General features: G+C 49.5%; 48 protein-coding genes, 1 pseudogene and 2 riboswitches (1 of these 51 running past the window's edge). Of the genes and pseudogenes, 21 read left to right on the plus strand and 28 right to left on the minus strand.

Features of this window, described 5'->3' with window-relative positions; genetic code table 11:
• A pseudogene (locus tag BZJ18_RS17780) lies at positions 1-136 on the minus strand (IS256 family transposase); the annotation flags it as partial.
• A gap of 508 nt (positions 137-644) precedes the next feature.
• On the opposite strand from BZJ18_RS17780, the gene BZJ18_RS06810 reads away from it, so the two are divergent.
• Complete coding sequence (locus BZJ18_RS06810; protein WP_077455849.1) at positions 645-2,249, plus strand: ABC-F family ATPase; 1,605 nt, start codon at positions 645-647, stop codon at positions 2,247-2,249.
• A gap of 74 nt (positions 2,250-2,323) precedes the next feature.
• On the opposite strand, the gene BZJ18_RS06815 is transcribed toward BZJ18_RS06810, so the two are convergent.
• From BZJ18_RS06815 to BZJ18_RS06835, 5 genes are read right to left on the minus strand one after another with little or no spacing between them, the layout of a single operon-like run.
• Positions 2,324-2,902 (minus strand): Lcl C-terminal domain-containing protein, encoded by a 579-nt coding sequence (locus BZJ18_RS06815; RefSeq protein ID WP_077455850.1) that lies wholly within the window; start codon positions 2,900-2,902, stop codon positions 2,324-2,326.
• Positions 2,902-4,365, minus strand: a complete 1,464-nt coding sequence (locus tag BZJ18_RS06820; RefSeq protein WP_077455851.1) for an Lcl domain-containing protein — start codon at positions 4,363-4,365, stop codon at positions 2,902-2,904. Before BZJ18_RS06820 ends, BZJ18_RS06815 begins: the two co-directional genes overlap by 1 nt.
• A gap of 46 nt (positions 4,366-4,411) precedes the next feature.
• On the minus strand, positions 4,412-6,685 hold the full coding sequence (locus tag BZJ18_RS06825) for a proprotein convertase P-domain-containing protein (RefSeq protein WP_077455852.1): 2,274 nt from the start codon (positions 6,683-6,685) through the stop codon (positions 4,412-4,414).
• A gap of 9 nt (positions 6,686-6,694) precedes the next feature.
• On the minus strand, positions 6,695-8,863 hold the full coding sequence (locus tag BZJ18_RS06830; RefSeq protein WP_077455853.1) for a TonB-dependent hemoglobin/transferrin/lactoferrin family receptor: 2,169 nt from the start codon (positions 8,861-8,863) through the stop codon (positions 6,695-6,697).
• Between the two features lie 12 nt (positions 8,864-8,875).
• On the minus strand, positions 8,876-10,924 hold the full coding sequence (locus BZJ18_RS06835; RefSeq protein WP_077455854.1) for a prolyl oligopeptidase family serine peptidase: 2,049 nt from the start codon (positions 10,922-10,924) through the stop codon (positions 8,876-8,878).
• Positions 10,925-11,089: 165 nt separating this feature from the next.
• On the opposite strand from BZJ18_RS06835, the gene rrtA reads away from it, so the two are divergent.
• The 3 genes from rrtA (at position 11,090) to BZJ18_RS06850 (ending at position 13,277) form a co-directional block, all read left to right on the plus strand.
• Positions 11,090-11,704, plus strand: coding sequence for a rhombosortase (rrtA, locus tag BZJ18_RS06840; RefSeq protein ID WP_077455855.1), 615 nt, complete (start codon positions 11,090-11,092; stop codon positions 11,702-11,704).
• 74 nt (positions 11,705-11,778) lie between these two features.
• The gene (locus BZJ18_RS06845) at positions 11,779-12,261 is read left to right on the plus strand and encodes a DUF2780 domain-containing protein (RefSeq protein ID WP_077455856.1); all 483 of its coding nucleotides are present in this window, start codon (positions 11,779-11,781) and stop codon (positions 12,259-12,261) included.
• Positions 12,262-12,380: 119 nt separating this feature from the next.
• Positions 12,381-13,277 carry a DMT family transporter gene (locus BZJ18_RS06850; protein ID WP_077455857.1) on the plus strand — a complete coding sequence of 299 codons (897 nt, stop codon included), beginning with the start codon at positions 12,381-12,383 and terminating at the stop codon, positions 13,275-13,277.
• Positions 13,278-13,349: 72 nt separating this feature from the next.
• Here BZJ18_RS06850 and BZJ18_RS06855 read toward each other — a convergent pair whose 3' ends face one another.
• Together BZJ18_RS06855 and BZJ18_RS06860 are read right to left on the minus strand one after the other, a co-directional pair.
• Complete coding sequence (locus BZJ18_RS06855) at positions 13,350-14,330, minus strand: VirK/YbjX family protein (RefSeq protein WP_131825269.1); 981 nt, start codon at positions 14,328-14,330, stop codon at positions 13,350-13,352.
• A 171-nt stretch (positions 14,331-14,501) separates the two neighbouring features.
• Positions 14,502-16,238: a methyl-accepting chemotaxis protein gene (locus BZJ18_RS06860; RefSeq protein WP_077455858.1), complete on the minus strand. Its 1,737-nt coding sequence runs from the start codon at positions 16,236-16,238 to the stop codon at positions 14,502-14,504.
• A 621-nt stretch (positions 16,239-16,859) separates the two neighbouring features.
• Between BZJ18_RS06860 and BZJ18_RS06865 the strand changes: the two genes are divergently transcribed.
• Both BZJ18_RS06865 and BZJ18_RS06870 read left to right on the plus strand, forming a co-directional pair.
• The gene (locus BZJ18_RS06865) at positions 16,860-17,096 is read left to right on the plus strand and encodes a TA system antitoxin ParD family protein (protein ID WP_077455859.1); all 237 of its coding nucleotides are present in this window, start codon (positions 16,860-16,862) and stop codon (positions 17,094-17,096) included.
• Complete coding sequence (locus BZJ18_RS06870) at positions 17,065-17,412, plus strand: type II toxin-antitoxin system RelE/ParE family toxin (RefSeq protein ID WP_077455860.1); 348 nt, start codon at positions 17,065-17,067, stop codon at positions 17,410-17,412. The genes BZJ18_RS06865 and BZJ18_RS06870 overlap by 32 nt, the downstream gene beginning before the upstream one ends.
• A 129-nt stretch (positions 17,413-17,541) precedes the next feature.
• Here BZJ18_RS06870 and BZJ18_RS06875 read toward each other — a convergent pair whose 3' ends face one another.
• Positions 17,542-17,844 carry a HipA N-terminal domain-containing protein gene (locus BZJ18_RS06875; RefSeq protein WP_077455861.1) on the minus strand — a complete coding sequence of 101 codons (303 nt, stop codon included), beginning with the start codon at positions 17,842-17,844 and terminating at the stop codon, positions 17,542-17,544.
• The gene (locus BZJ18_RS06880; RefSeq protein ID WP_241824925.1) at positions 17,828-18,184 is read right to left on the minus strand and encodes a helix-turn-helix domain-containing protein; all 357 of its coding nucleotides are present in this window, start codon (positions 18,182-18,184) and stop codon (positions 17,828-17,830) included. Before BZJ18_RS06880 ends, BZJ18_RS06875 begins: the two co-directional genes overlap by 17 nt.
• Positions 18,185-18,587: 403 nt before the next feature.
• Between BZJ18_RS06880 and BZJ18_RS06885 the strand changes: the two genes are divergently transcribed.
• Positions 18,588-18,872 carry a TIGR03643 family protein gene (locus BZJ18_RS06885; protein WP_069587016.1) on the plus strand — a complete coding sequence of 95 codons (285 nt, stop codon included), beginning with the start codon at positions 18,588-18,590 and terminating at the stop codon, positions 18,870-18,872.
• Positions 18,873-19,193: 321 nt separating this feature from the next.
• On the opposite strand, the gene BZJ18_RS06890 is transcribed toward BZJ18_RS06885, so the two are convergent.
• Both BZJ18_RS06890 and BZJ18_RS06895 read right to left on the minus strand, forming a co-directional pair.
• The gene (locus BZJ18_RS06890) at positions 19,194-20,357 is read right to left on the minus strand and encodes an amidase family protein (protein WP_077455862.1); all 1,164 of its coding nucleotides are present in this window, start codon (positions 20,355-20,357) and stop codon (positions 19,194-19,196) included.
• A 121-nt stretch (positions 20,358-20,478) separates the two neighbouring features.
• A complete protein-coding gene (locus BZJ18_RS06895) occupies positions 20,479-21,645 on the minus strand; it encodes a J domain-containing protein (RefSeq protein WP_158011259.1) in 1,167 nt (388 codons plus the stop codon).
• A 254-nt stretch (positions 21,646-21,899) separates the two neighbouring features.
• Positions 21,900-21,987: riboswitch (glycine riboswitch) on the plus strand.
• Positions 21,988-21,989: 2 nt separating this feature from the next.
• Positions 21,990-22,069, plus strand: a riboswitch (glycine riboswitch).
• Between the two features lie 79 nt (positions 22,070-22,148).
• Here BZJ18_RS06895 and BZJ18_RS06900 point away from each other — a divergent pair.
• The gene (locus BZJ18_RS06900; RefSeq protein WP_077455864.1) at positions 22,149-23,552 is read left to right on the plus strand and encodes an alanine/glycine:cation symporter family protein; all 1,404 of its coding nucleotides are present in this window, start codon (positions 22,149-22,151) and stop codon (positions 23,550-23,552) included.
• Positions 23,553-23,675: 123 nt separating this feature from the next.
• Here BZJ18_RS06900 and BZJ18_RS06905 read toward each other — a convergent pair whose 3' ends face one another.
• On the minus strand, positions 23,676-24,353 hold the full coding sequence (locus BZJ18_RS06905; RefSeq protein ID WP_241824926.1) for an HAD family hydrolase: 678 nt from the start codon (positions 24,351-24,353) through the stop codon (positions 23,676-23,678).
• A 306-nt stretch (positions 24,354-24,659) separates the two neighbouring features.
• Here BZJ18_RS06905 and BZJ18_RS06910 point away from each other — a divergent pair, with 306 nt between their 5' ends.
• The 6 genes from BZJ18_RS06910 to BZJ18_RS06935 all read left to right on the plus strand — a co-directional run bounded on the left by BZJ18_RS06910 (position 24,660) and on the right by BZJ18_RS06935 (position 30,418).
• The gene (locus BZJ18_RS06910) at positions 24,660-25,244 is read left to right on the plus strand and encodes an FMN-dependent NADH-azoreductase (protein WP_069587020.1); all 585 of its coding nucleotides are present in this window, start codon (positions 24,660-24,662) and stop codon (positions 25,242-25,244) included.
• Positions 25,245-25,406: 162 nt separating this feature from the next.
• Positions 25,407-26,828: an exodeoxyribonuclease I gene (sbcB, locus tag BZJ18_RS06915; protein ID WP_077455919.1), complete on the plus strand. Its 1,422-nt coding sequence runs from the start codon at positions 25,407-25,409 to the stop codon at positions 26,826-26,828.
• 199 nt (positions 26,829-27,027) lie between these two features.
• Positions 27,028-27,519, plus strand: coding sequence for a winged helix-turn-helix domain-containing protein (locus BZJ18_RS06920; protein ID WP_077455865.1), 492 nt, complete (start codon positions 27,028-27,030; stop codon positions 27,517-27,519).
• A gap of 72 nt (positions 27,520-27,591) precedes the next feature.
• The gene (locus BZJ18_RS06925; RefSeq protein ID WP_077455866.1) at positions 27,592-28,350 is read left to right on the plus strand and encodes an ABC transporter substrate-binding protein; all 759 of its coding nucleotides are present in this window, start codon (positions 27,592-27,594) and stop codon (positions 28,348-28,350) included.
• 182 nt (positions 28,351-28,532) lie between these two features.
• Positions 28,533-29,429, plus strand: a complete 897-nt coding sequence (cdd, locus tag BZJ18_RS06930; RefSeq protein ID WP_077455867.1) for a cytidine deaminase — start codon at positions 28,533-28,535, stop codon at positions 29,427-29,429.
• A gap of 89 nt (positions 29,430-29,518) precedes the next feature.
• Positions 29,519-30,418, plus strand: coding sequence for a DMT family transporter (locus BZJ18_RS06935; protein ID WP_069587024.1), 900 nt, complete (start codon positions 29,519-29,521; stop codon positions 30,416-30,418).
• A 41-nt stretch (positions 30,419-30,459) separates the two neighbouring features.
• Here the strand turns inward: BZJ18_RS06935 and BZJ18_RS06940 are convergent, their stop codons facing one another.
• Entirely contained in the window at positions 30,460-31,077 is a 618-nt protein-coding gene (locus BZJ18_RS06940) for a thiopurine S-methyltransferase (RefSeq protein ID WP_077455868.1), read from the minus strand.
• A 257-nt stretch (positions 31,078-31,334) separates the two neighbouring features.
• On the opposite strand from BZJ18_RS06940, the gene BZJ18_RS06945 reads away from it, so the two are divergent.
• A complete protein-coding gene (locus tag BZJ18_RS06945; protein ID WP_077455869.1) occupies positions 31,335-31,748 on the plus strand; it encodes a hypothetical protein in 414 nt (137 codons plus the stop codon).
• 17 nt (positions 31,749-31,765) lie between these two features.
• On the opposite strand, the gene BZJ18_RS06950 is transcribed toward BZJ18_RS06945, so the two are convergent.
• Together BZJ18_RS06950 and BZJ18_RS06955 are read right to left on the minus strand one after the other, a co-directional pair.
• A complete protein-coding gene (locus BZJ18_RS06950; RefSeq protein ID WP_069587029.1) occupies positions 31,766-32,173 on the minus strand; it encodes a hypothetical protein in 408 nt (135 codons plus the stop codon).
• Between the two features lie 301 nt (positions 32,174-32,474).
• Positions 32,475-32,837, minus strand: coding sequence for a MarR family transcriptional regulator (locus BZJ18_RS06955; protein ID WP_077455870.1), 363 nt, complete (start codon positions 32,835-32,837; stop codon positions 32,475-32,477).
• Positions 32,838-33,153: 316 nt separating this feature from the next.
• On the opposite strand from BZJ18_RS06955, the gene BZJ18_RS06960 reads away from it, so the two are divergent.
• Positions 33,154-33,837 carry a DUF2982 domain-containing protein gene (locus BZJ18_RS06960; RefSeq protein ID WP_077455871.1) on the plus strand — a complete coding sequence of 228 codons (684 nt, stop codon included), beginning with the start codon at positions 33,154-33,156 and terminating at the stop codon, positions 33,835-33,837.
• Between the two features lie 32 nt (positions 33,838-33,869).
• Here BZJ18_RS06960 and BZJ18_RS06965 read toward each other — a convergent pair whose 3' ends face one another.
• Positions 33,870-34,514: an MBL fold metallo-hydrolase gene (locus BZJ18_RS06965; protein WP_069587035.1), complete on the minus strand. Its 645-nt coding sequence runs from the start codon at positions 34,512-34,514 to the stop codon at positions 33,870-33,872.
• Between the two features lie 313 nt (positions 34,515-34,827).
• On the opposite strand from BZJ18_RS06965, the gene BZJ18_RS06970 reads away from it, so the two are divergent.
• On the plus strand, positions 34,828-36,561 hold the full coding sequence (locus BZJ18_RS06970; protein ID WP_077455872.1) for a GNAT family N-acyltransferase: 1,734 nt from the start codon (positions 34,828-34,830) through the stop codon (positions 36,559-36,561).
• A gap of 90 nt (positions 36,562-36,651) precedes the next feature.
• On the opposite strand, the gene BZJ18_RS06975 is transcribed toward BZJ18_RS06970, so the two are convergent.
• From BZJ18_RS06975 to BZJ18_RS06995, 5 genes are all read right to left on the minus strand, one after another.
• A complete protein-coding gene (locus tag BZJ18_RS06975; protein WP_241824927.1) occupies positions 36,652-38,424 on the minus strand; it encodes a L,D-transpeptidase family protein in 1,773 nt (590 codons plus the stop codon).
• A gap of 151 nt (positions 38,425-38,575) precedes the next feature.
• Positions 38,576-39,673: a DUF1513 domain-containing protein gene (locus BZJ18_RS06980; protein WP_077455873.1), complete on the minus strand. Its 1,098-nt coding sequence runs from the start codon at positions 39,671-39,673 to the stop codon at positions 38,576-38,578.
• Positions 39,663-40,676, minus strand: coding sequence for an imelysin family protein (locus BZJ18_RS06985; RefSeq protein WP_077455874.1), 1,014 nt, complete (start codon positions 40,674-40,676; stop codon positions 39,663-39,665). Before BZJ18_RS06985 ends, BZJ18_RS06980 begins: the two co-directional genes overlap by 11 nt.
• A gap of 36 nt (positions 40,677-40,712) precedes the next feature.
• Complete coding sequence (locus BZJ18_RS06990) at positions 40,713-42,110, minus strand: di-heme oxidoreductase family protein (protein WP_077455875.1); 1,398 nt, start codon at positions 42,108-42,110, stop codon at positions 40,713-40,715.
• A gap of 58 nt (positions 42,111-42,168) precedes the next feature.
• Positions 42,169-43,425, minus strand: a complete 1,257-nt coding sequence (locus BZJ18_RS06995; RefSeq protein ID WP_069587047.1) for an imelysin family protein — start codon at positions 43,423-43,425, stop codon at positions 42,169-42,171.
• A 416-nt stretch (positions 43,426-43,841) separates the two neighbouring features.
• On the opposite strand from BZJ18_RS06995, the gene BZJ18_RS07000 reads away from it, so the two are divergent.
• Positions 43,842-44,339: a MarR family winged helix-turn-helix transcriptional regulator gene (locus tag BZJ18_RS07000; RefSeq protein WP_069587048.1), complete on the plus strand. Its 498-nt coding sequence runs from the start codon at positions 43,842-43,844 to the stop codon at positions 44,337-44,339.
• Between the two features lie 195 nt (positions 44,340-44,534).
• Here the strand turns inward: BZJ18_RS07000 and BZJ18_RS07005 are convergent, their stop codons facing one another.
• Positions 44,535-45,446: an aldo/keto reductase gene (locus BZJ18_RS07005; RefSeq protein ID WP_077455876.1), complete on the minus strand. Its 912-nt coding sequence runs from the start codon at positions 45,444-45,446 to the stop codon at positions 44,535-44,537.
• A gap of 214 nt (positions 45,447-45,660) precedes the next feature.
• On the opposite strand from BZJ18_RS07005, the gene BZJ18_RS07010 reads away from it, so the two are divergent.
• Positions 45,661-46,158, plus strand: coding sequence for a GNAT family N-acetyltransferase (locus BZJ18_RS07010; RefSeq protein WP_241824928.1), 498 nt, complete (start codon positions 45,661-45,663; stop codon positions 46,156-46,158).
• 317 nt (positions 46,159-46,475) lie between these two features.
• A complete protein-coding gene (locus BZJ18_RS07015; protein WP_077455878.1) occupies positions 46,476-48,788 on the plus strand; it encodes a methyl-accepting chemotaxis protein in 2,313 nt (770 codons plus the stop codon).
• 60 nt (positions 48,789-48,848) lie between these two features.
• Here the strand turns inward: BZJ18_RS07015 and mukB are convergent, their stop codons facing one another.
• The 4 genes from mukB to cmoM are packed head-to-tail and all read right to left on the minus strand — an operon-like array spanning position 48,849 to position 56,186.
• Positions 48,849-53,300, minus strand: a complete 4,452-nt coding sequence (gene mukB, locus BZJ18_RS07020; protein WP_077455879.1) for a chromosome partition protein MukB — start codon at positions 53,298-53,300, stop codon at positions 48,849-48,851.
• A complete protein-coding gene (gene mukE, locus BZJ18_RS07025; protein ID WP_069587314.1) occupies positions 53,297-54,028 on the minus strand; it encodes a chromosome partition protein MukE in 732 nt (243 codons plus the stop codon). The genes mukB and mukE overlap by 4 nt, the downstream gene beginning before the upstream one ends.
• On the minus strand, positions 54,009-55,373 hold the full coding sequence (mukF, locus tag BZJ18_RS07030; RefSeq protein WP_077455880.1) for a chromosome partition protein MukF: 1,365 nt from the start codon (positions 55,371-55,373) through the stop codon (positions 54,009-54,011). Before mukF ends, mukE begins: the two co-directional genes overlap by 20 nt.
• 33 nt (positions 55,374-55,406) lie before the next feature.
• Entirely contained in the window at positions 55,407-56,186 is a 780-nt protein-coding gene (cmoM, locus tag BZJ18_RS07035) for a tRNA uridine 5-oxyacetic acid(34) methyltransferase CmoM (protein WP_069587321.1), read from the minus strand.
• 116 nt (positions 56,187-56,302) lie between these two features.
• Between cmoM and elyC the strand changes: the two genes are divergently transcribed.
• Positions 56,303-57,076 (plus strand): envelope biogenesis factor ElyC, encoded by a 774-nt coding sequence (gene elyC, locus BZJ18_RS07040; RefSeq protein WP_077455881.1) that lies wholly within the window; start codon positions 56,303-56,305, stop codon positions 57,074-57,076.
• 61 nt (positions 57,077-57,137) lie between these two features.
• Here elyC and kdsB read toward each other — a convergent pair whose 3' ends face one another.
• Positions 57,138-57,671 carry the 3' portion of a 3-deoxy-manno-octulosonate cytidylyltransferase gene (gene kdsB, locus BZJ18_RS07045; protein ID WP_077455882.1) on the minus strand. 222 nt of this gene lie beyond the right edge of the window, so only the last 534 of its 756 coding nucleotides appear in the window; its start codon lies beyond the right edge, outside the window; the stop codon is at positions 57,138-57,140.

The raw sequence follows: 57,671 nt of genomic DNA on the forward strand, positions 1-57,671 counted from the left end.
CCATCTCAGCAGCCAAAGCAGCTTCGGTGATCTGTTTAATCAACGGCGTTAGCAGTCCATCTTTCCCGTTGAGGCCCTGTCCAGATTGCAGTGCCTTAGCAAAAGCTTGAATATCAATTTCGTATTTGTCGGACATTGATGTATCACTCCCTGTTGAGGGTTAACTATAGGAGTGACACAGACTTTTGAACACTACCCCCATTTCAGTAGAAGGTTGCATCGACACTGTCCATGCACCTTTCCCTTTGCGTTGCCAAACCTGAGTCAATAAATCCACGCCAAATTCCATAGAGCGCGCGGACACGCGCTGCCCGTTTTGAGCCATTACTCTCACATCCATACACATAGTCTTGTCCTCGTTTTAGCTGACAGTGTCGTCTACTTATTTAGACCATAAAGCATCTATAGGTATACAAATCTGTAGAACGGTTGGCGCTTAGTCACACTCTTGTGCGTCCACTGACCGCTGGTAGGGAAATCCTCTATTGAATGTTCATCCAGCATAGACTGTTAATCCCATCACATTTCTGTACAATGCGCGCTCAGTCTTATTTATCTTTACACCCTCCTCGCTTGGCCGTGCATCTCCCGTTTTGAGTATGATGATACGCGCCCTCGTTGAGCATATTCGCTAGGAAACTCTTTTGATTTCAATCGCCAATATCACCATGCAGTTTGGTGCTGAACCGCTATTCGAAAATATCTCTGCCAAATTTGGTAACGGAAACCGCTACGGGTTAATCGGGGCCAATGGCTGTGGCAAATCGACCCTGATGAAAATCATGAGCGGTGCCCTCACCCCAAGTGCAGGGAATGTTTCTATCACACCAGGGCAGACGTTGGGCGAGCTGAGCCAAGACCAATTTGCCTACGAACAGTATTCAGTGATTGATACGGTGATGATGGGTGACCGAAAGCTTTGGGAGATCAAGCAAGAGCGCGAGCGTATTTATTCTCTGCCAGAAATGAGCGAAGAAGACGGCATGGCCGTGGCTGAGCTAGAAAGTCAGTTTGCAGAAATGGACGGTTACACCGCGGAAAGCCGCGCGGGCGATATTCTTTTGCAAGCCGGCATTGCCGAAGAGCTGCACTTTGGCCTGATGGCGCAAGTGGCGCCGGGGTGGAAGTTGCGCGTGCTGCTTGCTCAAGCCCTGTTTGCCAATCCTGATATCTTGCTGTTGGACGAACCGACCAACAACTTGGATATTCACACCATTAACTGGTTGGCGGGTGAGCTACAACAGCGCCAGTGCACCATGATTATTATCTCGCACGACCGCCACTTCTTGAACGCCGTATGTACCCACATGGCGGATATTGACTACGGTGAACTGCGTGTGTACCCGGGTAACTAYGATGACTTTGTYGCMGCATCTAGCTTGGCACGCGAGCAAYTGYTGTCGAGYAACGCSAAAAAAGAAGCSGAGYTKAGTGAGCTGCAAGACTTYGTGAATCGCTTTGGTGCYAATGCCTCTAAAGCYAAGCAAGCCAGTTCACGCGCCAAACGCATGGAAAAGATCCAGCTTGATGAAGTCAAAGCATCAAGCCGTGTGCACCCTTACATCCAATTTACCGAAAGCAAAACGCTCCATCGCCAAGCGGTTGAGTTGAAAGAGCTGGGTCATGGCTTTGAAGATGGCCTGTTATTCGATAACGGTCACCTACTGCTTGAAGCTGGCTCACGACTGGCTGTGATTGGTGAAAACGGGGTGGGAAAATCAACTCTACTGCGCTGTCTTGTGGGTGAGTTAAGCCACCAGAAAGGCACCATTAAGTGGTCTGAAAATGCCGCGATTGGCTACTGCCCGCAAGATAACAGCGCGGAGTTTGACAACGATCTGACCCTGTTTGAGTGGATGTCGCAGTGGCGTACGGCCAAGCATGATGACTTGATGGTGCGTGGCATTTTGGGTCGCTTGTTGTTCTCAGCCGATGATGTGAACAAAAAAGCGAAAAGCTGCTCAGGGGGCGAGAAAAACCGTCTGATGTTCGGCAAGCTGATGATGCAAGATATCAATGTGATTGTGATGGACGAACCAACCAACCACATGGATATGGAAGCGATTGAAGCGCTCAACAAAGGGCTAGAGCAATTCCCCGGTACTTTGATTTTTGTCAGCCATGATCGCGAATTCGTCTCCTCGCTCGCCACTGACATTATTGAGATTAAAGACCAACAATTGTCGCACTTTARCGGCAGTTACGATGAGTACCTCGCCCACTTAGAAAAAGTACGTGCGGTGGCTTGATCACTTCGGTTATTGATCACCAATAACGACTCACTCGCCCCAGCCACAGTCGATGTCGCTGGGGCGATTTTTTGTTACTGGTCTGTCACTAGCAGTACACTGCCCTCAAGCTGTGTCGGCCCGTAAGCAAAGATCTCCGCGTTACGCACGTCAAACATCAAAATCGTATTATCCGCTTGCACATGGCTATTGCTCCACACGTAAGCGCGCACATCACCACTGCCATAGCCTTCTTCTGACGTAGAGTATGGGAATCCGGCGGCAAATGCCTTTGGATTAAGCGCGGGTTTCATGCAGGCATGTTCAGCCAAGGACGATAGCTCTTTAATATTGGGCATGCGCCATTGCGTGTGACCGGCAAATTGATGCAGCGGATGCGCTTGGCTTTGATTGATCGCCTGCACTTCATTAAGTGCGGCTTGCCAATACATTCCGGTGCCCTCGCCACGACACGCCTGTTGTTCGGCTTGCCAGGTTTTACCCAGTGGGCAACGCATCCAAGTTAATCCGGTAAAGGTGTCCGTTACCGTGCCATTATCATCAAAGCTGTACCGGACATTCGGTGCCGTTTTGGTTAAATCAATCGAGCATTCTTGGCCCGCCCATGCGGTTACAGATGCGAAGATACTGGCGGCAATGATCAGCTTGTTCATTATTTTTCTCCTTGGGCGACAAGACGAATAGGCAGTTGCCATGAGGTGTAGTCAGACTCGACCTGATCGCTATAGATCTCGAGCGATACCGTCGTGCCACGATCACTGCCTCGTGTTTGCGGCAGCTGGATATAGCGCGCACCCGGCGTCGCAAATGCGGTATATTCGGTTAAGAAAGAGGTGGAAGACCACAGCAAACCGGCATCGTATTCACTGGCAGAGGATTGATGAGGGAAATACTCAGTATCGAGCCCATAAACACGCCCATCGCTATCGGTTTGTGTCTCGCCGAAATCAATCAGGCTATACAGTTCAATAAAAGTGGGTAAGCGCCATTGTTCGATGCCACAGATCTGTTGCTGATTTAGGTACGCTTGGTATTGGGCCGTGGTGCAAATACCCTCAGCGTCTTTGCAGCCTGTCGCCTCAATGTCTTTGTCAAACGGTTCGAACTGCCCGGGCACTTGATAGGCAAAAAGGCGATCCACATATCGCGGGGATTGAGGATCGATGTGTTTGCTCTCCCATACCAGTCCGCTACGATTATCTTGCACACAATCCCACGTGGTCGCGCTATCGGGCAAAGGCTGACCCTTGTCATCCAGTTTGGTGAAGCTAAACCCACCTTCCGTTGCATCAAACCCATAGTCAGCGTCTTGACCGGGGTAATCGACAGGCGCGGTGGCAACATTCCCGCTGTCGGAATAATAGCTAACAATGCCGGTATCGTTCACAGGGCGCATTTGAGTCCGTTCATCCAACTCAACCAAAATCGCGTTCAGCTCAGGATCACTCGGAGCACCTTTAAGTAAAACATCCGAGTAACGCGCCAATTCACCGCTTAGTAGCGCTAGCATGCGATTCGCCCGCGTGGGCGTCATCCCCGATATCAGCGATAAAACGTTATTTTCAAGCTGTACAAAACGGTTATCCGCTCCGTTGGTAAGCAAGTCTGCTTGCGTCGTGACGCCCATCGCCTCGAATTGCTCACGTAAATGAGCGACAGCATCTTGATAGGCATCCCCTGCCGCCATGTTGCTAGCGACCAGTGTGCTGATCACATTGATCTCATTGCCAGTAGTCTTGCGCACGCCGGGAGCAACAAGGAATGCATTCCCTTGGCGAGGCGCGTCAGTCTGCGCTCCCATTCGTTGCGACGATAACGTGGTCACGCCGGTGTCGATTTGCGCGACAATCGGCGAGGACAAGATCGCTTTATCGGCGCTGGTGAGAGTAAACGCCCCCTGCTCCGCTTGTGTGGTGGGTTCGTTGGCGTTACAGGCAAAGTCACCATTTAAATCCGCACAAACGGTTTCATTACCGGTGGCATTGGTGGCGCTAATGGTACCAGAGACGCTGTAGGTCGGCGCAATCGAGTCGCTTGCACTCGTTTCTGATCCAGAACCATTACAGCCTGCCAGTAGCAATGCACTGGCGAGTAGAGAGTAGTTAAATTTCATCATATCTATCTTTTTAATAAGGGTGTTAAGGTGATTGAATAACGCGCTATCAGGACTCGCCCTTTCGTGCTCGCCAGCCGCCCCAAAGCAAGCCCACCAGCAGCAGTGGCCATGACAACGCGCCGCCTCCCGAGCTAGCGGTGTCTAGAGCATCCTCGGTGCTAAGGTCGATATCTTGGCAATCGAATCCCGCCACGCGTCCCACTTGCCACGCCACCAGCTCACCACTATTGCCTTGTGCATAGTCCGTCACTTCAAGACGCCAATTCCCCGCTAGGGGTTCGCCATCAAAGGCTTGTAAAAGATCGTCGTGCTGGCTGGTCCAATAGCGCACTAAGTCATTGCTCTGACGGGCGGTATTGGCATGTAACGTCACCCGTGAGCCTGCGGGGGAGACAAGAACAACGCGTAAATCTGATGGGCTGGCATGGTTGATATGGACATACACGCCAAGATCGGCACGAATGGCATTCGCGTCATCATTAATAATGAAGTTAAAACTCTTGAAACCATTGTTTTGAGCGCCATTACTGGCCACCGATGCATCCGGCAAGGTCGCATTCAGGGTTTGGCGCGATTGGGTGAGTTGGGGCAAGCCTTTAATCACCGTCAAACTGTCTCGCCATTGATGGGTTTGCAACGTGTCATCAAATTGATAGTCAATTCGCGCCTCAAGAGTCAGCGGCTGACCGCATTGCGCCGCAGGCGGTAGAGGGATAGAAAACGACTGAGCCTGATCGAGTGATTGATTAATGGACGTGGGCGCTCCACCCTCCACCTGAATATCACCACGCACTGAGGCTGTGCGCCCTTGTGGTGTTAAGCGTGTGTGGATCGCCGCCGTATCGGCAACATAACGCTGGCTTGTTTCAAAGCGAAACGGTGCTTTGAGCAAACCGTGTTTTTCAAAGTTCGCTTTCAACAAGGCTGCATAGTCGCGTGATGGATAATAGGTTTTAGCTACAAAGAGCATGCTTTCTGCCAGATCGTGCATTTTCATGCCCCGGCCTAGCCCAAACATCGATTCCAGCACCAAGGTATCCATTTCTTTAAAAGCGGGTTCACCATACAGTGCGACGGCTTGCTTGAGGGTTTGGAACAAAGGCGTCGACCAAAGCTCATCCCCTAATTCACCACCAACGTTTTCGTGCGCGCGGTATTCACTGCTTTCAAAATAGCGCGCTTTTTGATTCCACAAACTGCGCGTACCTTGCTTAAAACCGAAATAACCATCCCAGTTAAAGACGGTATCAATCTCGAAGTCATCACCTTGTTGATACAAGGTGCGATAGCTGGCAGAGCCGGCCCAATAGTCAGCAAATCCCTCACCCAAGGCGCCAGTGTGGCCGTACGCCCAGTCGGGCAAAATATGGTAGTGAATACCGTGGGCCAGCTCATGGACCACGACATCGGCGTCAAGTGTATCGGGCGAGCCAGACGCCCCAAACATCACAGCGTTAGGACCCACATAGTAAGACGAGTTGTTCGAACTTAAGGCGTGAGCATCAAAGCGTACCGGACCGTCAAATAATGAATACCCTAACGAGGACACATATTGCAGGGACTTATCCAAATGATAAAACGCCATCATTTGTGCAAAGTCTTGACTATCAAAAGGCAACGCTGTGAGCGAAGCATGGCTCGCAAACTGTGTGACACCGTCCGGATTTAAAAACGAGACACTGTCACTTTTCTGCCATTGTCCAGACTCAGGGTTTTTGTCTTCAAAGGCGATAGCATCAACGGCTTGGACTCTGGGATTACTCAGGTAGAGGGTGCCGCCCACATCCAATAAAGAGACATCACGCATAACAAAGCGTGGCGCGTGGGGATAATCCGCCAACGTTGTCCAGAGCGTCTCGGGGGCGGGCTGTTTGTCCATACTACGCAGATCCGGATCAACCACATTGACGGTGCGCGTCACTAACTCTCCGTCTGATAGCGCTGGCGGCGCATCCGCGATCAGGCGACGCGGGATCTCAATAGCCGCCTCTTTCACTGCCTCACCCTGTCGGATCATGGTGTCGGTTAGGCTTTTATACACCCGAGTCACCAAACCGTGTTTGTCGGTATGTAACACCAACGTACGCTGCGGCTGATACTCGCCACCACGGTAAATATCAAAGTTATACTGACGACCAAGCAAACTGCTGGTTTGGTAGCGCAACGACAGCTCCCCGACTGACGGATAATGCGTGCGCAAATACTGCTGTGCTTGAGTGGCATCACTTGCTTGATAATTGCCCGCAGGGTAATCCCATTCCCCTGCCATGGCATTGGCACTGGCAAGTACCAACGCCACAAGACTGATCGCTGATTTCATGGTTCTTCCTTAAAACGCATAACGAGCATTGAGGGTGAAGTAACGACCGGGCTCGGTCGAAAAACGAGTTTGTGACTCAGAAATACCGGCAACGTCTTGATAACGAATGTATTCGCGGTCTAACACGTTATAGACATTGAAATTGATAGAAGCATGAGACGAGAGCTGATAGCCCAAGCCAAGGTCAACGCTCGCCCAGCCAGACGTCTGAGCACACTCAGTGCGGGTGCCTAACTCGGTGTAACACATGGGCGTGCGGGTCATCTGATCTGCCCAGTTCAAACGGGTATAACCGTTAAACGATTGGTTATCGAAGTGAAGCGACAGACTGCCTTCGAGGGGGGCTAAGTTGCGAACATACTCGTCATTGTCGTCTTTGCCAGAGATCCAGCCGATCTGACTTTTCGCTTGCCATTGATCGGTAAATACATAGGCCGCTGATGCCTCAAAGCCATACGTTTCTACACCATCAAGGTTTTCATAGCGTTTCTCAAACAGGCCGGTTTCCGCATTAAAGCCCTGATCGGCAATATCAATAAACTGGCTAAACCGGTTGTAATATGCCGCGGTATACAAGCGCAGCTTGCCGTCATCATATTTGGCCCCGAGCTCAAAACTATCGCTGGTTTCCGCGTCAAGCGACGGATTGGGCAGCACCACAAATGGCGTCACCGGCACAGAGGCGTGGTTAGAGTAGCCATAGCTTTTGTCGTATTCAGGCGCTCGATAACCATGCTTATAACTGAGGTAGGTATTGAACGCGGGCGTCCAGTGATAAGCCACCGAAGCACTGGGCGATAACGCTGCACTGTTATTGTCCGCCACACTCGCCATGCCAATGGCTTGGGGATCGTCTGCGCTTAATCGGTACGCATCAGCACGTAGACCCAGCATTACACGCCACTGCCCGATACTCATTGCATCTTGCGCATAAACACCTAACGCATAACTCCGTGCTGGCGCGAACGGTTGCGTATCACTCACCGTTACGCCGTTCCAATCGAGGGTCGTTTTCGTCACAGGGCGTTCATGGTATGCCGTTTCTAACACACCACCGTAAACCAGCGTATGCACCACGTCTCCGCTGATTTGCTCAGCGTTGGCGTCTACCGACCAACCGATTGACTGGTCTTGAAAACGGCGAGCATCCAGCACCCGACGTTGCTCATTGATCCCCATGTTCCAGCGAGTCATCAAACGGTTCGTGTTCTGGGTAAAATCGGTATTTCGGTAATAGAGCTTGGTATTGAGAGTTTCTAACCAAGGCTGCTGGGCGTGATATTCACTGCCAAGCCAAAATTGCGTGGTTTCGATTTTTTCGGCTTGATCAAACGTTTTGATATCCCACTTACCGTCAGGTTGAATCGATGCTGTCCCTTCTTGTCGCGATGCATCTTCACGGTAGAGCTTGGCTCGAGCACTTAGCTTCCAACGATCGGAGACATAATGATCCAGACGCAACGACGCACTGCCACCATCCAAAGTACGGTTATACAAATCTTGCTGGTAATTACGGGTTTCTTCCCCATCCCAATAGCTCACATCGAGCAACGCACTGGTATCACCATGACGGAGCGCGAGACGACTGCCAACTCGGCCTTTATCACTGAGCTCGCTATAGGTAACTTGCGCGTCCGCGTACAGGTCCTTGTTGCGGAGAAGATCGTCCGCGGACAGCGATGTCACGATCACGGCACCGCCTAATGCACCTGAACCGTAACTGGTTGAGCTAGCGCCTTTCACCACTTGGATTTGCTTGGCGCTTGCGATATCAAAGGAATTACGCCCTGCTTTATCGTTCAAATCAGCGGCACCGAACCCATCCGCAACTGGAACGCCATCTTCCACAATCAAGATACGGTTACCGGACATGCCGCGAATAGTGATGTTTTGAGGGCGACCCGCTCCGCCTGTCACACTGACACCCGGTTCGTTTGTCAGTGCATCATAGAGCTCGGTGGCGCCCTTTTTTTGGATATCTTCGCCACGATAAATGGCGACCGAACCCGCTGTATCGGACGGTAATTCAGCAAATTTATTGGCCGTGACGACCACCGTCTCGACGTGGCGATTGGTCACGTCACCAGAGGTATTCTCCTCGGTGATGACAGAATTGGCGTGCACGGTGCCAGTAGCCAGTGCCGTCAGCACTGCCACAGAGACAGAAGACAATTTCATTTAATACTCCGGTTAGTTCACACGCTTCAGTTGGTGTAAGAGAAAGGCATAGTCGGTCGCTTGTTGAGTTAGCCCATGACGCGCATCGGCTTGGTGGCCACGGGAAAAATCCGTCAACAACAAATAAGGGCCCGATCGGGTGCTGGTTGCGGCTAAATGCGAAAGGTATTGCGCCCCTTCCCAAAAAGGCACACGCTGATCGTCCCAGCCGACACGGACCAGCATCGGGGGATAAGGTTTTTGCTGGATGTTGCGCAAAGGATCATAGCCTTGCATAACCTCGCGCTGATCGCTTTGCGCAGGATTGCCCCATTCTTGGTATTGCTGTGCCGTTAACGGCAACGCCGGGTTGGCCATACTGCCCAGCACATCGACAAACGGAACATTGAGGCTAGCGGCAGCAAACGTTGCGGGCGCTTGGTTAAGTGCCGCGGCAACCAAGGTACCGCCAGCGCTTGAGCCCACAGCCGCGACTGCACGCTGTCCGTCTTGATAACGGCCCATCGCTTTGGCGACATCAATAAAATCTTGGATGCCATGCTTTTTATTCATCCCGCTGCCTGCTTGGTGCCATGTTGCACCGTAATAGCCTCCGCCACGCACATGCGCAATTGCATAGATGACGCCTCGGTCCATTAGCGAGACAGTTTGCGGCATAAAATACGGCTTCATGGTAAAGCCATACGCGCCATACCCATACAGCACAACTGGCGATGACGGGGTCAGCGCACCTTTGCGGTATGCCAATGTAACAGGAATACGATGCGGTCCAACGTACAAGCGTTCAGAGTGATAACGAGATGCATCAAAGTCGGGGTAATGATCGGCACTGACTTCACGACGTGTGCCGGATTTAAGATCCAGCGCTTCCCATCGTGGTGGCTGTACGAGCGACATACTGCGAATAAACAACTGATTGCTAGCATAGTCGCCTCCGCGCGCAAACCAAGCGACCTGCCCTTGTGCCGCCAAAGGCTGCTTAACCACGCGTTCACCGTCCGCATTAAGTAAGATAAACCACTGCTCAGCCTCGTACTGTTGGGTGAGGACAATGCCATCTTCGAAAAGGTAAAACGTGTTTAACTCAGCGCCCGGCTCGGCAGCATAAACGACGTGCCAATCATTCGGTGTCGCGACGGCAGCGCGATAAAACTGCTTGGTTCCTTGGTGGTTGCTCAGCATCCATAACGCATCATCCGTCTTGTCGAGATAGTATTCGACATCCGGTTGACGCGCTTTGAGCGGTGCAGACAGGCTGCCATCATTCAGACGAAGTAGACGCTGTTCGGTCGACGATTCATTGTTGACTTGCACAATAGCCGTATCTGTGTGGCTAGCACGGTATACCGACAACAACCAAGCTGGATCGACTTCTTCATACACCAAGGTATCGCCACCGGTAGTGCCTATTTCATGGCGGAACAACTGGCTGGGACGCGCAGTTTTCGCCTCTTTGCCGACATAGTAGAGCTGCTGATTATTCGGCGACCAGATGACAGATGCATCAGCCCCGGTGGCAATAATATCGGCTTGCCCTGATTGGCCGTTGATCAGCACGATGCGGTAGTCTTCCTCACCGTGAATATCCTCGGCAATGGCGAGCCATTGTCCATTGGGACTTAACGACCAACTCCCCAGATGATAATACGCATGCTCAGCCGCTCGCGCCTCTATATTGAGCAATGTCGATGCTTTTTCGCTACCTGCTTCTTTTTCGCGAACGGCTTCTTGTTCGCTGACGGCTTTGCGCACACGCAGCACGCGCTCACCATTAACCCGTGTTTGTAAAAACTCGCGACCATCGCGCGCTAACCAAGGTTCGGAACCGGTTTGCGGTGTACGCGCCCATTCACTCAATAGCTCATCACGAATCGATTGACTCGCAGTCAACGACTGTTGCGCATGCTGATTTTGGCGTTCCAGATATGTTCGAATTTTATCCTGTTGTTGCGTCACATTTTGCAGCCACGAAAATGACGACAACGTATTCGTTTCATCATCGCTATGGCTCAATGGCGACACAAACATAAGCCCGATTAACAGCGCATTCACTAACTTCATGTTATAAAAACATTAAATTGGGGGTAAGTTCAGGGCGCGCATCATAGATGCAAATACGATTGAGATCAATTATCATTTGTAATGATCTTTGAGGGATATCTCATTCAGTCACATTGACTGTAATAAAGCGTTGTTATTTAAGCTGTAACGAGATAAAAGGCGACCATGAAGCGAAAACGACCTATCACCCTACACGCGCCAACTCAAACACTTGGATTGCTGATAATCGTCGCGCTAGTGAGTGTGGGTGTTCATTATTCGTCGCTCGCCGAGACGTGGGTGTGGCAGCGAAGTGCACTTGCTTCAGGCCAAGCATGGCGCGTGATAACCGGCAATTTTATTCATCACAACGTCTTCCATGTACTGACCAACATGACGGGATTAGGCGTATTCGGCCTGATGTTTTATCGCCATATCAGCGCCGGTACGCTGGCGTCACTGATCTTGTGGCTTGCGTGTATAGTTGGTCTGGTGATGTGGTGGAGCCCTTATCAGCAATATATGGGTCTATCTGGGGTGTTGTATGGATTATTTATGTTTGGAGGAATAAGCACTATTCACACCCCTAGCGGGAAATGGATTGCCTTAATTACTAGCGTAAAATGTGTGGGAGATGCGCTCGCGGGTCAAGCTCTGCCTATGCGTGCCGCATTGGGTATCGATATTGCTCACCTCGCTCATGCTGGAGGTATCGTCGGGGCGCTGGTCTTTTTTGCCATCAAAAAGCGGATCCAACATCGCACCATATCATCTAAAAACACCGACCTTACACTGTCTTAGTGGTCTGCGACTTTCATTCACCGCCATTTACCGCTATACCTACATCACTCTCGGTTGATAATTAGGTGCCTTCTATGAAAGCGACACTGCCAGCACTTACGCTTGCTGCCATATTAATCTCTCCCTCCAGTCAGGCGTTGTTTGGTCAAGGTAATACCACCACGGATGTGATGACCCAAATGGCGACCCAATTTGCGGACGACCAAGCCAGTGAATCACCGCTTGTACAAGCGATTACCGAGCAAGTGGATGTTAGCCCGACGCAAGCGGCTGGCGGCGCAAGTGCCCTGCTAGCGATGGCGGCGAATCAGCTCTCCGGTAACCAGCAGCAAGAGCTGGCAAGTCTGCGTCCTGATTTATCGTCCCTTTCATCATTACTGGGTGACAGTGGCATTGGCGATAACATTGGTTCGCTCGAGAGTTTATATAACGTGGCTGACACACTCGGCATTGATGCGGCCACCTTGCAACAATTTGTACCGATTGTACTCGATTATTTAGGCCAGCAAGGTGCCAGTGAGGGTTTACTCAGTGCACTAACAGGGCTTTGGCCTTAGTGTTCGCTTAAACGTTTTCATCGACGCGCGGCGCTTAACCGCGCGTTAGTGCGTTCTCTCAAGCAAAACGGATCGAGACACGTTATCATAGCGGCCTTGTTGTTTTAGCCAGTGTGATTATGCCTGCCTTTTCATTGTCCGCGATCCCTATAGGGATCCGCTTTATGCTCCTTTCCGCGTTCGGCTTCGCGGTCATGTCGGCCTGTGTTAAATATGTCAGCCTACATGGTATCCCGCTTTTTGAGATTGTCGCTGCACGGGCGTTGGTATCGCTCATCATCAGCTATACCGATGTCAAACGAAAAGGCTTGTCGCCCTTTGGCAATAATAAACCGCTACTATTGCTTCGCGGCGTATTAGGGACTGCCGCACTTATGTGCGTGTATTACGCCGTCACCACCCTACCGCTCGCCGAAGCCACTGTATTGCAATACATGCACCCCGTTTTTACTGCGGTACTTGGATTTATCGTGCTGAAAGAGCGATTACAAGGCGCCACCTTAGCATCCATTGCCCTGTGTTTAGGCGGCCTTTATCTGATGGTACAACCCAACCTCAATACATCGATCGATAGCGCACTTCCGCCCTTTAGTGTCGCTATCGCATTACTGGGGGCTTTAGGGAGTTCGGTAGCCTACGTGATTGTCCGAAAACTCAGCCGCAGCGAAGACAGCTCGGTGATCATCCTATACTTCCCGATGGTCGCTCTGCCGGTCTCGGTGGTGTTGATGTGGTCAGAGTTTGTGATGCCAAGTTTGCCGCTTACATTCTTATTGGTGTTAGTGGGTGTGTTTACTCAAATCGGCCAGTATGGGCTCACCAAAGCCATGCAAACACAACAAGCTGGCGAAGCGTCAGCCTATGCGTATGTGCAAATCGTGTTTTCTACCTTAATTGGGATAGCGATCTTTCAAGAACTGCCGTCCATGTGGACATATCTCGGTGGTGGGCTGATTGTGGCAGGCGCATTGTTCAATGCCGTGGGACACCGCCTCTTTCGACGACGTTTGATGTAGTTCGGCACGAAGGTAGTAAGAAGACGTGATCATGGCCTCAAAAGAGGCCATGTTATTGTTTTGCTTTTCTGATCAGGCAACTTGATGCATTTCTGCACGCGTTTCCGTCAACGCGTTTATCGCCAAGCGTAAGTCTTGCTCTAGGGTATGCAACCAGGCATAACGCTTGGTGTATAAACGTCGCTTACTGCCGCTAAGCTGGGTAACATCTTTGCGTATTGGCTGCATCGGTAAGGCATACATATACCGACTCAATGGCATCCCATCATATTCGCGCCAAAGCTCATCATAATCAAACGTCACCACATTCCGCTTAGAGGTGATGTAACGGATCGCTTTATAAATATGGCCTTTATTAGACACCGCGTAGCAGCGCTCGGCACCCATGATACGGCCCAGCATCAACACCAGCTCTAACATCAAAGCTTTGGTGCGTAACCCATGCGCCGTTTTCGTCAACATTTTAATGATCTGATGACGATCAGGTACGCTATCACTCGGACCTTGCAAGGCACCGATATAGAGCTCTCGCCCCTCACGGTTGAAGTGGAACGAAATGCTGTACACGCCTTGCTTGCTCTCCACGTCATACAAGGACAAACCCAGTGCTCCTTCGCGAATTTCACCACGATAAAAGCGCACGCCATATTGACGGCCATTATTGGCAGTAAAGCTGACAAGAGGCAGACCCGCGACTGAGAAAATGGTGCAGCAATGACGGCCAAAGGTATTCGCCATAAAACGATAATGGTCATGCAGCATTGCAACCCGCTCAGGCATGCTCAGTGAGACATTGAGGTAAGGTTTAAGCGGTTTAGTGATCACTTCTGGATAGTCAGCCAATACAGGTTCCAAATGCGGCTCGTCAAACACCCCAACCATTCGCTCCATAATATTCGAAAATGCAAAGCCCAACGCATAAAAGCGCCAGTTCTTGCTCACCACTCGCCATCCTTTGCTGTTCGGGTAAATTTTGTCAGCCCAGTTCACAAGGCTAGTAAGGTGTTGTTTACGGATATTCATCACAGCCAAACCCAGTTCATTGTGTCGCATAAAACGCGTTAAAGAAGGCTGACTATAATCAGCAAGTCACAAAAAGGCTGTCGCAAGAATGTACGAGAGTGTCAGAGTTTGTCGGTGTGTTTCAGTATCGCGTAGGCATTTCTTAATGTTTGAGTGACGGAGCGGATTGCCAAGCTCGACAATCCGCTAACAGTCAATAAGTTATGTACGAATATGTTTAATCGCGCTGCTGAGTGAATCAACATTGTTCTTTAGGTCGGACACTATCGGGCCCAGTTGATCAATCGCTTCATTCATATCACCTGAAAGCGTCTTGATATTCGAGAGATTGCTCGAGATTTCATCACTAACAGAAAGCTGTTCTTCCGTCGCCGAGGCAATCGATGAATTCAGACGGTGAATTTCTACCGCAGATTCTTTGATCGTGCCAAGCGATTCGTTTGCAGTGGTCATATTGTCACGTGTCGATGCTATCTTATCTGCGTTAACACGAATAGTCTGTGTTGATTGCTCCGCCTTACCTTGCAAACCACCGATCATATCTTCAATCTCTCCGGCAGACTTTTGCGTGCGCTGGGCAAGCGATCTCACCTCGTCGGCTACGACCGCAAAGCCACGGCCTTGATCACCTGCTCGCGCCGCTTCGATGGCTGCGTTTAGCGCTAACAGATTGGTTTGTTCCGCAATTCCTTTTATAACATCAAGCACATTACCAACGTTCGTGGACTCATCGGCAAGCTCCTGAATCACCTCTGACGTTTTGTTAAATTCGGTTTCTAAACTGCCAAATTCAACCATTGTCTTATCAAATACTTCTTTGCTAGTGCTCGTCTCATTTTCTGTGCTTCCTGCATATTTTTCAGCCATGGACGTATTTTCAGCCACTGTGGCCAATGCCGATGTCATCTCTTCCATTGCTGTGGCCGCCATTTCCAACTCTTGGTTTTGTTGGTTAGATACTTTGGCATTTTTGTCGGTAATATTAACCAGACTCTCTGTGATCTGTGAAATCATATGATTCACATTATTAATTTTTTCAATCGTTGAAGAATAACTAACAATGACTTTATTAACAGTACTGCCAATTGTACCTATTTCATTATTTTTACTGTCATCAACGCGTAATCCCAGATCAGAGTTATCATCAATTTGCTTGAGTGTTGACGCCATTCGGTCAATCGGATTGACTACGTTCCGTTTGGTGATGACATAACCCAGAACCGCAATAACGATCACAACCGCTAACGAAATATTACCTATCAGTACCGTTTTTTTCACACTCGCTGCTGCTGCATCAAATTGCGCACTCGTGCGATCTTCCAGCGCAATAAAAAAGCTTTCGATGGGTTTCATAATCTTTGCTTTTTCTTGATGATACTGAGGGCTATGTAGCAACTCAATCGCCATTTGTTTGTCGGGCTCACCACGAACGGTATAGTTACCGCTACTATCGGGATAGAGTCCTTTCACCGCATTCATGGCTTTGACTTCCATATTGACTAATCCATCAGAGTTAGCTTGTGCTTTTTTGAGAAAATCAAATTCTTTTTCAGTGAAACCAAGATCTTGCATTCTCTGATTTAAAGAGATAGTTTTACCATCTGGTTTAGGTTTTTGTCCGTAATTTAATACCAAATCCCAATAAATCGTATGATAGTTAACGGGCCGTGGTTTTTCACCGTTACGAATGGCTAGGATGTCCATATACATCTTTTCGTATTTATCATCGGCTGTCACAACATAAGTGCGCCCCAAACGGGTTAAATCATCAGAGCTTTGCCTCAACTCGTCAGCCGTTTGATAAGAGGCATACCGAACCTGTGCCATTTCATCAACTTTATTCATCAGCCCATTCAGCTGGATGATCGTGAAAAAACTAACGACAATCCCGGCTCCAATAATAAAGAACACTAACTTCATGGTGTTATTGATGTTCATATCCCACTCCAGCACTCAACATCCGTAAAAACATCTTTACTGAGTTAGCGTAGAAGAGAATCTCTGCATAAATTGAAAGAATCTAGGCAATGATAATCACACCACGAGTTACTGTTTGATTACTCGCTAAAAATAAAACTAGCGATAAACGTCGAGTTACATACCAAATCACGAAAGAGTACAGTTAATTAGACATTTTATAGAAAAGAAAGACACCCTCACTAATAGAATGAACCATCCACAATGGTTGTTCCGAGATTAGTAAACCACTGCCTATGCGGCAGTGAACCAATGCGCGAGCTTAATCGTGCATACCAAGACTTTCTAAGCTGCCTATGCGGCAGTGAACAATAGAATAACGTAATAATCGTCAGTGACAACAGGCCGTTAGGATGAAAATCGTCTTTTACCCTTGTTAAAAATCGCTTTCCATAACGCTTTGTATTTATTGCTTATTTTTGAACGGCCAAAAAAGAAGGATCACAAGGGTATCAACTTATCACATATGTTGAAGCAGAGCCGTCTTAAGTCACGCCAGATGTGCCAGTTCTAAACATGTTGCAAGGCGCGACATTTTGTCGCATATTAACCAGTGAAGATTTATAAACGAGGTAGTGAATCATGCCAACCAGTATACGGTTAGATGATGAGTTTGTGTCAGATGTAAAAGTGCATGCAGAAGCTGAAATGCGCTCCGTACCCAAGCAAATTGAGTACTGGGCAAAAATTGGGAAAATCATGACTGAGAACCCTGATTTACCCTATAGCTTTGTGCAAGAGGCGCTGATTGCATCTGAAGAAGTCAAACTTGGTAAGGTAAAACGTTATGAGCGACGGACCCCACGACAATCAGATTGATGTTTTCGTCTCTCGTGTTTTTGAAAAGCAGATGAACAAGCTGTCCGAGGCGCAGTGTGAAGTGGTCGAGGACGAGATAGACAGAATCATTGAAGATCCCACGCTTGGCACCCAGAAAAAAGGCGATCTGTCTTATCTTTGGGTGCACAAGTTCAAGCTCGATAGGCAAGAAGTGTTACTTGGCTACGCTTGGATTGAAAACAAACTCGAGCTCTATCTGCTTAATATCAGCTCGCACGAGAATTTCTACGCAACGATGAAAAAGCGCAGAAAAGCGGACTTAAAGATCATCGGCGCGACGCCGAATCGACGCTAGCGGCGTCGTTACTCTAGGATACATACGCCTATAAAAACAGGATCTTAGCAATCTTTACTCAGCCATTTGGCATACGCATGTATATTTATCATCGGAACTGTGCCACAGCTTTGTAGTTGTGATAGGAGCTCAAATAAAATTGTTTGTATGACACTGTAAAGCCTGTGAGACGACGTCTCTCAATGCGCCTTCTGGGAGCAGATTGGAGAGCACTGGCGGCAGTTTATCCGTGCGAATTTGTGGTGTGTGTAAGTATTGCGGATCGCGACGTTGCCTTAACGAAAAGGTCAAACGCTCATGCTGAGAGGTGGTGATAAACGCCGGATTGAACGTGAGAATATTCTTCCCGCCCGCGTAATGCTTAACAACAGCTACATCAACGCCATGCAGTTGAATGTTCAGCCCCTCAACGTCTTCACTGGTTTTGGTCATCGCTATGCTCCGTCCCTAACCAAAAGTCGAGATCGTCGTTATCATCATCTTTATAACGATCGAGGTTTACCGACTCATCAACCATCTGAGATGCTTTGGGCTCAAGCGTTAATGTCAGGTCGAGCCCTTCAAGCACGCGCAGCAAAGTCGATAACCGAACATCACTCCCCGCCTCTACTCGCTGATACTGCTGTTGTTTCATGCCAATACGCATGTACATGTCAGACTGCTCTAGCCCCAGTGATTTGCGACGGGCTTGCAATGCGCGCGCTATATCTTTTAGCGACACCATCACATCCCCAAACAACTTTAATATTGTATTATGGCTTACATACAACATATTAGTTGTTCTTTAAGAAATTACAACGTATTCATTGTTTAATAAGTCACAACATCAAGACTAGCATGGTGCATTTACATCAGTTGATATAAGCGCCAATCGTGACAGGCGCCCATTGACAGTTTTTATATATCCAACACTGTAGCGGCGCTTGTGTCACCTACGCTGCCTGTGCGGCAGTGAACAATAGAATAACCTAACAATCGTTCGATACAACAGGCTGTTAGGATAAAAATCGTCTTTTACCCTTGTTAAAAAGGGCCTTTCGTAACTAACTGTATTTATGGTTTATTTTTAAATAGCCCAAAAATAAGGGTGAAAACATTGATTGGTCAGAAAGAACACGCTGATCGGTTTTTCCTGCGCTACCCGTATTATTTGCCACCAGCATAAGGAGACAGATATGGCTTTGAACGAGCAACCAGGAGAGATTGACCGAATTATAGAAATGGCGTGGGAAGACAGGACCCCTTTTGAAGCCATTGAAACACTGTATGGCCTGCGACAAGATGATGTTATCGCGCTGATGCGCCGTGAGTTAAAGCCGCGCAGCTTTAAGGTATGGCGTGAACGCACAAACGGCCGTAAAACCAAACACAAAGCGCTGCGTTCAGCGTCTGTGGGCCGTAGTCATTGTAAAAGCCAATATAAAGTAAAATCGTCTAACGGTAAGGCTAATCGCAGATAAAAATGATGTCACAGCGAAGCGTCTGAGTGGTTAATTGATCGTCTCTGTCACGTTATGGAAACGTGACAGTCAAATTGTCACTTTCTACTGGCGCTTAGTCTGTGCTTCAACCCCAAAGCCAATCTAACTCACAGCTTTATTTTTCAAACAGTTATGCGTTAAAAACAACACTAATCCAACTACTTATCCACAGTTTCTGTTGATAGTAAATCGACATCGGGTAACTTATTTAACCTTTAAATATCAGTAAGTTAATTGCATAAAATACAATTTTATAGAAATTTCTTGACGACAGCGTTGCTAAAGATTCCAGATCTAAGCTTAACCGACCCAACGGTGTGCTACTTCCATCAATAACTTATCTTTGTTGGGATGTCCCAGCAATGTGACACCGTAAGGAGCTTCTTGGTAGTTAAATAATGGCACGGTTAACTGCGGTAGCCCACACACATCGGCCAGCGCCATGAGGCGTCTTTGTGCCAAATTAAAGATGTCGCTTTGCTCTTGGCCTGCGTCTCTTGGCAAGATCTCGCCCGGCGTAGACGGTAGAATCAATACTTTATCACTTGGCCACATCGCACATACGGTATCTCTGAGTTGCTTGCGCGTTTTTTTCGCTTGGAAATGGTCTTTGTAATTAATCGCTTGAAGGCGGGCTAAGTAGCTTTGCGTAGAGGACGGTAAGTCCAGCTTTTGCTTTTCCAGCCATTCTTGATAGACCAGTAAAAACTCATGGCTGGCAATGGCAACTTGGGCGTTCTCAATTCGTGTTAAAACGAGTTTGTTCATCGCCAACGTGGTTTCATGCGGTAAAGGTAACGCCTCTAATTTTTTGTAGAAACAATCCATGGCTTCGTCACTGTAATAGAGTGCGAAGATAGGTTCCGCCAACACGACACCGACAATGTTTTTGATCGCCGTTGAAGGTTTCGCCACCAGCTCTTGGAACTGGCTAATTGGCGCTAATGCCTGACTACAGACGCCCGGATTATCAAACGTTTCTGCCGCAGGTAGCAAACCACTCGCGTCGATGAGCCCTGGCGTAGGCCGATAGCCAAATAAGCCACAATGTGCCGCCGGGATGCGTACACCGCCAAAAGCATCATTACCAATGCCTAAGTGAGCCAGTTTTTTTGCGACTGCGACAGCAATCCCTGCATTACTGCCGCCGACGCGATACTTACGGTACTTTGGATTGCGAAGCTCAGCGTAGAAAGGATTGAGGCCGGTAATGCTAAAGGCAAGCGGATCCACTTGCAGTTGGCCAATTAAATTGGCGCCTTGGGTCATCATGGTGTGCAGCACCGCCGCATCTTTGGCCGACTCAGTGCGCCCTTCCGACCATGCAGGAATACCGATCCCCGACACCAAACCTTCTACCGCTACAGAGTGAGAAACAGCAATGTGATAACGCCTGAATACCCCACCGCTGCTATCCTGACGAGGTGGATCATACCGATGCGCAAACATGGCTTGGTCTAACATTGGCGTTCCTTATCACAAAATCAATCGAGCCTTATTGATCAGTGTAATACAGTTGCGACAAATCAGACGCCTGAGTTGGGCGGTAAACCATGTCGATGCAAATGAAAGTGTTACTGGTTTTTTAAAAGTTCGCCGCTGTCAGCCCTGGTGCTCGTTGACACGATTGTTCAAAGGCACTGAGTTGAGGGGCAAGATCCTCACTGACAAAGGTATCGTCAAATATTTTCACTTTGCGGGCGAGCTGCCAACTATCAATCGACGCGCCTTGTCCGTAGGGAATTGCATACACATGAAAGTGTTGACGCTGAGTAATGTAGTCAAGATTTGGCGGTACGCGTAAAGGTTGATAGGTGGTATTAAGGTAGACGTAAAACTCCCCTTGGCAATTGGCCACCACATACGAGCCTTGCTCACTGCGTAACGCGAGATAAGGTTGTGGTACTTTATCAAACTGATTCACATGCCATTGATTCGCTGTTGCAGTTAGCTGGATCATCGGAGCGGTCGGCATGGACGCACGCGAATCGCTTACCTGGGGTGTCGGCGTCGGTGCAGGTGCCGTTGTTTTATTGTTTTCCAACGGTTCGACAATTCTGACACGTTGCGCCACCTCTGGCGCCGATTGGCCTAACAATGTCCTCATCATGCTTTGCCAGTGGCTAGTCGGCAACATCAGCACCGCAATCACGCCCCAAGAAGCCAATACCCAACGCCATGCTAAGCCGGGCTTTGAGGCTTTAAGCGTCACTGGCGTTGCTTTATGTTTGAGCTCGGTTTCCAGTTGTTCAACCTGAGATAGTGCCTGTTGTAATTCTCGATTGATCTGTTTGCTCTCTTTCTTGTCACTGTCATGTTGCTTTGATAACCGCTGATGCTGCTCTTCTAAGACATGATGTTGCTTTTCCAGCTTCTGATAGTGCTCCCGCCATTGGCGATTATCAAACTCCAGCTTGGCAATTTTCGCGGTCAGATGCGCAGGGATTTGGTTGTTCGCTTGGCGGGCTCGTAAAGTTCGATTCTCTTGCTGCAATGCGGCGAGTTCTTTTTGTAACCGCGCCACTTGGCTTCGCAATGCTGCCGTGCCACCAGCAGATTGTTGACTGTCGAGCGGGCTGTGATCGCCCTTGCCATTTTTAACCGCTTGATACGCTTCACTGACAAGCTGCATCAACCCTGTGCTTCCGCCTTTATCTGGATGCACACGAATAGAAAGTTGACGATAGCGTTGTTTAATTTGCTCGGCGCTTTCACTGGCGCCAACGCCTAAAAGTTCGTTCCAAGTGGTCATATCAGGGCCCATCATTACGGCTTCGTCTTGCAAACTTAATCACAAGGTGTTGTTCCGTGTTATCGGCAAAGGATCACATTTATTGAGTATTTATGGGTCGAGATTTCAGTATAGCCAGCACCATATTGTTCGGAGATAAAAGTTTAAAGAGTGCAAATTTTGCGCGCTTCTTTAATTGATAGGACTCTTTATTGATTTTTGCATTGCATTCATATTTCTGTGATCTATCATACTTACCGCAATATGACGTTCCGATGAAGACAGCAGGAGAGAGGTGGCATTCGCCATCCGCCGAAGAAGTAAATCTTTCAGGCACTTAAATGTATGGACTGCTGTTGGAGGAGCCTCTGGAGAGACCCGTTAAGTCGGGCGCCGAAGGAGCAAGCTTGTTTTCAAGTGAAACTCTCAGGCAAAAGGACAGAGGAGATACCCACCCCAATATGTAGCACTTTTGTTAATATTAGTGTGGCTTATCTCCTCCTTTGATGTTTAAAGGGGGATAAATGCAATTTCTAACTCAACTACCAGATATACCATCACTTCTCGCCACCATTGACGACTGGATATGGGGCCCACCGCTATTACTGCTGCTCACTGGAACCGGTCTGTTCTTTACCGTACGGTTAGGGTTTATCCAGCTACGCCGTTTACCTTTTGCACTAAAACAAATTTTTAAACCGGCGGATGCCTCAACCCAAGGCGATGTTTCTGGTTTTGCGGCTTTATGTACAGCATTGTCCGCGACTATCGGAACAGGAAATATTATTGGTGTCGCAACCGCTATCGCGCTGGGCGGTCCCGGCGCCCTATTCTGGATGTGGCTAGCCGCGTTTTTAGGCATGGCAACCAAATACGCAGAATGCTTGCTAGCGGTGAAATATCGCGAAACCGATCACAAGGGCAATATGCTGGGCGGGCCCATGATGTACCTTTCTAAAGGGGCTGGGCAACCGCTTTTAGCGAAGCTGTTCGCGCTGTTTGGATTAGGCGTCGCCTGCTTTGGTATTGGCACCTTCCCGCAAGTTAACGCCATCAGCAGTGCCGCTACTCACCTGTTCAATATTCCCACCATGGCGGTTGCAGGGATCTTAACCGCATTGGTGGCTCTGGTAACCATTGGCGGGGTGAAGTCGATTTCAGCCGTAGCGGCCAAAATCGTTCCCGTGATGGCGGTATTCTATGTGGTCGCGTGTTTATGGGTGCTTGGGGCGAACATTGAACAACTCCCACACGCCGTCGCGCTGGTCTTTGAGTCCGCGTTTACGGGAATGGCAGCAACCGGTGGTTTTGCAGGTGCGGGAATGATGCTTGCGATTCAAGCCGGTATTGCACGCGGCGTATTTTCTAATGAGTCAGGACTGGGCAGCGCCCCTATCGCCGCGGCTGCAGCCAAAACCGATTCTTGTGTTGAGCAAGGCCTTGTTTCCATGACCGGTACTTTTATCGATACGCTGGTGATTTGTACCATGACGGGCCTGACCTTAATTCTGACCCAATCATGGTCAGGGGAGCTGGCAGGGGCCGCGATGACCTCCCATGCCTTTGCAGTCGGTATGGAGAGCAGCATTGGACCGATGCTGGTGAATATTGGCCTGTTATTTTTTGCCTTCACCACCATTCTAGGCTGGCATTACTATGGTGAGCGTTGTGTCGCTTATTTGTTCGGTAAACGCGCTATCTATCTATATAAGCTCATTTTTATTGGATTGATTGCATCAGGATCCTTTATCCATCTGAACACCATTTGGATCCTTGCTGATATCGTTAATGGCTTAATGGCGATCCCGAACCTGATTGGCTTGTTGCTACTTCGCCATGTGGTGATCAACGAAACGCGCGCCTACTTTAATCAAGAGGCGGCGAGCCCAGCCCGTGCCGAGCATACCACTTGCAGCCAAGTGCATTAAGTTACGGCTAAGTGTATGAGTGGCTCGTTACCACCTCGGTCAGCCCGCTGATACAGCAAACGTAAAAAAGCCGGTGAGTACACCTCACCGGCTTTTACGTATTACTCAACAGGCAGTCATTGCTTACGCAAACTTCACCGCATCGGTTTCTTCTATGCCTAAACGCCCTAAAATGGCGCGTGGATTAACAAAATCGTTGATTCGGGTGTGGTGTTCCACTTTATCCCCTACCGCGACGAACTCATAATCCAGTGATTGAGTCGCCTGTTTGTCCCATACCCCGTCACCAAAATAAATTCGGCGATCAAACTGCACGCCATAATCTTGCTTGGCGCGGAACGCCGCGAGTGCCATCACTTCACTGCGGCTCATCGCATTCGAGCATGACGAGAACACGATACCATCGACATTAAAACCGGCCGCCTTTAACTTCATCCGCGCGGTTTCTTCCCAGCCACCCGTCGCAATGGCGAGAGCAACAGAAGGTACTTGACGCATCTCATTGATAAACTCGACCGCGCCCGGAATGGGAGTCATACCGTTTTCCGCAATGGCGTGCGCGAGCTTTTGCATAAACACACGTTTCACTTCTCGGAAAATGGTGATTTTCTCTTTTTTCAGGTCGTTTTTATCGATGAGTTCTTCGATGATACCTGCGTCGGTGATATTGGTGTATCCACCCCAATCATCAGGCACTGTCAGTCCCGTCACAGCAAAAATGGCTTCACTAAAACACTCGTGGTCCATGTGGCAGCTGTCTACCAGCGTACCATCCACGTCTAACATAAATAGATTTTTCACGCGCTATTCCTCAAATCCCGTTGCGTCCACACAAGCACACGGCTTGTTGATTTGATTGTGGCGCTTCCCCAATGCAAGCTGTCTGTCCGACACAACGGTCATTATAACATTATTTTTACATTTTGGACGACAGCCGAGCGCAATCATACGCCCCTGCTTGATAACTGCCAATGCTCACTCGAAAAGTTGTTACATCAACGAAATTTTTGAACAAGTTTAACGAATCCTTGACGTGGTGTTTTTACGCCCAAACTCTACACTAACCAAGGTCGCAATATGCAGCCCGTTAATTTTAAGGAGAACGTAATGAAAGCGCTTGTCATCAAATCAAGTATTCTTGGCCCCCATTCTAGCTCGAACGCCGTGATCGATGGCGTGGTGAACAACCTATCACCTGATTCTTTGGTTGAGCGTGACTTGGCAGCCAATCCATTGCCGATCCTTGACGGCGAGCTTGCCGGTGGCCTTCGTGGCGGCAGTGATCTGAATGAACGTCAACAGCAAACGTTGGCGCTTTCTGACCAGTTGATCAACGAGATCCAACAAAGCGATACGCTAATCATCGCCGCCCCGATGTATAACTTCACGGTGCCCGTACAGCTGAAAGCGTGGATTGATCTTATTGCCCGTGCTGGCGTGACATTTCGCTATACCGAAAATGGTCCTGAAGGCTTAGTGACAGGTAAGCGCGCTATCGTTGTCACCACACGAGGTGGGATGCACAAAGGCGGTAACACCGATCACGTGACAGGTTATATGCAAACCGTACTTGGTTTTATCGGTATTACAGACGTTGAATTTGTCTACGCGGAAGGCCTCGCCATGGGTGAAGACTTGGCCAGCAAAGCCATTGACGATGCAAAACAGCAGCTCAAAAAACTGGCTTCTTAATCGCAAAAGACCCATTGTTTGGTGCAAACGCCTGCCAATGTGCAGGCGTTTAGGTTAGCAAGCGCGCGAGGATTGGTGATCCGCGACGCCAATGTTACCATGTGCGGTCTAATGCAGGTGGTTGAGCCTGCTTTCTTTTCTTTGATCAGATTGGATGCGATTGTGACCGACACCGCCCAGCCAACGTTTTTTATCTACGACTTTGAGACCTTTGGCACCCACCCGGGTAAAGACCGCCCTTGTCAGTTTGCCGGCGTGCGCACTGATAGCGACTTCAACGTTATTGGCGAGCCCTTAGTGCTGTTTTGTCAGCCACCGAATGATTATTTGCCCGCACCAGAAGCCTGCTTAATTACCGGGATCACACCACAGTTAGCGGTGAAAAAAGGCTTACCTGAGCCCGAATTTATCGCCCGTATCCATGAGGCGCTCTCTCAGCCAAATACCTGTGTCTTCGGATATAACAATGTACGCTTTGATGATGAGGTGACCCGCTACACGTTGTACCGTAACTTTTATGACCCATACGGTTGGAGTTGGCAAAACGGAAATTCACGGTGGGATTTACTCGATGTGATGCGCGCTTGCTATGCGTTGCGCCCCGAGGGTATTGAGTGGCCGCATGATGAAAATGGCAAGCCAAGCTTTAAGCTGGAAAAACTCTCGGTTGCCAACGGCATTGAGCACAGTAATGCGCATGATGCTATGGCGGATGTGTACGCCACCATTGAGCTGGCCAAAAAAGTAAAAGCTGCACAACCGCGTTTATTCAATTATTTGCTGACCCATCGCCATAAAAACAAAATCAAAACCCTGATTGATGTGGTGAATATGACCCCACTGGTTCATGTCTCGGGTATGTTTGGCACCGAGCGAAGCAACACCAGTTGGATCGTGCCAGTTGCTTGGCATCCTGAAAATCCCAATGCGGTGATCACCATTGATTTGGCGCGAGACCCAGCACCGCTTTTTGAGCTTGATGTCGATGCGCTGCGCGAGCGTTTGTATACGCCTCATCATGCACTCGCGGAGGATGAATTACCGGCACCACTGAAACTCGTGCACATCAACAAATGCCCGGTCTTAGCTGATGCAAAAACGCTACGTCCGGAAGATGCTGCGCGCTTAGGGGTAGATCGCGAAGCCTGCTTGCGTCATCTAAAAGCGCTCAAAGCCGCACCAGAGCTAAGAGAAAAGCTGGTTGCCGTCTTTGCCGAATCAAAACCCTTTGACGATCAGGACGTCGATAGTGCCCTATATGCAGGCTTTTTCTCGAAAAGTGATCAAAGTGCGATGGAAATTATTCGTGCGCGCGATCCTGAAAATCTTGCCGCGCTCGATTTGAGCGTTGACGACTGGCGCATAAAGCCGCTGCTATTCCGCTATCGCGCGCGTAATTATCCGTGGACACTGACTGACGCTGAGCAGCAAAAGTGGTTTATGCACCGTCGCGACTATTTCGAGGCCCACTTGCCTGCATACATGGAAAACTTACAGCAATTGGTCGATGCTCACCAAGACGATGAACACCAGCTGAAGATCCTCAAAGCGGTGTACCACTATGTGGAATCCTTGGTCAGTTAATTTTGCTTCCCTTGCCGTGGTGTCATCGGAGCCATTGGCAAGGGAAAGCCTACTATCTTTCTGATAGATAGTCGCTTTTAAAAATTTCCTCACACGCTGCCCAACTTCGTCTACCAAAAAAAACGTCCATATTCTAGTTGCAGAACCGTGATTTGAGTCCACACTTTTAAAAAGAGTATCGTGTGGAGTGGGCTCAATTATGACAACCAAAGTGAATACGCGCTGTTATCGATTTGCGGATGTTGATTTCGAACCAGAAAGCAGAACCTTATATTGGACCGACCAAACCATCACGGTACTGTCCTACGAAGAGTCACGCATGCTAGAAATGCTTTGCTACTACGCGGGAGAAGTGCTATCCAGCCGCACGCTATTTAAGCAAGTTGCATTACCGGATAGCTCGTTTGCGCAGCACCAAAGTGTGGTGACGTCTTTAATGGCAAAGTCCTATCGTAACGGCAAAAAGTGCTTGCCCTTTGAAGTGGTGGGCGAGTTTGGCTACCGCGTTGCCTTGCCCCAACAAACCCTGTCGCATCGACCCGCACCGAGAACGCAACCACAAGCCGATGAGCCACCATCGCTCGCGAAGCCAGATGATTTACAAGCGGCAGACTTTAGTATCACCAAACCACTGATTGTACTACTTAGCGCTGCAACCGTGATTATTGGAATAACAGCATTACTCACTTGAGCTTTTACGTTTGTGGGCTAAAGAGCCGACAGGATCTCGTCGCGAGCTTTTTATTGACTAAATGGAGGCTACATGGGAAAACGGTTATTGCTATTGCTACTATACATAATTCTCCTGCCTCTCTCCGACACATGGGCAAAAAGCGACAATAACCAGCTAAACGATGCTCCAGAAACACTCGTGATCCATATGGGTGAGCTGCCGGGCTTAATTAATCTTGACGGGTCAGGGCCATTCGTGGATTTTGTACGCTTTCTCGATGACCAAGATCCGAACACGCAAATCGAAATCACCGTATTTCCCATTCATCGCGCGATTAATGGCATCGTACAAGGCAGTGCCGATTTAATGCTGCCCGCCGTGCGCCCAACGAAAACAGTCACCGATTTGCCCTTTGCATTTAGCAGTGAGTCGTTTGGCGATGTCACCCATGTTTTATATACCCATAAAAATAATCCCCTCCCCGTTGATGTCCTATGGGCTAATCCGGAACCTTATACGATTGAGGCGGTACCCTATTACATGCCGTTTAAAGTCAAGCGTTCGCACAGTATTGAACAATCCTTGCGCCGTCTTGCCGCTGGCCGCATTGATGGGTTTGTCTGGGCGCAAGAGGAGGCCGACATGGTGCTCAAGCAGTTAGGGCTAACCAATATTCGCCGCGCACATTTTGCTGATTTTCAAGATGTATTTGTGATCCCCAAAGGAGAGAAAGGTCAGGCCATTGATGCCTACCTCACCGCGTTGATCACTCGCCTGCGTGACAGTGGCGCATTAGCGCGTGAGTATTATAAAGTTCATCGCCCCTACGTGGACTGGCAACCGGAATAGCAAGCTTCGCGACTGTATTTAAAAGCCATCATAGTGACTGTATTTACAGGCTTAAAAATGTTGACGTCACTCTAAGTTTGAGCAACAAGATCATATTTGCATTGCATGCGTGATATTACTCACACATTTATCAAGATCGCTTCTCTACACTGATAGGCCGTTAACCATTTAGAAGTGATGCTATGCGAACCGCACTCATTGACGCACTGACACAATTGCCAGACTCACTACAGAGCACCGTCTCGGAATGGCTTCACGCATCGGCGTTTGATGCGACCTTTACGCCCGCGCAAGTGGCAGATATGGAAGCCGCGAGTGGCCTGTCTGGCGCGGCATTGCGCCTTGCTTTACTCCCGCTGGCCGCAGCCTATGCTGTGACACCCATTTCTCGTTTTAATGTTGGGGCGATTGTCAGAGGAGAAGATGGCACCTTATACCTAGGTGCAAATATCGAACTGACTGGCGTTCAACTCGGACAAACCGTGCATGCAGAGCAATCTGCGATCAGCCACGCATGGACCAAAGGGGCGACGCGCTTAACCGACATCACCATTAATTACAGTCCTTGCGGCCATTGTCGCCAGTTTATGAACGAGTTGAATGGTGCTGAGGACTTAGTGATTCAACTGCCTAAATCGGACGCTAAATCACTGCACGCTTATCTTCCCGAAGCATTTGGCCCTGCCGACCTAGGTATTAAAGCGCGACTGCTTGCCGACCTAACGCAAGGCTTAACGGCGGACGATATTGACGATCCTCTGCTTAAACAAGCCGTTGAAGCGGCGAACATTAGCCATGCACCTTATTCGGGCAACTACAGCGGTGTCGCGATTGAAACAAGCGATGGCCGTGTATTTAAAGGAATGTATGCCGAGAATGCGGCCTTTAATCCGAGTTTGCCTCCGCTTCAAGTTGCTTTAATTGCCGCCAATATGGCGGGCTACTCGTGGGATAAGATTGCCTCTGTGGCATTAGCCGAAGTGGTGAACAGCACCGTGAGTCATCTGGCCGACACTCAAGCAAGCTTGGATGCCATTAATCCCGACATTCCCTTGTTATATGCAGGGTTAAGAGCTTAATACAAAACATAAGGCCGCATTGATTTCTAGTCGCTCTGCGGCCTGTTTTACGCTACTATCCGAGCATCTTTTTTCGGATAACCACAGCGATGAAACAAATTCATAATCCCATCCAAGGTGCTGCCTGGATGTTGATCGCCGGCCTCTGTTTTGCGCTGGTTAATAGCCTCTCACAATACGTCAGTTTTAAACTCGGCTTGCCGTCAACCACCGTTGCCTTTATTCAATATGCGATCGCACTGGTTGCCATGATCCCGTGGCTGAAACAGCTGGGTGTACGCCACGCATTAAAAACAGAACATTTAGGAAAACACTGTCTGCGCGTGTTTATCTCGGTGATTGGCATTCAACTGTGGCTGTGGGCCCTCGCTTACCCTGTACCGATTTGGCAAGGTATTGCTCTACTGATGACTTCTCCCTTATTTGCCACCATTGGTTCTGGGTTATTTTTACGTGAACGTGTCGGTATCGCTCGCAGCTTAGCAACCCTCGCGGGTTTCTGTGGTGCGATGATTATCTTGGAGCCTTGGTCAGAAGGATTTACGTGGGCCACCTTATTGCCTGTCGGCGCTGCGTTTTTTTGGGCCACCTATTCGTTGATGGTCAAACGTTTATCCGCCTATGATCCGCCAACAACTATGGTGGTCTACCTGTTGCTATTGATCACGCCTTTTAATTTGGTGCTTGCCGTACCGGATTGGACGCTACCAGCAAGTGCGACAGCATGGTGGATGCTGATCGGTGCTGGCCTGCTCACCGCCTTAGCCCAATGGGCCATCGCCAAGGCCTATGCCGTTGCAGATGCTTCATTTGTTCAGCCGTTTGATCACGCCAAATTGCCGTTAAATGTGTTATTTGGCTGGTTAGTCTTTAGCTGGGTTCCACCCGGTCGATTATGGTTAGGGGCCGGCATTATTATCGCCGCCGTGTTCTTTATCACGCACTGGGAATCCCGTCAGTATCACGCCACCAAAGCCAAACCAGCGTAACGCACTCGATAGAAAAAGGGCCTGATGGCCCTTTTTTATCATTATTCAGCGGCTTGAATCAGCCAGACTTGCTCCCCTCGCTCACCACAGGGTTCGGTACAGGTATCGAGCAAGGTCACTTTCATACCTTGATAGGTCTGTCTAACCAGCTGTTCATCCACAGAGAATGGCGGATGATCATCACTTTGTGGATAAAACAGAGTAACAAGCAACATGCGACCACCTGGGGCCAGTAAGGAAGTGACGCGATCAACATACTGCTGACGCATCGATGGTGGCATTGCCACTAACGCCGCCCGATCATAAATTAACGGTGCCGGCTGCAAACGCGCAGTAAAGAAATCACCACTGATCAACTCTAATTCGTCAAAGCAATAATGCGTGTGTCCAGAAGGTGCCGTATACACTTGCGGTGTGTAAAGGTTTTCAGAGAAAAAAGCGCGTACCGCGATATCACTAAGCTCTACCCCAACCACACGCTCATGACGCTCGGCTAGCCAATTCAAATCGATAGACTTACCACACAACGGAACCAGCACTTCCTCGTCCAAACGCGGGTTTAGTGCAGACCAATACGCCATCAACATGGGGTGTACGCTATCGCGATGAAAGCCAATTTGATTTTCGGCCCAGCGTTGATGCCAAAACTCTTGCTCCATGCTCTCTCCGACTCAATTTAAAAGTCCTTGATTATATCTGAATTCCCTGATGATGCAGAGAGGCGGCCGATACCTCGCCCCTACAAAACAGTGTCGTTTTGTTCACGAACGCTCCTTGTTCGACTATCTCCTTTCCGATCACAACACGATAGAGATAACGATCCTGATCACAAATTAATCATCAGGCAACTTGCCAACAGTCAGATTTAATAATACTGTTCTTTTATACAGTATTGATCATATATACAGGTATCCGCATGTACACGACATCATCTCTTACCAATATTACGCCCGTACATCACGCAACCAATACCGCGCCGTTAACACACACCGCCACATATGCGATGCAAGATGCACGACGAACTCATTGGCAAGCGATGATGCGAGCATTAGCGCTCAAGGCACGACAGCCCAAATGGATCACTGTCATCAAWCCACCGCGTACATTTACGGCCAAACATCTTCAGCAATGGGGAATTCATCCTGATCAAGTGAGAGTGATCCGCAGCCGCAACGGTTACGATGACTGCGCACTCGTGGAAGGTGCTGTGAAAGCGAATACCTCTTGCGCTGTGTTGGCCTTTTCACCGCAAGCCGAGAAAATCACTCACTATGAAACAGGGACACAGTGGGTGGCGTTTGTAAATCCAGCCGTGTTGCACTGCCATTGAAGCAATTCGTCGAGACGTTAAACAGAAGGAAAAGTGAGGCGTACCCACTCACGATTTTCGTTACTGTACTCCAACAGTGCACCCGTTTGGTCGCTAATCGCTTCCATTTGACGGTAGTCCAGTGCATACGGCATCAAAATGGTTAGCTCGCGAATACTTTGTTGCTGAGCCAATTTGGCAAGGCGCACTAAGTTAACCGTATCTGTATTGCGAAATGAGAGTACCTGCGCCGCTTGCTGATGCAGACGATCTTGAGCGGTCAATGCCTGTTGGGCGTGATGCTCAAGCACCGTATTAAATGCAGGCAACAAACTGCGAAATATGTCGACAAACGTCCAGTTAGGCTGTTGTTCTTCGCATAGAAAATGGGTGTAGTCGAAAACGACTTCAGTCGGTGTTTTCAGCTGGGTAGACAGCGCTTCCATGGCTTTTACCTCCAGACAGAGAAAGAAAACTGACGTCCCTCTACTATATGCAGTTTTAAACAGATGTCTGGAAGATCATACAGTATTTTGCGTCTGATCAAGCTTTAATCACGCGAATGCGTAATAATGACAAGATTTTTTAACAATAAAAGAACAACCCAATGAAAAATCACTGCATTATTCACGTTATTGCCACATAAAAATAAGAAAAGCGTATAAAGAAGGTCGGTGGGGAGAGTAACCCGCTTAAACGCTAATAGTATCGATGCCATCAGCAGCTTAAGCGGGCCAGCAAATGCGATTAACAGGCTTTGTAGATAACCTTGTTAGATGCCACTTGCACACGCTCCACCACACCCTCTTCGGTGAGTTTTTTCAGCGCGCCTGTCGCCCAAGAGGCGGCTTTGCTATCTTCTTGACCGGCAGCCAAACCGATGCCTTTAGGATTAATCCCTTCTGGGTTGGCTTGTACAATATCAAGCACCTGTTGTTGCTTTGGCGTGAGTGACACTGAGACGCTTGCAGCAGCTGCTGGCGCGGCGGCAGGTGCAGGCTTTGCTGCGGCAACTGGCTGAGTTTTAACTGGACGCTGACGTACTGGCGACGTTGCCTTTACACGCTTGTTCAGTTTGAATTGTACCTTACGCTTGTGAGAGATTTTCATTCAATCATCCTACTCCGATGCACTACGTTCAGAGCCTCTGAATGCAGCGGGTGAAAAACAAAGCGCGTTTTATACCAAATTTTGACGCTCTTTTGTAGGTAAGTGTGCCCGAGTACGCGTAAAGATCGTGATATTCCGCGACAAATGTTTACCAATCCAGTGTTTTTTAGGCAAACTAATCAGACACTTTCCTCGTATACTGGTTAAAAGAAGAGACGTTTTCGACTCGAGACAGAGTGTCGCCCGTTGGCACATCCACCCGCAAAGTGGAGCGCCGACATCGCTGATTTTTTACCCACAGGTTGCACGTAGGATCATGGACGCGCTAAAAACGGTTAAAATCTATCCTCCGCAATTTGAAGCCGCTCGGTGGAGTATGCTCGCAGCCATGGCGGTTGCATTCGGGTTAGTTTGTTTTTTTCTGATCCAACCCACCTTGTCATTCGGCCAAGGCGTACTGGGACTAATCGCTATCATCGCCATTTTTTTCACCATCAATAAATTGCTACAACACGTACAACTCTCCTTTTCCCTCTCTTTTATGCACCTACAGCATCATAGCTTTCGCGGGGGGTGGGCACTAAAGTGGAAAAATATCGCAGCTATCGGTATTCCACAGGTTTATCGGCAAGAGGGGATCAGTGAGCCTCTCCCCTGGGTGGGGATTAAAATCAAGCACTATGACGCTCTCCTCGAGGGGATCAGCCTGCGCATGGTCACGCATATTATTATGACTCAGCGCGCCCTGTTGATTACCGCCTATCGCCGCGCCCCCAGTAAACCCAGTAAACCGCTTGAAGATATGATGTTTGACGATACGCCGTATCGCGGCGAAAACGGTATCCTATACAAAGGGTTGATGGCGATGCTCGCCAATCGCATGCGCTATACACGCGAGCTTCTTGGCTATGACATTTTTGTCAGTGAAGATTTATTGGATAGGCCGTTGGAGGACTTTGTAGGCGTGACGCGACGCTATCTCGCCGCCGCCCAAGAGTGACAGCGACGAGCGCAGCTACCTATCGAACGGCGCTAAAACGCCCCGGTCAGGAAGGGGTTGGTTTGTCGCTCATGCCCTAACGTGGACGTCGGGCCATGACCCGGAATGAAAGTCACATCGTCCCCCACCGGCAATAAGGTGTTTTTGATGGCATTGATCAAGGTTGCGTGATCCCCTTTCGGAAAATCAGTGCGGCCAATCCCGCCATTGAATAGCACATCGCCAACCCACGCTGTACGGCCTTGCTCGTCCACAAAAACGATATGGCCTGGCGTGTGGCCCGGAGTAAACAATACCGATAATTGTCCTTCTCCAACCGTCACCGTATCGCCTTGTTCCAGCCATTGATCCGGCTCAAACGGCTCGGCGTGCGCAAAGCCAAACATCTGCGCCTGTGCAGGCAAGGCTTGCAGCCAAAATGCATCTTCTTTATGCGGCCCAATCACTGGAATATCTAACGCTTTGGCAAGCTCAACCGTTCCGCCCACATGATCAAGGTGGCCATGAGTGAGCAAAATTTTCGTTACTGTAACGTCAAGTGCATGAATCATTTGGCGCACTTTCGCAATATCACCACCCGGATCGACAACGGCAGCTTGCTTGGTTTTATCACACCAAATGATGGAGCAATTTTGTTGAAATGCCGTAACTGGCACAATCTCGTAATGCAACGCCATGAGAGATCCCTTTTATTCGCGAGGCCGTGTCACACACAACCGTCTCTGTCTACGCTAATGAATATGGGCCTCACTATGCCATGCTGTCATGAGTTTGCAACTGTGCTGCCAAGCCGTTGTCACCTTTCCTACCTAGCATTGATGCCTATACGGTGATGGTGACCCCCACCAACCATAGATAGCGGCTATTTTGTGATCTTTACCGCGTTATGTGCGATGAGTTCGCACTAAAGACGGTGAGGATGTAAGCAAATGTCGTTTTTAACGTCTAACCAAACAGTGCATGAGCACGGTTCTGGACGCAAGGTTGACTATGTTTGATGTTGATAAGGTATTAGCTTCGAATTACCCCAAACTGGAGCAACGCGCATGGCTTAAACGCCCCATGATTAAAACGTTGCGACGACTGTTACACGAGCAGGAGTTCCACGATTTCGCCCACCGTTACCCTCACCTACAAGGGTTTGAGTTTGTCGAGCAGGTACTGGATTACTTTAATTTCAGCTACCGCGTCAGTGATCGTGAAAAAGAGCGCATTCCTGAATCGGGGCGCGTAGTCATTATCGCCAACCATCCGATTGGATCGCTAGACGGCTTGGCATTGCTAAAAATGGTGCGTTCGGTACGTCCTGATGTAAAAGTGATCGCGAACGAGCTTCTTATGCAAATTACTCCTTTGCATTCGTGTCTGCTCCCTGTCAACAACATGGGCGGTCGTACCCCAAAAGAAAACCTCCAAAACATCAATCAATGGCTCGATAACGACGGCGCGCTAATTATTTTCCCAGCCGGTGAAGTGTCGCGCGTCGCCCCGTCTGGCATTAAAGATGGACCATGGCAACAAGGCTTTTTACGGATGGCGACCAAAGCTAAGGCCCCAATCCTTCCTATTCATGTTGACGGACGAAACTCTGCCACCTTTTATGGCGCGTCCATGGTGTACAAACCCTTGTCGACCTTACTCTTGGTAGAGGAAATGTTCCGCCAAGAGAATAAAACCATCGCCTTTACCATTGGTGAAATGATCCCACACCATAGCTACAGTCCCAGTGCCAATCTCCCGGTGAGAACACGGGTAAAGCTATTTCACAAACACCTCTACCGATTGGGAAAAGGTAAGCCCGGTTTATTCCCCACCGAAGCTGCAATTGCCGCTCCTGAACCGCGGTTAGATCTCAAGCGTGCGCTAGAAACCAGTGAAAAGCTGGGAGAGACCCCCGATGGTAAGTTGATCTTTCTCATCGACTATCAAGCCGACTCACCCATCATGCGAGAAATTGGGCGTTTACGCGAAGTCGCCTTTCGCGCTGTCGGAGAAGGGACAGGAGCTCGACGCGATCTCGATAAATTCGATCAGCATTATTGGCACCTTGTGCTCTGGGATCCGGTCGAGCTGGATATTGTCGGTGCATATCGGCTGTGTGATACCCAAAAAACCGTGGCAGCTCAAGGAATAGAGGGGATCTACAGCGCCAGCTTGTTTGACTTTGAGCAAGGTATGCAGCCTTTTCTTGCTCAAGGATTGGAACTCGGCCGCAGTTTTGTGCAGCCCAAGTATTGGGGCAAGCGCAGTCTCGACTATCTATGGCTTGGTATTGGTGCCCTGTTAGCCCAGCGTCCTCAGTATCGATATTTATTTGGCCCTGTGACTATCAGCAACGCCATGCCACAAGCGGCTAAAGAGTTGCTGATCTTTTTCTACCGTACCTATTTTGCCGGAGACAGTGATTACGCACGCTCTAAACGCCCCTACCGTTTGGCGGCCGCGAAAGAGAGTGAATTACTTGCCCATTTTAGTGGCGATGATTATCAGCGGGATCTCAAACAGCTCAAAATGCTGTTGGATCACCTTGGCGTCGGGATCCCGACTTTGTACAAGCAGTACAGTGAGTTATGCGAGCCTGGCGGCGTACAGTTTTTAGATTTCGGCGTCGATCCTGACTTTGCCGACTGTATTGATGGTTTGGTCCTCGTTGATTTAACCAAGCTTAAAGCTAAACGCTATCAGCGCTRTATCGCCCCTCATTTGGCCCATCAAACCGAATAGACCTCAGCGTTATGCAGCGGCGCGACACTCTCGTGCCGCTGACCCTCGTCGTCTATGCAGAGACCGCCCGCTTCTGGATGCTTATTAGGACTACTGAGTATGTTCGTTTTGTTGTAGCGGTCGCTGCTGGGTCAAATAACTCGGCTCCCGCGTCGTGACATCCCGATTAGGTTTGGTGTCATAGGCGTAAACATCATCTCGAAATGCAACGCGCCCGTCTTCCGTCACCCACGCCGTTTGATATATGGTTTGTACGGCGAGTGGGCGACGNTGACCGACTATCAAACCTATCTGGATGCGACGCAAACCAAGTGGATCAGTTTGCGTCGCATCCAGATAGGTTTGATAGTCGGTCAAACGTTGCCCTGACAAATCGAGCAGCACATTGGCCAGCTCCTCGGCATATTCCACCCGAATGCAGCCGGAGCTAAACGCGCGGCGTGATTTACTAAACAAGCTACGTGCCGGCGTATCGTGCAGATAAATCGCATTGCGATTAGGGGTATTAAATTTAAATCGTCCCAAGGCATTTAGCTTGCCCGGCGCTTGCTGCAAGCGGTAAGGAAAACCATCAACCCGCACTTGCTGCCAGTCAATCGTGGTTGGATCGATACTTTGATCGCTGTGCCAATCAGGCAGAATTCGATAATGGTTTTGGCTCAGGTAAGACTCATCGCGCGCTAACTTTGGCAAAATGTCCCGTCGCACAATACTTTGCGGCACATTCCAGCTGGGATTAAGCACCACCGAATCAAGCCGAGACGAAAACAATGGTGTACGGCGCGATGTACGTCCGACCACAACTTTACTTTCAAACACACTTTGATCGTCAAACCATAAGGTCATCCGGTAATCGGGAATATTGACCACAATACGATTCGGCTGATTATCCGGCCATAGGCGAAGCCGCTCAGCGTTGAGCGCGAGCAATCGAATACGGTCTTGCGCATCGCGGTTTAACCATCGTGCCGTCGATGGACCAATGATGCCATCCACCGTCAGTCCATGTTGCCCTTGGAATTCGCGCACGGCCGCCAACAAGTCACCGCCATAACGAACGCTGTGCCCATCAATCGCTTGTAGCCGTTGATCTTCCCCCCAAAACCCTTGTCTCCGCAGATTTTCTACCAAATTCAACGCAAAGGTTGTCGCTACCGCCTCATTGGGTCTGACTAATCCGTTTAATGCCACCGTTGGCCAAAGTTGGTTCGCATCTTGTTGTAGCCGGATAATTTCGGTCACTAACGCGCGATATTGCTGATTAGCTGGGCGACGATGGTATAAAAAGGCGTAAAGCGTATGGTCTAACCCGGCCTGAAATACCTGTTCCCGCATGGGCAAAGCAGGCGCCGGAAGTGGCGCGCGATGTTGAGCGCCAAGAAACCATTGTTTTCCTTTCTGGGGAATAGCGGCCTGATAGCTGAGCAGTGCATAGAGGGTATCGGTCGCAAACACATCGTATGCCAAATCTTGGCCTTGCTCGCGAAGCTGGCGTAATTGCCATGCTCGCCATTCAAACTCGGGGCTGATCCCAGCGAGCGAAATCACGTTCACCTGTGTTTCAAGTTCATAGCGCGCATCGTCTCGCTCCCACAGCAAAACGAATCCGTGTTCCAGATAGTCGCGGGTGAGTAGATCAGGATAGGCGAGCACAGTGGCATCCGGCGCGGCCGCTTGCAGCCAATCTCGGGCATGCTGATAGGCGCGTTTATGATGCTCATCGGCCGACAAAGACTGTCCGGCTGATTCGGTCAAAAACCGCACACTGCTACTGCTGTTAGGCGATGCCGCATGGACAGGCGATAACATTAAGCTGAATACAATCAGAAGGTTAGCCAAATAGGCGTCCGGCCTTATTTTCATACACCCCTCCTACTCCATGCTTTAATTATGGCAAAATTTCGCCTGACAGAAGCAAAATGATAGTCTGATTTTGATCGCTTTGCGGCAGGAATATGGCACAAAAAACGGCAGCAAAACGATGCTGCCGATATTTGATTTTACCCGAGAAAGATTACACCAGTGTTATCCAGTGGTTATCCCAACGCACCGGTGTCATATGATAATCCGGCGTATGTGCGGTATTCAGCGTGACCATTTTTCCTCCTCCAGAGCTGAGGTTGATCACATCGCCATCGCGACTCGCCCCAGATGCATCGACCAATGGGTGAAGACCGATCATCTCGCCACTGTCGAGTGACCAGATCCCATAACAATTTCCTCGCGGAGAGGTCGCCACAATCCAACCATTTAAGGTCGCAATACTGGCAACGTAATTGTTAAATCGCGCCCACTGCTCTGGTTCTGCAGTGAGCTGTCGCATGGGCTCGCCGCGGCGATGGATCGCTACCAGCGGAGCATTATCATCACCGTGATACTGTTGGCCGGTGGCCACATAACCATCATGAGACACCATAAGGTGCCGAATGCTGAGCTTTTTATTTGCCAACTCGGCACGCTCAACGACTTCACCACTGGCAATGTCGAGGTAGACTAACGCAGGCTGCATCTCGTTGATGTTCAATACGGTGCGGCCATCCGTGTGCATGCCGCCAACCCCTACCACCAGCGTTTGCGCATCGTACAGGGCTACTTCATGAGGGCCGATACCAAAACCACTGATCTCACGCACCTTGCTCACTTGACCGTCGGATGACAAGCGATACACACCAATCACACCCTCGCTGGTTTGGCGTTTTCCTTCTGTGGTATACAACCATTGGCCATCGTCCGAGATAGCACCGTGTCCATAGAAATAACGATCCGGCTCGGCATCAACTTGTGACAAGGTAACTCCACGTTGATAATCAAAAACCTGCATGAAATCACCGGGACGACGCGCAAACGCCACGGCCAAACTGCCTATGTGACGACGCTGGGCTGCGACACCATGACCACGATCTGGTAACGGCAGACGAAATAGCGGCTGGCCGGTATCATCAGCGCCCACCACCGCGTAAGAGCCATCCGTGCTCAAGGCACAGCCCAGCAAGGTGCAGGCCTTTTGCGATTCTTTTTCGCTACAGCCTGCCACTAAGCTCACGACGGAAGGAAGCGCCGCGCCCATTAAGGCCGCTTTAAGCAAACGACGACGTTTAAGACTAGTCTCCATCAGTGGCATTAAACCCTACAACGATACCCAAATTTTGCGCGACCTGCCCATTTAGGACTAACTTGAGGTATTCCAAGTTATTGTACACCGTGAGCATATCGCGATACCCGTCAACGCTATTAAGGCGCTCAAACAGTGGCACCCCGTCCGTCGGCACACTGTCATAGGCAAGCTGCCAATGCTCGCTAACCCGATCCGCGACCTTTTCATAACCACGCTCGCGCAGTGCCTGCTCAATGCCACCATCAGCATGATACATCGCCTGCATCGCTTGAATACTCTCGCCTAATAGCGCTAACGAATGGCGAGAACGCCATGCTTCGCCTTGGTACGGGTTGGGAAAACCCGGCTTACCCAATGGGTTTGAAAGCTTCTTCATCACGTAATCTAACTGGTGGTTCAATGCACCAAGTTTTTCCGCCATCGCCATCGATGGGGGCATGCCCTGCCACGGATTTTGCTGCCAAGCCTCATTCAGGGCACTGGCAGTTTGCGATAATCGGCCACTCACCGCTTTCGCGAGCTGACATTGTTTGGCATCACGCATATCCGCTTGGGCGTCATAAAGCAGCCATTCCATGGCACCAACACCTTGGACCGCGACGCTTTGCTCGGCCAAATCATTCGCTTGCCATGTTTTATCCGCAGCAAGCAACGCATTGATTTTGCGTCCGGTGGTGTTTTTCTTATCCGGATAGAATTGGATGCGCCAACTTTGTGCGAGCGCTTGCTCCGATCCCTTTTCTACCCCTTGTAGCGGCATCCACGCCGCCATAGTGGTTTGCCATGCCGCACGAGCCTCTGCCAAAGTTGCGCGATCATCACATACCGCCGCTGTGGTTGAGGCAAGTTGCGCTGCCGTTTGTTTGAAATGCTCACTGCGTTGTTTTTGCAGCTGCCACAAGCCATGATTAGGCCCTGTCTCAGTTTGGGATAAACACCCCGTTAGCCATAGCGTGGCGCTCACAGAGAGCACCGCCACAGCATTGAGTCGAAAACGCATGCGATATGACTCCAATAATCGTGTTAGTTAATACCGTTATAATGAGCGTAAGAAAGCAACCAAGGCATCACGCTCTGTTTTAGACATGCCTAGTACCGCCTGTTTGGCTGTCGCGGCTTCACCATCATGCCATAAAATCGCTTCCATCAGGGTACGCGCGCGTCCATCGTGAAGGTATGTTGCTTCTGGGCTAACTTCTTTGGTGTAGCCAATTCCCCAAAGCGGGGCAGTACGCCACTCTCGGCCGTTGGCAATAAACTCGCCGCGGTGGTCAGCAAGCCCCTCTCCCATGTCATGCAACAGCAAATCCGTATACGGATGAATGGTCTGCTCGCTCAATGCCGGTAAGTCAGGCCGCTTTTGGGTGGTAAAAGTCGGGACATGACATGCATGGCAGCCCGCTTCAGCGAACAGCGCCTGTCCTTGTTTTACACTAGGATCTTCCATATTACGGCGCGCTGGCACGGCAAGATGGCGGGCATAAAAGGTAACAAACGAGAGAATATTGTCACTTACCTCCGGCGTTCCTCCATTTGGCATATCCTCACAAACGGATTGCGAAGGCATGCAATTGTGATGCGGGAACATGGAGGTCGTGAGGCCGACATCACCGTTAAAGGCCGCTGCATTTTGTTGCTTAACAGTTGGCAAACCGGCTTTCCAGCCAAAGCGACCCAGTGCGGTACGCCCTTGTTCGACGTCCCAGACTTGGTTTGCCCGTCCCGAAATCCCATCGCCATTATCATCACTGGGGTCGGCCAGCGCGTAGATATCCTCAGCAGCAATCGACTCAAGCAGTCCCAGTCCAATCATGGGCGGCGCAATGCGTGCAGACATCTGCACATTCTCAGCCATAGGCCCGTAGTTTAAATCGGTGATCGCAATGTTAGGTTTTCGCAGTGTCACCGATTCACCGTCTTCGAATGTGACCGTTACTGGCTGGTAAGAGAGTGTCACTTTTCCTTCTGGTTTGGCGCCCGGCAGCGCGAAGTCTTGTAACTGGCCACCGTAATTTGGCTCGGGAATATTGCCGTACTGGATCAGCTTTTGTTTTTCCTCGTCACTCAACGCCGGTACGCTTAGCCGTACTAACATCGAAACCGCGTTAATATCCCCCGCCTGGGGCGGATGACCACGACCATCTTTAATGTGGCAGTTTTGGCAACCATTGGTATTGAATAAAGGTCCCAGTCCATCTCGCGCATCCGTAGATGCTGGCGAACTTACCCAAGGGTTACGAAAAAAACTGTTGCCGACGCTAAAATCGATGCGCTCACTCATCGGAAGGTTAGCGGCTGGCTGTGAAAAGGCATTCTGTCCTTCTTTGATAACAGTGGTACTGCCACCCGAGGTGCGTTCAAATGCAAGGCTGGAAGGAAGGTACAACGCGCTTATACACGCTGCACTGAGATAAGCAATGACATAGGGCTTCATAGTGTATCCTGACAAAGCAAAAAGCCCCGCTGAACGGGGCTTGTCTTTCGCGGCTAAATTAGAATTGGTGATCCGCGGTATCTGGGTTGAGGTTATCAATACCAATCAGTTTGGCAGCACGTTCAATGTGCTTGGTTTGATCAACCAGCGCAAAAATTGATTGATTAACTAACGCATTACCCTCGGTGTTGCCCGCGGCAATCAACTGGTCAAAATGCACGTTGTTTTGCTCAGCCGACACAACCAAGGTTTTGACTTGTTGGTGGGCTTTGTCGAAGCTCGCTTTGATCTCTTTTGCCGCTTGTGGGTCTTTTTCCGCAACCAGATCCAAAATCGAAGGGCCAGTCAGTTCACTACCATCCACACGCTGATAGGAGCCCGTCAGAACATTGTAAATACCTTGCTCGTTGTAAAAGTGCGAGTTGTGTGTGTTGTCTGAGAAGCAATCATGCTCATCTTCAGTTGAGTTCGCTTCCAGTGCCACTTTCATACGCTCACCGGCAAGCTCACCCAAAGACAGTGATCCCATACCAAACAGCATTTTACGCAAGCCATTTTCGCTTGAATCTGCCAGCAAAGTCGCACGATAGTTATCTTTGTTTCCTTCCGCCCATTGGTCGCGCATCCACGCTAAATCATCGACCAACAGATCGGCCGCCGCTTTCAGATAGTCACGACGACGGTCGCAGTTTCCGTGCGTACACGCTTCACCGTAGGCAAAGTCGGTGTAAGGACGCTCACCGGCGCCTGCTTGGGTGCCATGTAAGTCTTGCCCCCACAGCAAAAACTCAATCGCGTGATATCCAGACGCCACATTTGCTTCTGACCCACCCACTTCATTCAAACTTGCCAGCAAGTCAGGTGTGATCTCAGCAACGTCGAGCTTAGTGGCACCAATTTGAATGGACTGGTTAGCAATAATATTGGCCGTCGCGCCCGCATTACCTAATTCCGCTTGATATCCATCAGCAACATAATCAATCAGGCCTTCATCGAGTGGCCAAGCATTGAGTTGCCCTTCCCAATCGTCGACAATAGCGTTACCAAAACGGAAAACTTCCGATTGTTGGTAAGGTACACGCGCATCGAGCCATGCTTTTTTTGCTGCTTGAAGAGTTTGTTCAGAAGGTTTAGCAACAAACGCATCGATGGCCTGCTCTAACGCGATAGCTGTTGTGTGTGAATCAGCAAATACCGCATGAGCAACGTCAGCGTAATGCTCAACAACATCCTGCTGGGTCGCTGCCTGTGCACCTAAAGGTGCCGCAAAAAGGGAAAGCGCGATAAGATTACGCTTAAAAGGGGTCAGTTCCATAATGCCTTTATCCTTCGCTAGTGAGATTCAAATGGTTATGAGAACCATTCTCTTTTATTGGCAAGCGATTTTAAGCAATGTGTAACTGAATGCAACAATCAATTTGCGTTATTTCTCTTTATGTGATCGACCCATTATGCTTAGTGTTGAATACAACGGGTTGCAACACTGATCGGACCTGTTTGGCAGGAAAGTTTGTGACAAAGTAGTGCTTTTTGCACTGTGTCACTGAAAGAGCTAAAAATAACAATAAATTAGATTTAATTTGAACTCTAACGATTATAATATACTGAAAGACGGCGAGTTATTTCGCAGAGAAAAAAACCGTAAATCATCGTTTTTTCTCTAAATATCTTTGCACTACATCTGCTTGTATTGTAAGTTTCGCTCGCTGTTTTACTGGTGGAGGTTAATGAATGGAAAAACACGAAGAAGTCCTGGTCGCGCTGCGGCAAATAATCCGAGCGATTGACCTGCACTCACGCAAACTCAACAAAGTCTCTGGCATTACGGGTCCTCAGCTGGTTTTAATGCGTGCTATCAAAGAATTAGGTCAAGTGACCATTCGAAAACTGTCCACGCACACCAACATGAGCCAAGCCACTGCAACCACGATCCTTGATCGCTTAGAAAAGCGCGGATTGATTGTGCGGGTGCGCAGTGAGCTGGATAAGCGTAAAGTCCACGCGCATTTAACCGAGCAAGGTGAAGCGGCACTCGAGCAAGCGCCGAAACCTTTGCAAGAAAGCTTTATTTCTCGCTTCCAAAACTTGGAAGAGTGGGAACAGTCATTATTGCTCTCGTCAGTCCAGCGTGTGTCATCGATGATGAACGCTGACGATATTGACGCCGCCCCACTTCTTGAGGTGTCTGCGCTCACATCACACAACGCGCAACTTCAAGCTAAAAAATAGTCGCGACCCGGCAGGTAACAGGACGTCTCCACCGGGCAACCTGCCAGTTATGGCGTCACGAAAGCAAAGGATCATCGCTCTCGTCGCCATTCATACTTCCCCACACTATCGCTGATTTCACCCATTACGGTAATAAAAAAAGACGGCACCATGGCCGCCCTATTTGCTACTCTATTCGGCTATTCGCCGCTGCGTCTAAGGCACATTATGTCCTTTTGAGGCGACCCAAATGCGGTACCATTGTTCACGACTTAAGGTTAATGAGCGCGCATTGATCGCTGACTTAACGCGTTCAATATTCCCTGAACCAATAATAGGGAGCGGTGCTGACGGCAAACGCATCACCCACGCGTAAATAACTTGGTCGATGGTTGCTCCCAGCTCATCAGCAATGGCTTGTAAGGTGTCTCTCACGCGCTTAGCCTGAGCACTGTCACCATTAAACAATTCCCCACCCGCGAGGCAAGACCACGCCATCGGCTTAATCCGCAAACGTTGCAATTGATCGAGCGTACCGTCATGAATCACATCAAAACGCAGCGGGTTGATTTCAACTTGGTTGGTCACTAACGACTCATCGAGTCGTGATTGCAGTAAGTCAAATTGCGATGGAGAAAAATTCGACACCCCTAAGTGCTTCACTTTGCCGTGATGACGCAGTGTGGTGAAGGCTTCTGCTACTTCATCAGCGTCCATCAAGGCATCCGGACGATGCAGCAAGAGCACGTCTAAACGTTCAACGCCCAGACGTGATAATGAGTTATCAACAGACTGAATAATGTGACGATAGCTGGTGTCATAGTGGTTAATTTTGCGGGTTGGCGCCGCTTCACTGACCAATTTAATGTCACACTTCGAGACCACTTGAATTTTCTGACGGACACTCGGATCAAGCTTGAGAGCCTGACCAAATAAGGACTCACAGCGATAATCGCCGTAAATGTCCGCGTGATCCGCCGTAGTAATGCCAAGGTCGATATGCGCTTTAAGAAAGCTAAGGCGTTGTTGTGGCGTCATTTGCCAGTCATCAAGGCGCCAATAGCCCTGAACCAAAGGCGAAAAATATGGACCGACGGGCGAAATAGAAGTTGCCGTTAACTCAGACAAAACACGTCCTTAATGTCGAGGAGTGAGAATTTCATGCTAATCCGAACCGGATAAATCTACAATCTTTTCTCGTCTTATTTCCCGACGCAGTCACCTTGGTAGTTGGCAGTGTTCACTCCTCCCCCAAACGATGAGCAAATTATCATCAACACTTGGCAAACGGAAACAAGGTGGGTATCTTATTTCGCGCAAAGAACGCAAAAAGGAAGCGAAAATGCTTATTCGACGCATGGAGTTGCGTGATTGTGACGCGGTCAACACCATTTACAACTATTACATTTCGCAAACCGCGATTACCTTTGATCTGGTGCCTTGGCAAACGATCGAACGTGAACGTTGGTTTGCTCAGTTTGACACGTCATCTCGCTATCAGGCATGGGTCGCGGAGCAAAACAACGAACTTGTCGGTTTTGCATACAACACCGCCTTTAATCCCAAACAAGCCTATCTTATTTCCTCAGAAATCACGATTTATGTCGCTCACGATGCAGGTGGCCAAGGCATTGGTTCGCAACTGATGCAAACGCTACTCAATGGCATGCGTCAACAAGGCCTGCGCCGCACCTACTCTCTGATCACTTTGCCTAACCCTGCCTCATTGGCACTACATCGCCGCTATGGCTTTCAACAAGTCGGTCAGCTCAGTGATGTGGGTGAAAAGTTTGGAAAACTGCACAGTGTCGCCATGCTGGAATGTGATCTCACCCGTTAAGTGATTTTCTTCATCGGATAATTCTCTCCCACCTTGTCGCAGCAAGGTATCTTTTTACGCCGGGATAACGACGTCTCAGGTGTAACGCGCTCAACGTTTAGCAAACACCATTGATCACTTCACGGCGGAACCGGCCCACTAATCACGCCCTATGAACAAAAAGTGACAGAATACGTCACTTTTTGTCTGCGCATCGCATGAATATGTATCCTTAACTGTACATATCATTAATTTCACGCAAACACAGCATTTATTTCTGTGCACATTGACACTTTAGTATCTACCTTTTTCTCAAAGCAGTACGTGGAGTGTTAAGAATGAAAGTCAGTAAAAAAATAACCCTCGCCATTGTGGCAGCCTCATTAAGTTGTGTCATTATTGTTGCTGCCATTCTTGCGACAAGAACCATTTCACTGTCTTCTCAGTCACTCACTGCAAAAGTGAGTGACCAGCTCACCGCGATAAAAGAAGCCAAAAAATCGGAGATAGGAAACTATTTCCAACTGATTGGTAATCAAATAAAAACTCTGGCTAATTCAACAATGACCGAAGATGCATTGGCACAGTTTTCTTATGCATTTCAAAGCATTAATGATGAAATCTCTACATCGCCTCAAAAAGAAGCCGCACTAAAGCGATATTATACAGAACAGTTTTCTAATCAATATCAAAACATTAATGATGAGAGAACCAGTGCATTAGATAAATACAATCAATTAACTGAAACCGCAAAACGTCTTCAGCAAAGTTATATTAGTGAAAACACGCACCCACTGGGGAGTAAAGATGCATTAGCAAACGCAAATGATGGGTCAGTCTACAGCGAAATTCATGCCGTATTTCATCCTAACTTTCAGCACTATTTAAAAACCTTTGGTTATTACGATATATTTCTGATTGATAATCAAGGCAATATTGTTTACAGCGTGTATAAAGAGCTTGATTACGCCACTAATTTACTCAATGGTCCCTACGCATCGAGTGGTATCGCACAAGCGTATAAAAAAGTGCGCCAAGCGCCAAAAGGCGAGCTGGGATTTGTCGACTTTGCCGCCTACTACCCGTCTTACGACAGCCCTGCCTCATTTATTGCCAGCCCTGTGTATAAAAATAATAAACAAATCGGTGCCTTAATTTTCCAGATGCCGATTGAGCGCATCAGCCAAATTATTAGCAACAATGATAAATGGGCTGAATCAGGCATGGGGAGAACAGGCGAGCTATTTCTCGTGGGTCCTGACAAGCGTCTGCGTTCTGAGCCACGTCTGCTAACTGATGACAAAGATGCCTATCTTAGCCGGCTGCAAGCGATGGGCATAAATGAAGCAACAATCCACAAAATTGACTACCAGAATAGTGCGGCTGGTAAGCAACCCATCGACAGTGAAGCCGCATCCAAAGCATTAACGGGTCAGCAAGGGCTCATGACCCAGATGGGCTATCGCGGCAATGAGGTTATTGCCATCTATTCACCGCTCGAGGTGTATGGCATCACTTGGGCCGTCRTGAGCCAGCAAGATACGTCCGAAGCCTTGAGTGCTACCGCGCAGATTAGCGATGATATCCTCTATTCGACATTATTGACCGCACTGGGCTTGGCCGTGGTTGCATCGATCGCCGCGTTCTATCTCGGCCGCAGTATCGGCGCCCCCATTCTTGCCCTTGCCGATAAAATTCAACACATTGCAGCCAATAAGGATTTAACCATTCAGCTTGAGCTCAACGGTAAAAACGAGCTTTCACAGCTTAGCAATAGCCTCAATGGTATGTTTGCTAGCTTCAGAGACGTTATCCAGCAGACCCATAATGCGTCTTCATTACTGCTGCAATCCTCAAAGGATATCAGCACCGATATCGTCGATATGCGTGGTCAAATTGATGAGCAGGCACGCAACTCAAGCCAAGTCGCGACAGCTGCTACACAAATGGCGGCCTCGATTAGCGAAGTCTCTGAACATGCCAGTAATGCCTCTGAAGCCTCAGATAACATCACTCAATCTGCACAAGAAGGAAGCCAAATTGGTGATAACCTTGTCGCGAGGATGCAGCAACTTCAAAACGATATGTCCAATGCCACGCAGTCTATGGAGCAGCTGTCGCAAGAAAGTGAGTCCATTGGCTCGGTGCTTGATGTCATCCAAGAGATTGCAGAGCAAACCAACTTGCTGGCACTGAATGCGGCGATTGAAGCCGCGCGTGCCGGCGAGCAAGGACGTGGATTTGCGGTGGTCGCGGATGAAGTGCGCTCACTGGCAACACGCACGCAAGACTCGACGGAAGAAATCCGTAAAAAAGTCGAAGCACTTCAACTCGAAACACGCAAAGCGACGTCGGGCATCGAACAGGCGAACGGTGCTGTGCTTGAAAGTGTTGAGAACTGTACAGAAAACAATAATAAGCTCAGTCAAATCACTGAGATGATTGAACGTATCAACGAAATGAACATGCAGATCGCCACCGCCGCCAATCAACAGACTCAAGTGACCGATGAAATCAGTCAAAACGTTAATACCATGGCGCAATCGGCCGATCGCGTCTCAGAGCGAACCCGCAGTACTGAGGAAACAGTGACGCAGTTAAGTGAGCAGGCGACCACCTTGGAAAACACCATCAGCCACTTTAAAACCTAACCTCAACGCCACAAAAAAGGGCCAGCATCCTGCTGGCCCTGTTGTTTTTCAGTCTCGCCTCTAGCCGAGGACGGGTTCTTGCGCTAGCTCCCGGCGCTTTTCTTCACCGAAACCGCGTAATCCAACCACATGCACATGCTCTCGATCGTTGAAGATCTTACGCACTAGCTTGTACGTCGTGCCTTGCTCAGGACTGATGTTTTCCGGTGCCGCAATCAGTAGCTGCATATCAAGGCGGTGACATAGCTCAAACAGCGTCGAAATGGATTTAGCATCTAGGCGCGCTGCCTCGTCCAAGAACAGCAGACGACATGGGATCACATCTTTACCGCGCAAACGGCGTGATTCTTCTTCCCAGCTTTGCACCACCATCAGCAAGATAGCTTGACCCGTACCGATTGCTTCACCGGTCGATAACGCACCCGACTCGGCCTGCAACCAGCCATCCGTACCACGGTTAACCTCAATGCCTAATTCTAGGTAATTGCGATAATCAAGGAGCTCTTCTCCCAACACCTGTGGCGAACGTTGGCCCAACTCAATATGCGGGTTGAGGCGCTGGAACAGCTTCGCCATCGCTTCCGAGAAGGTGAGGTTGTGATTGCCAAACAAGTCTTGATGTTGCTCAGCATTCTCAGCCAAGCCCGCTAAGAGTTGTGCATGCGTCTCGCGAATCGACACATTCAAACGCACCCCTTTTACCTGACCAAAGCCAATATTTTGTAGGCCTTGGTTAAGCATGCGGATACGGTTTTGCTCTCGCTGAATGGTTTTACGAATGATGTTCGCCACCGACTCTGAGCTTATCGCCAAACGTTTTTCCCGTTGCGTCAGCTCTTCGGTCAAGCGCGCGAGCTCAACTTCCATCTCTTCAATTGCTTCGACAGGATCATCGGTGCGAATAATGTCGTGGCGAATACGCTCGCGTAAGTGCTGATAAACCGCGACATAAAAGAGTACCTTGCGTTCAGGACGACCAATGTCTTCCGATGCACGCAATGCGTCACGTAAGGTTTCATTGTCGGCGACCGCCAAACGCAACGCGCCCAATGATTTATCCGATAACGAACGCAATTCATCAGCCGACATATAGGCCATTTCGCGGCGATGCAGCTGTTTTTCCACACCGTTATCACGCGCAATACGCATCACCGTGCACCAGCCCGCTTTCGCATTCACCACAAATGTGCGCAAGTCTTGATATTGCTTCAATGACTTACGCAGGCCTTTAGTCAGCGATTTCACTTCCATATCCAGCGAAGTAATACCGCGTGAAAGCTGACTATGGCGCTGACGCGCTTGGTGTACCTGTTCATGTAAGGTGTCCCGGCGGACACGAGCACGTTCCATCGCATCATCGTCAGCCTGAACGCCCAACTCGGCTAACTCACGTTTAAATTCGGCGACGGTTTCTTGTTTCGCTTGGTGCGAACTTTTCAGTGACGCCAATACCTGATGATATTGATTCGTCTGTTGCTGAATATTTTTTAGTGCCTCGCGCTCACGCTGTCGCACTTGCTCCGCGGTTTTCAGTTTGCTTTTCAGTTGCTCATTCAACTCACTGCTTTGCGTGAGCATATCTGCCGCATCTTGATAGGCAAAGTGCGGACGACGCTCGGCTAAATCGGCGACCGCGAACACTTGCTGCTTAATCTGTTGCAGCTGCGCGTCTGCATCTTGGTATGCCTGCTCAAGCTTATCAAACTGCTCAGGATCAGCATCCAACGTCGAGAGTCGCGCTTCCAACTCGGTGAGGGTGTCACCGTGCTGCTTGATAAAGGCACTAGCCTGCTTTGCCGCTTCAACCCGCTGTTGAATCGCATCGATTTGACTGTCCAGATCGCTCTCAGCCAGCGCGCCAGCGCAATAACGGAGTTTGTCGAGGATCTGCAGCGCGTGCTGAGTCCGTTTGATTGCCTCGTCCGTTTGTTGCTGTTGCGCTTTGGCGTCTGCCAATTGACGCTGAATAGCCGAGCGCTTATCACGGCGCTGCTTGATGGCTAATTCGGGATCCGCCTCAAAAGCAACCGTTAAATGCTCGGCAATAAAGTGGCTAAACGCCTGAGACAAACGCTGTTGTTTTTGCACATCAAAAGATGCTTTGGCGTAGTCTTCGACCAAGGCTTCGCGTTGCTCGCGTAACGCCTCGAGACGGTACTCACGCGCTGCGCGACCAAACAAAGGCGTTTCAGGGAAGCGCGAATAACGCATTTGACGATCATTGAGGTGCACACACACCGCGCCAGAGAGTTCCTCGGCATCAAACACGCTGTCGTCAAACGCATCGGTATCACCTTCAATGACATACAGATCGTCTGGGCAATCGTCTAAGTCAGCCAGCTTTGCTTTCACGCCTTTTAAGTCAGGGACGACTATCGCGTGACGAGCCGGACCATACAGCGCACTGAAATAAGGCGCATCATCAAGAGTGATGTCGTCATAAATCTCAGAGAGCAAAGTACCCCCTAAGGTGTCCGCCAGCGCTTGCAACTGAGCATCATCACTGCCACCTGGCTGGGCAAGATGCTCGATCGCTTGCTCGACCTTGGTTTTTTGCGCCGCTAATTGATCGCGCGCTTGGGTACGTTCACGCACCTGCTCATGCGTCTCATGCATCGCCGCCATCACCGCTTGGCGATCGTGCAATGCTTGACCACTCTGCTCAATGAGCTTGGTCAGTGCGTCGTTGGCGGCTATCCATGCAGGTGCTTGTCCCTCTAACACACGAATTTCGTTTGCCAGTGCATCATCTTGGCGTTGATGCTCGCGAACCTGCTCGGCCTGTTGCTCGCGGGCTAACTGCAACTCATCACGCGTCGCTTGCTGCAATGCTACCGCCTGGTCGACCGCATCCGCGTTGGTCAGTGTTTCGTGAGTTACATCCTGATATTGACTCACCAGTGATTGTGCTTGCTCACGGTGCTGCTGACGTTGCAACAGCTCGCGCTGCTCATACTGTAGTTGATTCAGGCTATCGGCTAAATAACGACGCTCGCGGCCTTGTTCCACCCAATATTTCGCTTGCGTTCCGGCTTTCTCGCGCAGCGCATCCGACTCAATGCGACGTAATAACGTAAACGCATGATCAAATTGGCTCGCCGTCGCAGAAGCAAGGTCACGTTTGTGCTTCAAGGACAGCACGGTATCGGTTTGCTGCGCTTCTTCGGCTTTAAGTGTCTGCAACCGAGCACTGGCATCATCAGCCAGTAGCTCTTCATCGCCGGTCAGCGCACGGGCTTTTTCCAGCGCATTCACCGCTTGCTGGTATTGCAAAGAACGCGTCTGTTGCGTGTTCAATGCCTGTTGATAATCGGCCAATTGGCTTTTTAGGCTATCAACTTCTTCTTCGCTTTGCGCCGCTCGCAGTTCGGCCTCAGCTAATTGCTCAGCCGCCTCTTCCACCACCATGATTTGTTCTTCAAGGCGCTCACTCAACTCAAGTAAGTCTTCTTCATAGCGTTGGATTTTTTCTTGCTGACGTAACGCAGATTGCACTAACTGCAAATGATCGGATGCCGCTTGGTGGTCTTGTTCCAAGTGATCTTGGCCCGCTTCCAGCTCATCCAGCTCTTCTTGCATCGCGTGTGCTTGCGCTTGCTTTTGCTGCAATTCCGCTTGTGCACTGCCCAACTCGGCACGCAACGACAAAGCTTGTTCTAATTTGCTGCGTCGTTCGTTGGCATGGCGCATGTAGTCTGAGGCGACATAATGCGTCGCTTCGGTGATCAAGTGCTTGAACAAATCCCGATCACGCTGGGTCAGTTTGATCGCTTCCAGCGTCATCCGGTTCTCTTTTAAAGCGACTTCCATATCTTGGAACGCTTTTTTCACGCCGCCGTTTTGCGGCAACAAATAATCGCGTAACGATTTGGTGATGGCACTTGAGATCCCGCCGTACAAGGACGCTTCAATCAAACGATAGTATTTGCCGCGATCTTGCTGAGTGCGCAGCTTTTTCGGCAGTACGCCAAACTCAAACATCTGGGCGTGATAGTCGGTGACCGAGTTAAACGCCTTGAAATGCGCGGTCTCATAGCCTCCGGCTGCCTCTTTCACTTCATTTAATTGACGAACACGAGCCTGCCCATTAGCCAGTGTTTCTACCAATACCTCAGTCGGGGTCACGTGTGAGGGCAACCCTTGAATGACGAAAGGTTTAATATCGACTTTTTTGTCTCGCCCTGCGACTTGCTGCAAACGTACCGCAAATAACACTCGTTGCTGACGGGAATTCACCACATCCAGCGCGGCATAACACGACCCCGGCTGCAACTTACCGTGTAGCCCTTTGTCTCGTGAGGCACTCGAGCTGCCCGCTTCCGTGGTATTTCGGAAGTGAAGCAAGGTTTGGTCGGGAATCAAAGACGTGATAAACGCCGCCATCGTGGTTGATTTACCGGCACCGTTACCACCAGAAAGCGTGGTCACCAAGGTATCGATATCAAAGGTTCGAGCAAAAAAGCCGTTCCAGTTCACCATGGTGAGTGATTGATATTTACCGCGTTGGCTCATGCTGTCTGTTCCTCAGTTGGTTGGGATTGGGTAGACGAATCCTCTTCATGCAGATCGTCGTCCAAAAAGCTGGATTGGATATGCTCTTGGGTATGCACTACCGCTTCACCATCGCGGATCAGGCGCAATTGTGCATCCTGCATGTCTTCTCCAGTGCGCACATCGGCGCCAAAACGGAACGTAGCTTCGCTGACACGGAACTTGTGCCCTTCACCAATTGGAATGATCATGCCTAATCGGCGCAGACGGCGCAGTGAGGTTTTGACTTTGTCGAACAGTTTGTCACGATCTAAGTCAGAGCCGCTGGCGCGATGTGTAACCAGCTTCATCAGCTTTTTCTCATCGGCAAGCGCCATCAGTTCGTCAAAGAGCTCTTGGGTGGTGAAAATCCCTTCTTGCGCCAGTCGCTCTGGGCTGAGATAAAGAAAACACAAGACTTTGCCCACCAGCATATCTAGCTCAGACAGAACACTGCGGCGTATCAGACTGGTTGAGCGAGGGCGCAGGTAAAAGAACCCTTCTGGGGCACGCACTAATTCTGCGTTGTACCGCTGGTAGAAAAGATTCAGCTCTTGCTCAAACTCAACCAACAACGCATGGTTATCCAAATCTTCACTGGCAATATGGCGGCCAGCACGCAAAGCGCTATCCAACGCCGGAAACAGTGGATTAGCGATCGCTTTTGCTAACCCTTCAGGCATTGGCATTTCAGTATTTATCGATGACATTCGCTTGTACCTTGGCTCCAAAGTCATTAATGGCCTGCCAGTCAGGCTGGATCGCGTTAAAGTCGGACTGGGAATAGCCCATCCGAACCGCTTGGTTGATCACCAAACGCGCGAGATCAAAGTGGCGGGCTTGCGGGTGCTCGGCCAGATAAGATTTCAGGACGTCGCCCAAGTTGATGGCTTGGCCGGTTTGACGGTGACGCTGCAGCATCTCAGAGACTTGACGTGATAGCGCATCATCCACCACCGTCAGCTCTTCAAATTCAACCTCTGCAGGCATTTCTCCCGTTACTTCATCGTCACGTAGCACTAAGGCTTCATCACGGGTGTCGCGGAGTCGCTCTGCATCGGCATAGGTCAAAAACCAAGGCGCATCGAAAAAGTCACTCACCGATTGACGTAACCGCTGGCTGAATGCGCGGTTTTTATCCATGTCGATGGCGGTACGAATAAACTTGTGCACATGACGGTCGTAGCCGATCCACAAGTCAATTGCTTGCTGCCCCCAGTTGATGATCCGGTCGAGTTTCATTTGCAGGCTGTAAACCATCGCATCCACGAAGTCGAGATCATCACGCGAGCGCACCACTTCTTGAATCTCGAGCAATTGGCTTTGTAAGTTATCTCCCGCGGCTTGCAAGGTGTCTTGCAACTCGCGCAGCGTGCTCGAGGTTTCATTGAGCAAGTATTCACAATTGGCGATCGCAGCCTGCCAATCTTGCGTCAGCAGCGCAGCAATATCATCTTTCACTTGCTGTTGCTGCTCGTCCATCACGCGCTGATTGAGGTCGATGCGATCAAAAATTTCGGCTACCGAGTATTTCAACACGCCATACACGTTGTGGCGCCAAAACTTCGCATCGCCGTCTTGCATCGCTGCACTGCGGGCTTTTTCAATTTCATCCGCCACCATCGATAATTGCACCGACAACTTCAATGCTGAATACTCGCGGTGGCGCGCATAATAATCTGCAATGCCCATCGCCAACGGCGTTAAGCGATAAATGCTATCGCCCTCGGTCATTTCACTCGTAAACCGGCTCAGCAAACGGGCTTGTACCATTTCATTGATGGCGTTGTTGGCGCGAAAGGCAAGGTTTCCCGCAGAGCTATCACCCGACGCGGCAAACTGTTCGCTTACGATGCGGAAGGCATCAATCAATTCACCTTCGCTTAGTTCATCTTCGAAACGTTCTTGGCTCATTACCGTAATGGCCAATAAAAACGCCAATCGCTCCGGCGGCAAGTTAAGTGAAAAGCCACCTTGCTTCACCCAGTTGACCAATTCGGGCACTGTCTGAGCGTCGTCTGCCCGCGTCAGGGTTGATTGGGCCTGATCACTCATCCGTTGTCCTTGTTGTTTTCATCATTTCTCATCTTATTCTGCCTTCTGTGCCCAGACGTGAATGTAACGTCCTAGCGACACAAAGGGTTCTTCGCGGCATAGCTGCTGTTCTAGCGCCACTACTTGTTCAAACGTAAAGTCACCGGTACGCGTATCTCGCATGTAATCATGAAACGTGCGCACTCCGGTTTTGCCCTTAATCTCGCATCCTGCTTGCGTGATCCATTGATACACGTCGTTAGGCATTAAGCCTTTCGTCGGCTGCAGTTTGAAGCGTTTTCGGTGCGGCATCCCCGCCTGAACATGGCTTAAATTGCCGCACACTAAATTCTTAAAGAGTAAGCCGGTCTGGTTATAAAACATCACCGATGCGAAACCGCCGGGCTTTAGCAACGTCAATAACGTCTTTAGCACCTGTTCTGGATGCTCTAGCCACTCCATCACCGCATGAAACAAAATCACATCCGGTGCAGTGGTCAAATGTTCGCCGATCGCTTGCACGGGGGCGTGAACCAGCTGATACTGCGAGAGTAAGCCTTGTTGTTCAATCTCCTGTCGCGCTAAGTCGAGCATTTGCGAAGAGAGATCACACAAAGTGACCCTGTGACCAAGCGCCGCCAATGGCTGCGATAATGGCCCAACGCCGCCACCTGCATCTAGAATATGCAGAGGACGACTGTCATCGTCAAAATGGCGCAAAATCTGTTCAATGTCTTGCCAAACTACTGCTTGGCGGATTTCGCCTTTGCCCGATCCATAAATGTTTTTAACAAATTTGTGGGCAATGTCGTCGAAATTTCTGTCCTCAGTCACAATGGCATTCGTTATCATTGAATAGTAAGAAGGGCATATTTTGTCACAAGCCTTACGTTAATAAAGGTTTATGGCACTATTTGTGCCTCGTTTGACTATATTTCGGGCGACATTGCATGTTTGAATTAAAAAAACTGATCTCAACCTTGATAATGCCCTTGCCCGCGCTGTTGTTGTTGGGTCTTTTCGGGCTATGCCTGCTTTGGTTCTCTCAGCGTAAAAAGCTGGCATCATTTGTTATCTTAGGGGCATTTTTAGGTATCTTTCTCGCGTCTTTCCAACCCGTCGCCTCTGGACTGCTTCGGCCGCTGGAACGTCAATATCCCGCCTTTCTCCCCACGGATAAACCCGTGGATTTCGTCATGGTGTTAGGCAATAGTCATGTAGTTGATGACGCATTGCCACCCACCTCCGAGCTCTCACGTACCGCGCTGATGCGCTTGGCTGAAGGTATACGCATCCATCGGATGTATCCAACCTCCAAACTGATTTTATCTGGTTATGATCACGGATATGAAGTGAGCCACGCCAGAATGTTGGCGAGAGTGGCCATGGCTCTGGGCGTTAATAAGAACAGTATTCTGTTACTTGAAACCGCCAAAGATACATGGGAAGAAGCCTATCAAGCGGCATCTGTCGTAGGCAGTAGTAACCTCGTGTTAGTCACCTCTGCCTCTCACATGGATCGTGCCTTGTATGAATTTCGAAGCGCCGGGCTTGACCCTATCCCTGCCCCAACCAATTTTATGGCGCAAAAAGAAATCAAACAGCCGTGGATTAAGTACAGTCCTCGCGCACAATACTTGGAACAATTTGAGCGTTATTGGCATGAACGGTTAGGCCAAGCATGGCAAAGGCTGCGCGATCTAATCGCCCAGCCGAGCGCATAAAAGGTAACAAAAAGCCGCGATAGCTATCGCGGCTTTTTTATTGGGGCTCAAACGCACACGGTTACGACGCTAAGTGCGCGCGTACCGCCTCTAAATCCGCTTGGGTATCCACACCGTGTGGCGGTGTTTCACTGGCCACATCAACATGAATTTTCTCACCATGCCAGAGTACGCGTAACTGCTCCAGTGACTCGATTTTTTCCAAAGGACTCGGTGTCCAATGGATGTACTGGCTGATAAATCCAGCGCGATAACCATAAATACCAATATGGCGCAGTAATGACTCAGGAACCTGCGGCGAGTCCTCACCAAAATGCTCCCGATCCCAAGGGATGGTGGCGCGACTAAAATACAGCGCAAAGCCTTGATGATCGGTGACAACTTTGACCACATTAGGGTTGAAGACCTGCTCCGGTTGGTCAATCGCAACCGCAAGAGTCGCCATCGGCGCTTGTTGGTATGTGTTCAGGTTGTCCGCAACTTGCCGGATCACCGCCGATGGGATCAAAGGCTCATCACCTTGGACGTTGACGATAATGGCATCATCCGCAAACCCATAGGTTGTCACAACTTCAGCTAATCGTTCAGTCCCAGA

Source organism: Salinivibrio sp. IB872 (assembly GCF_001995345.1).
GTDB classification, from domain to species: domain Bacteria; phylum Pseudomonadota; class Gammaproteobacteria; order Enterobacterales; family Vibrionaceae; genus Salinivibrio; species Salinivibrio proteolyticus.

Coding starts and splice junctions, on each gene's coding strand:
- BZJ18_RS06815 (WP_077455850.1), bottom strand. CDS start 2,902: ATGAACAAGCTGATCATTGCCGCCAGTATCTTCGCATCTGTAACCGCA.
- BZJ18_RS06820 (WP_077455851.1), bottom strand. CDS start 4,365: ATGATGAAATTTAACTACTCTCTACTCGCCAGTGCATTGCTACTGGCA.
- BZJ18_RS06825 (WP_077455852.1), bottom strand. CDS start 6,685: ATGAAATCAGCGATCAGTCTTGTGGCGTTGGTACTTGCCAGTGCCAAT.
- BZJ18_RS06830 (WP_077455853.1), bottom strand. CDS start 8,863: ATGAAATTGTCTTCTGTCTCTGTGGCAGTGCTGACGGCACTGGCTACT.
- BZJ18_RS06835 (WP_077455854.1), bottom strand. CDS start 10,924: ATGAAGTTAGTGAATGCGCTGTTAATCGGGCTTATGTTTGTGTCGCCA.
- rrtA (WP_077455855.1), top strand. CDS start 11,090: ATGAAGCGAAAACGACCTATCACCCTACACGCGCCAACTCAAACACTT.
- BZJ18_RS06845 (WP_077455856.1), top strand. CDS start 11,779: ATGAAAGCGACACTGCCAGCACTTACGCTTGCTGCCATATTAATCTCT.
- BZJ18_RS06850 (WP_077455857.1), top strand. CDS start 12,381: ATGCCTGCCTTTTCATTGTCCGCGATCCCTATAGGGATCCGCTTTATG.
- BZJ18_RS06855 (WP_131825269.1), bottom strand. CDS start 14,330: ATGCGACACAATGAACTGGGTTTGGCTGTGATGAATATCCGTAAACAA.
- BZJ18_RS06860 (WP_077455858.1), bottom strand. CDS start 16,238: ATGAACATCAATAACACCATGAAGTTAGTGTTCTTTATTATTGGAGCC.
- BZJ18_RS06865 (WP_077455859.1), top strand. CDS start 16,860: ATGCCAACCAGTATACGGTTAGATGATGAGTTTGTGTCAGATGTAAAA.
- BZJ18_RS06870 (WP_077455860.1), top strand. CDS start 17,065: ATGAGCGACGGACCCCACGACAATCAGATTGATGTTTTCGTCTCTCGT.
- BZJ18_RS06875 (WP_077455861.1), bottom strand. CDS start 17,844: ATGACCAAAACCAGTGAAGACGTTGAGGGGCTGAACATTCAACTGCAT.
- BZJ18_RS06880 (WP_241824925.1), bottom strand. CDS start 18,184: ATGTTGTATGTAAGCCATAATACAATATTAAAGTTGTTTGGGGATGTG.
- BZJ18_RS06885 (WP_069587016.1), top strand. CDS start 18,588: ATGGCTTTGAACGAGCAACCAGGAGAGATTGACCGAATTATAGAAATG.
- BZJ18_RS06890 (WP_077455862.1), bottom strand. CDS start 20,357: ATGTTAGACCAAGCCATGTTTGCGCATCGGTATGATCCACCTCGTCAG.
- BZJ18_RS06895 (WP_158011259.1), bottom strand. CDS start 21,645: ATGACCACTTGGAACGAACTTTTAGGCGTTGGCGCCAGTGAAAGCGCC.
- BZJ18_RS06900 (WP_077455864.1), top strand. CDS start 22,149: ATGCAATTTCTAACTCAACTACCAGATATACCATCACTTCTCGCCACC.
- BZJ18_RS06910 (WP_069587020.1), top strand. CDS start 24,660: ATGAAAGCGCTTGTCATCAAATCAAGTATTCTTGGCCCCCATTCTAGC.
- BZJ18_RS06920 (WP_077455865.1), top strand. CDS start 27,028: ATGACAACCAAAGTGAATACGCGCTGTTATCGATTTGCGGATGTTGAT.
- BZJ18_RS06925 (WP_077455866.1), top strand. CDS start 27,592: ATGGGAAAACGGTTATTGCTATTGCTACTATACATAATTCTCCTGCCT.
- cdd (WP_077455867.1), top strand. CDS start 28,533: ATGCGAACCGCACTCATTGACGCACTGACACAATTGCCAGACTCACTA.
- BZJ18_RS06935 (WP_069587024.1), top strand. CDS start 29,519: ATGAAACAAATTCATAATCCCATCCAAGGTGCTGCCTGGATGTTGATC.
- BZJ18_RS06940 (WP_077455868.1), bottom strand. CDS start 31,077: ATGGAGCAAGAGTTTTGGCATCAACGCTGGGCCGAAAATCAAATTGGC.
- BZJ18_RS06950 (WP_069587029.1), bottom strand. CDS start 32,173: ATGGAAGCGCTGTCTACCCAGCTGAAAACACCGACTGAAGTCGTTTTC.
- BZJ18_RS06955 (WP_077455870.1), bottom strand. CDS start 32,837: ATGAAAATCTCTCACAAGCGTAAGGTACAATTCAAACTGAACAAGCGT.
- BZJ18_RS06960 (WP_077455871.1), top strand. CDS start 33,154: ATGGACGCGCTAAAAACGGTTAAAATCTATCCTCCGCAATTTGAAGCC.
- BZJ18_RS06965 (WP_069587035.1), bottom strand. CDS start 34,514: ATGGCGTTGCATTACGAGATTGTGCCAGTTACGGCATTTCAACAAAAT.
- BZJ18_RS06980 (WP_077455873.1), bottom strand. CDS start 39,673: ATGGAGACTAGTCTTAAACGTCGTCGTTTGCTTAAAGCGGCCTTAATG.
- BZJ18_RS06985 (WP_077455874.1), bottom strand. CDS start 40,676: ATGCGTTTTCGACTCAATGCTGTGGCGGTGCTCTCTGTGAGCGCCACG.
- BZJ18_RS06990 (WP_077455875.1), bottom strand. CDS start 42,110: ATGAAGCCCTATGTCATTGCTTATCTCAGTGCAGCGTGTATAAGCGCG.
- BZJ18_RS06995 (WP_069587047.1), bottom strand. CDS start 43,425: ATGGAACTGACCCCTTTTAAGCGTAATCTTATCGCGCTTTCCCTTTTT.
- BZJ18_RS07000 (WP_069587048.1), top strand. CDS start 43,842: ATGGAAAAACACGAAGAAGTCCTGGTCGCGCTGCGGCAAATAATCCGA.
- BZJ18_RS07010 (WP_241824928.1), top strand. CDS start 45,661: ATGCTTATTCGACGCATGGAGTTGCGTGATTGTGACGCGGTCAACACC.
- mukB (WP_077455879.1), bottom strand. CDS start 53,300: ATGAGCCAACGCGGTAAATATCAATCACTCACCATGGTGAACTGGAAC.
- mukE (WP_069587314.1), bottom strand. CDS start 54,028: ATGTCATCGATAAATACTGAAATGCCAATGCCTGAAGGGTTAGCAAAA.
- mukF (WP_077455880.1), bottom strand. CDS start 55,373: ATGAGTGATCAGGCCCAATCAACCCTGACGCGGGCAGACGACGCTCAG.
- elyC (WP_077455881.1), top strand. CDS start 56,303: ATGTTTGAATTAAAAAAACTGATCTCAACCTTGATAATGCCCTTGCCC.